Annotated in this window: 42 protein-coding genes; 9 read left to right on the top strand and 33 right to left on the bottom strand. The window is 66.6% G+C overall.

Annotated features, from left to right (window positions below; genetic code table 11):
• Positions 1-140: 140 nt before the first annotated feature.
• Positions 141-1,565 carry an NtaA/DmoA family FMN-dependent monooxygenase gene (locus tag HB677_RS15815; RefSeq protein ID WP_213816702.1) on the bottom strand — a complete coding sequence of 475 codons (1,425 nt, stop codon included), beginning with the start codon at positions 1,563-1,565 and terminating at the stop codon, positions 141-143.
• 104 nt (positions 1,566-1,669) lie between these two features.
• Positions 1,670-2,266 (bottom strand): TetR/AcrR family transcriptional regulator, encoded by a 597-nt coding sequence (locus HB677_RS15810; RefSeq protein WP_213816701.1) that lies wholly within the window; start codon positions 2,264-2,266, stop codon positions 1,670-1,672.
• A gap of 180 nt (positions 2,267-2,446) precedes the next feature.
• On the opposite strand from HB677_RS15810, the gene HB677_RS15805 reads away from it, so the two are divergent.
• Complete coding sequence (locus HB677_RS15805) at positions 2,447-2,806, top strand: UBP-type zinc finger domain-containing protein (protein WP_213816700.1); 360 nt, start codon at positions 2,447-2,449, stop codon at positions 2,804-2,806.
• Positions 2,807-2,820: 14 nt separating this feature from the next.
• On the opposite strand, the gene HB677_RS15800 is transcribed toward HB677_RS15805, so the two are convergent.
• Together HB677_RS15800 and HB677_RS15795 are read right to left on the bottom strand one after the other, a co-directional pair.
• Complete coding sequence (locus HB677_RS15800; RefSeq protein WP_213816699.1) at positions 2,821-3,546, bottom strand: DUF72 domain-containing protein; 726 nt, start codon at positions 3,544-3,546, stop codon at positions 2,821-2,823.
• Positions 3,547-3,579: 33 nt separating this feature from the next.
• Positions 3,580-4,473, bottom strand: coding sequence for a CoA ester lyase (locus HB677_RS15795; protein WP_213816698.1), 894 nt, complete (start codon positions 4,471-4,473; stop codon positions 3,580-3,582).
• A gap of 257 nt (positions 4,474-4,730) precedes the next feature.
• Between HB677_RS15795 and HB677_RS15790 the strand changes: the two genes are divergently transcribed.
• Both HB677_RS15790 and HB677_RS18690 read left to right on the top strand, forming a co-directional pair.
• The gene (locus HB677_RS15790) at positions 4,731-5,975 is read left to right on the top strand and encodes a hypothetical protein (RefSeq protein WP_213816697.1); all 1,245 of its coding nucleotides are present in this window, start codon (positions 4,731-4,733) and stop codon (positions 5,973-5,975) included.
• Positions 5,976-6,079: 104 nt separating this feature from the next.
• Complete coding sequence (locus HB677_RS18690; protein ID WP_275950922.1) at positions 6,080-8,023, top strand: chaplin family protein; 1,944 nt, start codon at positions 6,080-6,082, stop codon at positions 8,021-8,023.
• Between the two features lie 451 nt (positions 8,024-8,474).
• Here HB677_RS18690 and HB677_RS15775 read toward each other — a convergent pair whose 3' ends face one another.
• The 4 genes from HB677_RS15775 to HB677_RS15760 all read right to left on the bottom strand — a co-directional run bounded on the left by HB677_RS15775 (position 8,475) and on the right by HB677_RS15760 (position 12,503).
• On the bottom strand, positions 8,475-9,494 hold the full coding sequence (locus HB677_RS15775) for a sugar phosphate isomerase/epimerase (protein WP_213816696.1): 1,020 nt from the start codon (positions 9,492-9,494) through the stop codon (positions 8,475-8,477).
• Positions 9,491-10,564 (bottom strand): Gfo/Idh/MocA family oxidoreductase, encoded by a 1,074-nt coding sequence (locus tag HB677_RS15770; protein WP_307852625.1) that lies wholly within the window; start codon positions 10,562-10,564, stop codon positions 9,491-9,493. The genes HB677_RS15775 and HB677_RS15770 overlap by 4 nt, the downstream gene beginning before the upstream one ends.
• 74 nt (positions 10,565-10,638) lie before the next feature.
• Positions 10,639-11,745 (bottom strand): Gfo/Idh/MocA family protein, encoded by a 1,107-nt coding sequence (locus HB677_RS15765; protein ID WP_213816695.1) that lies wholly within the window; start codon positions 11,743-11,745, stop codon positions 10,639-10,641.
• Positions 11,742-12,503, bottom strand: coding sequence for a sugar phosphate isomerase/epimerase (locus HB677_RS15760; RefSeq protein ID WP_213816694.1), 762 nt, complete (start codon positions 12,501-12,503; stop codon positions 11,742-11,744). Before HB677_RS15760 ends, HB677_RS15765 begins: the two co-directional genes overlap by 4 nt.
• 138 nt (positions 12,504-12,641) lie before the next feature.
• Here HB677_RS15760 and HB677_RS15755 point away from each other — a divergent pair, with 138 nt between their 5' ends.
• The gene (locus HB677_RS15755; protein WP_213816693.1) at positions 12,642-13,832 is read left to right on the top strand and encodes an ROK family transcriptional regulator; all 1,191 of its coding nucleotides are present in this window, start codon (positions 12,642-12,644) and stop codon (positions 13,830-13,832) included.
• A 46-nt stretch (positions 13,833-13,878) separates the two neighbouring features.
• On the opposite strand, the gene HB677_RS15750 is transcribed toward HB677_RS15755, so the two are convergent.
• From HB677_RS15750 to hutH, 17 genes are all read right to left on the bottom strand, one after another.
• The gene (locus HB677_RS15750) at positions 13,879-14,235 is read right to left on the bottom strand and encodes a hypothetical protein (RefSeq protein ID WP_213816692.1); all 357 of its coding nucleotides are present in this window, start codon (positions 14,233-14,235) and stop codon (positions 13,879-13,881) included.
• Between the two features lie 43 nt (positions 14,236-14,278).
• Positions 14,279-15,376, bottom strand: a complete 1,098-nt coding sequence (locus HB677_RS15745) for a DNA alkylation repair protein (RefSeq protein WP_213816691.1) — start codon at positions 15,374-15,376, stop codon at positions 14,279-14,281.
• 7 nt (positions 15,377-15,383) lie between these two features.
• A complete protein-coding gene (locus tag HB677_RS15740; RefSeq protein ID WP_213816690.1) occupies positions 15,384-15,698 on the bottom strand; it encodes a hypothetical protein in 315 nt (104 codons plus the stop codon).
• Between the two features lie 78 nt (positions 15,699-15,776).
• The gene (locus HB677_RS15735) at positions 15,777-16,793 is read right to left on the bottom strand and encodes an NAD(P)-dependent alcohol dehydrogenase (protein ID WP_213816689.1); all 1,017 of its coding nucleotides are present in this window, start codon (positions 16,791-16,793) and stop codon (positions 15,777-15,779) included.
• Between the two features lie 252 nt (positions 16,794-17,045).
• Positions 17,046-18,161 carry an LLM class flavin-dependent oxidoreductase gene (locus HB677_RS15730; protein ID WP_213816688.1) on the bottom strand — a complete coding sequence of 372 codons (1,116 nt, stop codon included), beginning with the start codon at positions 18,159-18,161 and terminating at the stop codon, positions 17,046-17,048.
• 64 nt (positions 18,162-18,225) lie between these two features.
• Positions 18,226-18,858 (bottom strand): TenA family protein, encoded by a 633-nt coding sequence (locus tag HB677_RS15725; RefSeq protein WP_213816687.1) that lies wholly within the window; start codon positions 18,856-18,858, stop codon positions 18,226-18,228.
• A 5-nt stretch (positions 18,859-18,863) separates the two neighbouring features.
• Complete coding sequence (locus tag HB677_RS15720) at positions 18,864-20,183, bottom strand: amidohydrolase family protein (protein WP_213816686.1); 1,320 nt, start codon at positions 20,181-20,183, stop codon at positions 18,864-18,866.
• Between the two features lie 112 nt (positions 20,184-20,295).
• A complete protein-coding gene (locus HB677_RS15715; RefSeq protein ID WP_213816685.1) occupies positions 20,296-21,402 on the bottom strand; it encodes an LLM class flavin-dependent oxidoreductase in 1,107 nt (368 codons plus the stop codon).
• A 59-nt stretch (positions 21,403-21,461) separates the two neighbouring features.
• Positions 21,462-21,848, bottom strand: coding sequence for a RidA family protein (locus HB677_RS15710; protein WP_213816684.1), 387 nt, complete (start codon positions 21,846-21,848; stop codon positions 21,462-21,464).
• 140 nt (positions 21,849-21,988) lie between these two features.
• Positions 21,989-22,396: a RidA family protein gene (locus HB677_RS15705; RefSeq protein WP_213816683.1), complete on the bottom strand. Its 408-nt coding sequence runs from the start codon at positions 22,394-22,396 to the stop codon at positions 21,989-21,991.
• A gap of 80 nt (positions 22,397-22,476) precedes the next feature.
• The gene (locus HB677_RS15700; RefSeq protein ID WP_213816682.1) at positions 22,477-23,181 is read right to left on the bottom strand and encodes a GntR family transcriptional regulator; all 705 of its coding nucleotides are present in this window, start codon (positions 23,179-23,181) and stop codon (positions 22,477-22,479) included.
• A gap of 70 nt (positions 23,182-23,251) precedes the next feature.
• A complete protein-coding gene (locus HB677_RS15695) occupies positions 23,252-24,235 on the bottom strand; it encodes an alpha/beta hydrolase (protein WP_213816681.1) in 984 nt (327 codons plus the stop codon).
• Positions 24,235-24,603, bottom strand: coding sequence for a cupin domain-containing protein (locus HB677_RS15690; RefSeq protein WP_213816680.1), 369 nt, complete (start codon positions 24,601-24,603; stop codon positions 24,235-24,237). Before HB677_RS15690 ends, HB677_RS15695 begins: the two co-directional genes overlap by 1 nt.
• 11 nt (positions 24,604-24,614) lie before the next feature.
• Positions 24,615-25,418, bottom strand: coding sequence for an ABC transporter ATP-binding protein (locus HB677_RS15685; RefSeq protein ID WP_213816679.1), 804 nt, complete (start codon positions 25,416-25,418; stop codon positions 24,615-24,617).
• Complete coding sequence (locus HB677_RS15680) at positions 25,411-26,262, bottom strand: ABC transporter permease (RefSeq protein ID WP_255546670.1); 852 nt, start codon at positions 26,260-26,262, stop codon at positions 25,411-25,413. Before HB677_RS15680 ends, HB677_RS15685 begins: the two co-directional genes overlap by 8 nt.
• 31 nt (positions 26,263-26,293) lie before the next feature.
• Positions 26,294-27,340 carry an ABC transporter substrate-binding protein gene (locus HB677_RS15675; RefSeq protein WP_213816678.1) on the bottom strand — a complete coding sequence of 349 codons (1,047 nt, stop codon included), beginning with the start codon at positions 27,338-27,340 and terminating at the stop codon, positions 26,294-26,296.
• A gap of 536 nt (positions 27,341-27,876) precedes the next feature.
• A complete protein-coding gene (hutH, locus tag HB677_RS15670) occupies positions 27,877-29,448 on the bottom strand; it encodes a histidine ammonia-lyase (RefSeq protein WP_213816677.1) in 1,572 nt (523 codons plus the stop codon).
• Positions 29,449-29,540: 92 nt separating this feature from the next.
• Between hutH and HB677_RS15665 the strand changes: the two genes are divergently transcribed.
• Positions 29,541-30,365, top strand: coding sequence for an IclR family transcriptional regulator (locus HB677_RS15665; RefSeq protein WP_307852624.1), 825 nt, complete (start codon positions 29,541-29,543; stop codon positions 30,363-30,365).
• Here the strand turns inward: HB677_RS15665 and HB677_RS15660 are convergent.
• Positions 30,362-30,940 carry a TetR/AcrR family transcriptional regulator gene (locus HB677_RS15660; protein ID WP_213816676.1) on the bottom strand — a complete coding sequence of 193 codons (579 nt, stop codon included), beginning with the start codon at positions 30,938-30,940 and terminating at the stop codon, positions 30,362-30,364. The genes HB677_RS15665 and HB677_RS15660 overlap by 4 nt on opposite strands.
• 254 nt (positions 30,941-31,194) lie before the next feature.
• Here HB677_RS15660 and HB677_RS15655 point away from each other — a divergent pair, with 254 nt between their 5' ends.
• Positions 31,195-32,109 (top strand): hypothetical protein, encoded by a 915-nt coding sequence (locus HB677_RS15655; protein ID WP_213816675.1) that lies wholly within the window; start codon positions 31,195-31,197, stop codon positions 32,107-32,109.
• A 29-nt stretch (positions 32,110-32,138) separates the two neighbouring features.
• Here the strand turns inward: HB677_RS15655 and HB677_RS15650 are convergent, their stop codons facing one another.
• Positions 32,139-32,678, bottom strand: a complete 540-nt coding sequence (locus HB677_RS15650) for a YbhB/YbcL family Raf kinase inhibitor-like protein (RefSeq protein ID WP_213816674.1) — start codon at positions 32,676-32,678, stop codon at positions 32,139-32,141.
• A 47-nt stretch (positions 32,679-32,725) separates the two neighbouring features.
• Positions 32,726-33,202 (bottom strand): MaoC family dehydratase, encoded by a 477-nt coding sequence (locus HB677_RS15645; RefSeq protein WP_213816673.1) that lies wholly within the window; start codon positions 33,200-33,202, stop codon positions 32,726-32,728.
• 83 nt (positions 33,203-33,285) lie between these two features.
• On the opposite strand from HB677_RS15645, the gene HB677_RS15640 reads away from it, so the two are divergent.
• Positions 33,286-33,657 (top strand): VOC family protein, encoded by a 372-nt coding sequence (locus tag HB677_RS15640; protein ID WP_213816672.1) that lies wholly within the window; start codon positions 33,286-33,288, stop codon positions 33,655-33,657.
• Here HB677_RS15640 and HB677_RS15635 read toward each other — a convergent pair.
• The 3 genes from HB677_RS15635 to msrB form a co-directional block, all read right to left on the bottom strand.
• Positions 33,644-34,573 carry a S1C family serine protease gene (locus HB677_RS15635; RefSeq protein WP_213816671.1) on the bottom strand — a complete coding sequence of 310 codons (930 nt, stop codon included), beginning with the start codon at positions 34,571-34,573 and terminating at the stop codon, positions 33,644-33,646. The two genes, HB677_RS15640 and HB677_RS15635, sit on opposite strands and share 14 nt — an antisense overlap.
• A gap of 198 nt (positions 34,574-34,771) precedes the next feature.
• Entirely contained in the window at positions 34,772-35,290 is a 519-nt protein-coding gene (gene msrA / locus HB677_RS15630; RefSeq protein ID WP_213816670.1) for a peptide-methionine (S)-S-oxide reductase MsrA, read from the bottom strand.
• Entirely contained in the window at positions 35,287-35,748 is a 462-nt protein-coding gene (gene msrB, locus HB677_RS15625; protein ID WP_213816669.1) for a peptide-methionine (R)-S-oxide reductase MsrB, read from the bottom strand. Before msrB ends, msrA begins: the two co-directional genes overlap by 4 nt.
• A gap of 230 nt (positions 35,749-35,978) precedes the next feature.
• Here msrB and HB677_RS15620 point away from each other — a divergent pair, with 230 nt between their 5' ends.
• Entirely contained in the window at positions 35,979-38,552 is a 2,574-nt protein-coding gene (locus HB677_RS15620; protein ID WP_213816668.1) for an excinuclease ABC subunit UvrA, read from the top strand.
• 73 nt (positions 38,553-38,625) lie between these two features.
• Here the strand turns inward: HB677_RS15620 and HB677_RS15615 are convergent, their stop codons facing one another.
• Together HB677_RS15615 and HB677_RS15610 are read right to left on the bottom strand one after the other, a co-directional pair.
• The gene (locus tag HB677_RS15615; protein WP_213816667.1) at positions 38,626-40,791 is read right to left on the bottom strand and encodes a metallophosphoesterase family protein; all 2,166 of its coding nucleotides are present in this window, start codon (positions 40,789-40,791) and stop codon (positions 38,626-38,628) included.
• 158 nt (positions 40,792-40,949) lie between these two features.
• Positions 40,950-42,164 (bottom strand): HupE/UreJ family protein, encoded by a 1,215-nt coding sequence (locus HB677_RS15610; protein WP_213816666.1) that lies wholly within the window; start codon positions 42,162-42,164, stop codon positions 40,950-40,952.
• A 168-nt stretch (positions 42,165-42,332) separates the two neighbouring features.
• Here HB677_RS15610 and HB677_RS15605 point away from each other — a divergent pair, with 168 nt between their 5' ends.
• A complete protein-coding gene (locus HB677_RS15605; protein WP_213816665.1) occupies positions 42,333-43,001 on the top strand; it encodes a hypothetical protein in 669 nt (222 codons plus the stop codon).
• Positions 43,002-43,031: the final 30 nt, after the last annotated feature.

Below are 43,031 nucleotides of genomic sequence, written 5' to 3'. Positions count from 1 at the left end.
ACGCTACGACGGCAAAACCCGCCGAAGCGGGCGAGTTCGGTGGGGACTCAGTGACGCCCCACCGAAACACGGGCGAATGCGGCGGAACCGGGCGTGCGCGCTCGCCCGGAAGCGCCTAGTTCGCCCGGTTTCGTCGATTGCTAGCTCGCGTCGGTGGCCCGCTCGTCGCGGGCTATAGCCAGGGCATCGCGGAAACGCGCACCGGGGTGATCGCTTGCGAGGTGAGGGCCGGCACCGGTCACCTGCTCACGCAGGGTGCCCGTGGCCGGGGCATCCGACATCCGTCCCCTGCGACGCAGCTCGGGAACGACCAGCTCGGCGAAAGCCTCCAGGTCGGTGGGGTCGAAGATCGGCTCAATGAGGAATCCGTCGAGGTCCGTCTCGTCGATCATGCGCTCGAGCTCGTCGGCGACCTCGGTCGGGCTGCCCACCACCTGGAATCCGCGGGTTCCGCGGCCGCGCAGCTGATCGAGGATCTCGCGCACCGTGGGGGCCGGGCGGCCGTCCTTGCCGAGGAAGCGGTCGATGTTGCTCTGGCCCATCTGGCCGAAAGCGCCACCGTCTTCCTCGATCTGCGCAAGCGTGCGGTCGGGGTCGAGAGACAGCAGGTCGATGCCGGTGTTGCCGGCGTAGAGCACGGCAACGACCTCGTCCGACTGCAGGTCGTCGAACTGCGCGCGCAGGGTGACGGCCTCGTCGTGCGTGGCAGCGACGGTGACCGTGAGTCCGACGAGAATCTTGATGGCCTGCGGATCGCGACCGAGTTCCGCCGCCTTGGCGCGAATGTCGGCGACGTTGAACTTCGTCTGCTCGATGGTGGTGCCCTGCACAAAGACGCACTCGGCGTTGCGGGCGGCGTACGCACGTCCACGGGCCGAGGTGCCGGCCTGGAACAGCACCGGCGTGCGCTGCGGGGACGGGTCAACGGTGAAGTAGCCGGAGGACCGGAAGTGCTCGCCCTCGAACTCGACGCGGTGGAGGCGGTCGGGATCGGCGAAGATGACGTTCTCGCGGTCCTGCACGAGGGCGCCTTCCTCCCAGCTGCCCTCCCACAGGTTCATGGCGAGGTCGAGGTACTCATCGGCCTGGTCGTAGCGGGCATCGTGGAGCGTCATCTCTTCGTGGCCGAAGAGCTTGGCCACGGCGTCCTGGGATGCGCCCGTCACGATGTTCCAGCCGACGCGGCCGTTGGTGAGGTGATCGAGGGTGGCGAAGCGGCGCGCAGTCTGCACGGGGTGGTCGAGTCCCGTCGATGACGTCACGACAAACCCGAGGCGCTCGGTGAGGTGCGCGAGCGTCGGGATGTACAGGGCGGGGTCGAGCGAGGGGAAGTTGATGCCGCCGGTCGCCGCCACATCCGGCAGGTCTCCGCCCACGGTGGGGTAGCCGTAGCCGTCGGCGAAGAAGAGGAAGTCGAAGCCGGCGCGGTCGAGCACCTGGGCGATGTGGATCCAGTGGTTCAGGTCCCGATAGTCAAGCGACCTGTTGAGCGGGTGCGGCCAGCTCAGGGTCCCGCCAACTTGGGGGCCGGCAACCTCAAATACTCCCAGATGGATCTGCTTCATGTCGTCCCGTCCCGCGTGAAAATCACCCCGGAGCCGGAGCGTCAATCCAATTGAACCATCTGGTTCATATCGGTGGATGCCACGAAACAGAGTATTAACATTTGCTAGCGGGAATCGGCGGCCCGGGTCATCCCGAGCATGATCGTTGCCGTGGCGTCGCGGGCCGCGCGACCGACGAGCGCGGCGTCACCCAGTCCGATCAGTGTGGCTTGCAGGCCGCGCCACAGCGCGACGATCTCGTGGGCGAGCACGGCGGCGCGGTCCGGATCGACACCGTCGCCGATCGCCGCGTCGCGTACGTGGGCGACCCATTCGGTGCTGACGGTCGTCAGCAGGTCGGCGAAGCGTTCGCGTTCGAAGCCCGCGAGCCCGAAGATCTGGAAAAAGAGCCGGTGGAACGGGCGGTTGTCGGGATCGGCGATGATGTCCCAGGCCTCCCCGAGACGCGTCTCGAGGGAAATCGATTCGTCGTCGATGACGGCGAGGAGCGTCTGCATCCGGGGAAACCGGTGTTCGGCGGCCGCGAGCGCGGTGACGATGATCTCCTCGCGACTGCCGAAGTAGTAGAGGAGCATGCGGTTGTTGGAGCCGACCGCGGTACCCAGGCGGCGGAGCGTGAGGTCCGCGATGCCGTTCTCGAGAACGTAGTCGACAACTTTGTCGAGTAGCTGTTCCCGTCGGTCACCGCGGGGGTCTGTCATATCGCAAAGCTACGGGATGAGCCCCTACCCCGCCAAGTCGCCGCGACGCACGATGCGGCGATCGGAAGCTGTCACCGGCTCCGGTCCATCCGCCAATAATGTCGACTGCACGTAGGGAACATCCCGCGGCGCGGCGGGTGCTTTTCGCATACGTTAGAGATGACCCGAGGAGAACTCCGAATGACAGTGCAGGGAATCGACGTCTCGGTACAGCCGAGTGGAAATGGATGCGTCGAGTGCGATGCAACCGGGAACTGGTGGCTCCACCTGCGCCGATGCGCGCAGTGCGGTCATATCGGCTGCTGCGACGATTCGCTCTCGCGTCATGCCACCGCGCATGCGGCGGCCACGGGGCATCCGATCATCCAGAGCTTTGAGCCCGGCGAGGACTGGTTCTGGGATTACGCGACCTCGGACTACATCGACGGCCCGCCGCTCGCCGAGGCCACCAGCCACCCTGTCACACAGACCACACCGGGACCCGAAGAACGGGTTCCCGCAAACTGGCAGGTGCTGCTGCAGGAGAACCACGACCGTTAGCGGTCATCCCGCGGCTACTGCCCGAGGAGTGCGCGAAGGGTCTCGGCATTACGGACGGCGTTGCCGCCGCCGTCATTGTTGAAGTAGGCGTAGACCTCGGTGCCTGCGGCTTCCCACTCGCGGATGCGGTCGGCCCACCAGCGGAGGTCATCGTCGGAGTACGAACCTCCATAGAGGTACTCGTGGTCGGGGCCGTGCAGACGCAGGTACACGAACGGCGCGGTGGTCCGAAGGATGCAGGGCAGGTGTGCCCCGCTCATCACGCAGTAGGCGGCGCCGTGGCGCTCGAGCAGGGCGAAAATGGCATCGTCCTGCCAGCTGGGATGACGCAGTTCGACGGCGACGCGAATCCAGTCGGGCAGGCGGGAGAGAAAGTAGTCCAGTCGCGCGTCATCCCGCTCCATGGCCGGGGGCAGCTGCACCAGGAGCACCGCACGTTTGTCGCCGAGCTCGTGCCAGCCGCGCGCGATGCGGTCGACCCAGACCTCGGGCGCGTAGAGCTTCTTGGCGTGGGTCAGTCCACGGGGCGCCTTGACCGAGAGCTGGAATCCACCGGGCAGGCGGCGACGCCAGCTCGCGAACGTCGTCTCGCGCGGCCACCGGTAGAAGCTCGCATTGAGGTCGACCGTGTCGAAGCGGTTCACGTAACGCTCGAGGCGGTCGCGGGGCGGCAGGCCCGGCTCGTAGAGCACGTTTTCCCAGTGGTCATAGCTCCAGCCGGAGGTGCCGATGTGAGCCACGGGCGTCCTTGGGGGTGACGGTGCGGGGTGCGGCTAGAGGGGAACGACGCCGAAGGCGCGGGCCAGCTTGTCGATCTTTTGCGCGCGGCCGAGACGCGGCAGGTCGCTGCCGTCGCGGATGACGCGGCCACGGGACTCGAAGTCCGCGAGGAAATCACGAGCCCACGTGGCATCCGACTGGGTGGGGCTGATCACCTCGTTGATGACGGGCAGTTGCTCGACGTCGAGGCAGAGCTTGCCGGTGAGGCCGAGCGCGACGGCGACGGCCGCCTGCTCGCGAAGCACGGGGTGGCTGCTGCTGACGGTGGGACCGTCGATGGGGCCGGGCAGATTGCCGATGCGGCTGGCCACCACGAGGCGGGATCGGGGGTACGCCATGGCGAGGTCGTCGGTGCTCGTTCCGGTGTCGCGGCGGTAATCGCCGCTGCCGAATGCCAGCCGGAATGCGCCGCGGGCCTGGGCGATTTCGCGCGCCTCTTCGATGCCGAGGGCCGATTCAATGAGGGCGAGCACGGGCGTCGATCCGCCCAAGCGGTCGAACGTCTCGGTGACGTGCGCGCCGGACTCGGACTTGGCGAGCATCACCCCGAGCAGACCCGGAAGCCCCTTGAGGGCGTCAACGTCGTCGGACCAGAAGTCGGTGGTGTGGTCGTTGATCCGCACCCAGGCGGAACCACCAGTGCTGCCGTTGCCACCGCCGAGCCACGACACGACGTCGGCACGGGCGGCGGGCTTGAGCTTCGGGTCGACGGCGTCCTCGAGGTCGAGGATGATCTGGTCGGCGCGTGACCGCTCGGCCGCGTCGAACGCCTCGGGACGTGTGGCCGGAACGAGGAGCCAGGAGCGTGCGATCTCCGCGGGAACCGACTTGCGAGTCGTCGACCTACCCGATGACGCGGCAGCGGCTGTGGTGTCTGTGGCGGTCATGAACGAACTTCCGTGGTCGTTAGTGCAGCGGACGGCGAGCGAACGGCCGTGTCATCCGGTCGTTTCCGACCCTTTTCCATTGTGTTCTTCATTGGCGGGGGAGTCCAATTCGCGGCCGGCGCTTGCGTGAGGCGCACGGTGTGGGCGCTTCCCATCTAGTGTGACTACTTAGATTTTGGATGCAATGAACCGATTTAGTAGACAACTACGTACGCGCTGCATAGTTTTGAAGGAGTTTCACGAGGGGGTGAGTGAACATGAACCGAACCAAATCCATCCGGATTCCAACTGCCCTGTGGCTATTGCTGGCCGCGGCATGCGCAGCACTCGCCTGGCTATTTGTCGGCCCGAGCACCTCGGCTTCCGCCGCGTCGCCCGCCTCGCCGGACAAGCCGCTCCTCGGTTCCCTCACCTCGGCCGTGGCCGACACCACCAAGGCTGTCTCCGACAAGATCGTTGCTCCCGTCGTCGAGAAGGTCGTCGCCGCACCCGTCGCGAAGCCCGCTGTGAAGCCCGTCACTGACGCCATCGCCCCGGTGGTTGCTCCCGTCGTGGAGGCCGTCAAGCCGGTTACTTCCGCGGTAAAGCCGATCACTTCCGCGATCAAGCCCATCGTCAAGCCGGTCGTCGAGACAGCGGTCAAGCCAGCCGTGAAGCCCGTCGTCAAGCCAATCGTGACAGCGGTAACCACCGTCGTTTCCGACACGGCAGCGACGCTCGACACCGTCGCCTCGACCGCTCCGGTCGGCCACATCGTGGCTCCCGTCGCCGCCCTCGTCGATGACACGGTTGCCGCAATTCCGGCCGTCCGCGACATCACGGCGCCGCTCGTTGGCACCACCCCGGTCGGCTCGATCACCTCGCCCGTCACCGGAACCGTAGACACCACGGTTTCCGCGGTAACCGGAGTCGTGGCATCCACCACTCACACCGTCACGGACACGGTGGACACCGTGGCTGACGGCGTCACCGACACGGTCGACACCGTCGTGGACACCGTGCTCCCGGGCGCCGGCCTTCCCGGCATCGAGCTGCCGGGCATCGACCTCCCCGGTGTGAGTGTCCCCGGCGTCACCCTCCCGACGGGCCTGGTCACCAGCCCCCTCGTGCCCGTGCAGCTTTCGCCGGTCACGGTCCTTCCCGCTTCGCTGACGCCCACCGCCGCGGTTGACGCGCTGGGCGGCACCCTCGCCGGCAGCGGCACGATCACCGGCATTGACGGGACGACGGATGCCACGGGCGCCGCGTCCTCGCTGACGGGCGGCTCATCCCCCACCCCCGCGCCGCTGGGCTCCAGCCCCATCGTCGTCGCCCCCGTTGCACCCACCGGTGGTGCCGGCTCGGGTTCCGGTTCGGCGTCCGGCGGATCCGGTACTGGCTCGTACCTCGCGGTATCGGCCGATCACCTCACACTTGCCCTGGCTCTCACGCTGGGCTCACTTCCCGAGAACGACGCTCTGCCGTTCTCGCTCTCCGCTGACCCCGGTTCTTCTCCCGACTGAGTCGGGTCCGGTCGTCGATTCCTGACGACATACGGACCCCCGCTTGGCGCCGCCCTCATGGCGTTGCCCAGGCACCGACTCATTCATCTAGGAGAAGTATCACCATGCAAATCAGCGTCCCCAAGGTGCTCTTCGGAGCCCTCATCGTCGGAGGGTGTACCTTCCTCGGCACAACCGCAGCCAACGCTGCGGACACCAGCGGCCAGGATGGCCTGCTGTCCGGCACGCAGATTGGAACGTCCATCGGCGCTCCGGTCTCCGCGGTCGGCAATGCGATCAGCGTGATCGGCAACGCGGCATCGGCCGCTCCCGCCCCAGCACCGGCCCCGGCGCCCGCTCCGGCACCTGCCCCAGCACCGGCTCCCGCAGCCGCACCCACGACCTCCGGGTCTCACGGCGTCGCGTCGGGTACACAGGTCGTCGCCCCGGTTGCGGCCCCCGTGAAGGTCAGCGGCAATTCGATCTCTGTTCTCGGCGACTCGAAGAGCACGACGACTTCCGCCGCGGCTCCCGCGCCGGCAGCACCGGCAGCACCCGCAGCAGCCCCCACCACCAGCGGTGAGAACTCGCTGATCGGTGGAACCCAGGCGGTCGTCAACGCGGCCGTCCCGGTCACGGTCGGCGGCAACGCGATCAGCGTCCTCGGCGACAGCGAGTCGACCGGGTCATCCGCTGCTCCCACCGCGCCGGCCGCAGCCCCCGCAACTGCACCCACCACATCGGGAAGCGACGGAGTGCTCGGGGGAACCCAGGTTGCCCCGATCATCTCGATCCCGGTCAACCTGGGCGGCAACGCAATCAGCGTTCTCGGTGACAGCGACAGCAGCACTGCCGGGGCACCCAGCACCGGAACCGCAGCCCCGACGGCGGCCGCTCCCGCGACCACCACGGGCTCGGACAGCATCGCCGGTGGCACGCAGGTCGCCCCGGTGATCACCATTCCGATCGACCTCGGTGGCAACGCCATCAGCGTCCTCGGTGACAGCACCAACGCGAGCTCGGGCACGTCCACCGCTCCCACGAGCGGAACGGGCACGACCACCGGAACCAGCGCGTCCACCTCGGGCAGCGACGGCACCGCCAGCGGATCACAGATCATCCCCACCGTCACCGCACCGGTGAACGTCGGCGGCAACGCCATCAGCGTCCTCGGTGACAGCGACAGCACTACCAGCAGCACGGGCACCACGCCCACCGGCACCACCGTCCCTGCCACTGGCACGGGAGCAACCACCACCGGCTCGGACGGCACCGCCAGCGGAACGCAGATCGTCCCGACCGTCACCGCACCGGTGAACGTCGGCGGTAACGCCATCAGCGTCCTCGGCGACAGCGACAGCACCACAAGCTCGACCGGAACAGCCGGAACCACCACACCCGCGACGGCCGCTCCCGCGACCACCACGGGTCAGGACGGCACCGCCAGCGGAACGCAGATCGTTCCCACCGTCACCGCACCGGTGAACGTCGGCGGTAACGCCATCAGCGTCTTCGGCGACAGCGACAGCACCAGCACGGGAACCACCGCCACCCCGACCGGAACCACGAGCGGGGCCACCACCACCGGCAGCGGCGCCATCCTCGGGGGCACCCAGATCGTTCCGACGGTCTTCCTTCCGGTCACCCTCGGCGGCAACGCGATCTCTGTGATCGGCGACACTGACACCACGCCGGTCACGCCGACCACACCGGTCACGCCCGTCGACCCGACGGACCCGGTCACACCGGTCGACCCGACAGAGCCCGCATCGCCCGTCTTCCCGACGTCGCCTGCTAGCCCTGCCACCCCGGCAACTCCGGCAAGCCCGGCAAACCCTGCCACCCCGGCCGACACGGTCGACCCGACCGACACCGACACCACCGGAGGCCCCACCGGCTCTCCCATCGTGACGGCCTCGCTCGACACCGCCGCGACCATCTCGGCGGCCGAGGTTCTGGCGCACACCGGAGCCGACGCTGCGATCCCGCTCGGCCTGCTGAGCCTGCTGACCCTGCTCCTCGGAGCCGGCCTGCTCATTGCCCGCCGCGTGGTCACCTCCAAGGAGTAGTCAGCTAGCGGCAATCACTACCAGCACCGCCAGCAGTACCCGAAAAGGGTGGCGCTGATCCCCTCCGGGACCGGCGCCACCCTATCGGCATGCCACAACGCGGATGCGTTGCAGAGCTCGCGCGGCTACTTCACCGACCCTGCCGCGAGCCCGGCAACGAAGCTGCGCTGCAGCAGCAGGAACCCGACCACGACGGGGATGCTGACGACTAGCGACGCCGCCATGATCTGGTTCCAATACACATTGACCTGGGTCGAATATTCGCCAAGGCCAACCGCGAGGGTGCGGCTGTCTTGCGTCGTCAGTACCGACGCAAACAGAACGAGGGCACCGACTCCCGTCGTGCCCCTCGTGCTGTGTAGGTGTAGGGAATGCTCCTTTCGTTTCTGAGAATCAGGTCGTCGACGTCACCGTCGAGGCCGGTCGTTCCGGGCGGCGGTGCCCGGGACAACTAGCCCTGACTACTGAATGCGGCGTCGAACGAAGTTTCCGGCAGCTTCCAGAGGAGCGATCGCACGAAGCCGACCGCTTCCCTGGCGCCATGCAGCCGATCCATGCCGGCGTCTTCCCACTCGATCGAGATCGGACCGGCGTAGCCGATCGCCTCGAGCGCGCGGAAGGAGTCTTCCCACGGAACGTCCCCGTGTCCGGTCGACACGAAGTCCCATCCGCGGCGCGGGTCACCCCACGGGAGGTGGGAGCCGAGCACGCCGGCGCGGCCGTTGCGCGGGCGAAGCCGGGTGTCCTTGCAGTCCACGTGGTAGATCCGGTTGGCGAAGTCGACGATGAACCCGACCGGGTCGATGTCCTGCCACATCATGTGGCTCGGATCCCAGTTGAGCCCGAAGGCCTCGCGGTGCCCGATCGCCTCCAGCGAGCGCACGGTGCTCCAGTAGTCGTAGGCGATCTCGCTCGGGTGCACCTCGTGCGCGAACTTCACGCCCTCGTCGTCGAACACATCGAGGATCGGGTTCCACCGGTCAGCGAAGTCCTGGTATCCCGCGTCGATCACCGATGCAGGCACCGGCGGGAACTGCGCAACGTACGGCCAGATCTTCGATCCGGTGAAGCCAACGACAACGTCGACCCCCAGCTTGCGGGCGACGCGCGCCGAACGCTTCATGTCCTCGGCCGCGCGCTGGCGAACACCTTCCGCGTCCCCATCGCCCCAGGTCGAGGCGCGCAGGATGGCCTGGTGACGGAAGTCGATCGGGTCGTCGCACACCGCCTGGCCGGTCAGGTGATTCGAGATCGCGTAGACCTTCAGGTTGTTGCGGTCGAGGATTTCGAGGCGTGACGCCAGGTACGCGTCATCCGTGTCCGCACGCTCGAGGTCGAGGTGGTCGCCCGACGCGGCAATCTCGAGTCCGTCGTACCCCCACTCCGACGCGAGCCGCGCGACCTCCTCGAAGGGCAGGTCGGCCCACTGGCCGGTAAAGAGGGTGACGGGATGAGTGCTCTGCAGGGTCACTGTTCGGTTCCTTCGATCTCGATCCAGGCGCCGGTCGCCGCGGAGGCGATCACGGCATCGGTAATGCGCACTGCCCGCAGGCCGTCCTCGAAGCGGGGAAGCCCCTCGGGTTCCTCACCGCCGATCGCGGCGTAGGTGTCCGCGACAAACGAGTTGAACGCGTCCTGTACGCCGAGTGGATGCCCCGGCGGGAGCGTCGACAACCGCATCGCGTCATCGCTCATCCCGAGTTCACGGCGCAGCAGCTGCGTACCGACGCCGCGGCCGAGCCACAGCGTCTCGGGGTCCTCCTGATCGAACGCGATGGACTCCTGTGTACCGGCGATCTCGAAGTGCAGCCGGTTCTTGCGCCCGGGTGCGACCTGCGAGACGAGCAGTGTGCCCACCGCGCCACCGACGGTCTGCAGCAGCACGGCCGCGACGTCCTCGGTGGTGACGGCCTTGTTGGTTGAGCGCTCCGCGAAGATGGTGCGCGTGAGCGCCTGCACCCGCGCGATGCGGTCGCCCGTGACGAACTCGAGAAGGTCGACAAGGTGTGACCCGATGTCGGCGAACGCACGCGACGGTCCGCCGCTGGACGAGTCGACGCGCCAGTTGTCGTCCGTCGGTTCGAGCAGCCAGTCCTGCAGGTAGCTGCCCTGGATCGTCAGCAGCCGGCCGGTCTCCCCGGCCAGCACGCGCGCCCGCGCCTCGCGCACCATCGGGTGGAAGCGGTAGACGAACGGCACCGTCGCGGTGACCCCGGCGGCATCGGCGGCGGCGACCAGGTCCACCGCGTGAGCGACGGAGGTGGTGAGCGGCTTCTCGCACACGACATGCTTGCCCGCATTGATGGCGGCGAGCGCCAGCTCAAAGTGGGTGGCATTGGGCGTCACGATGTGGACGACCTCCACCGAGTCATCCGCCAACAGCGACTCTGCCGAGTCAAAGAACCCGTCGAACCCCAGGTTTTCGGCGGCGAGGGCGGAGCGGGTGGGGGTGGATGACGCGATGCCCACCAGTCGCGCGCGCGCCGAGCGTGTCGCGCGACTGTGCACCTCGGCCATGAATCCCCCACCGATGAAACCCACGCCGAGACGCGCAGCCTGATCGAGGGGGCGATGCGCCGGGTGCGTGGTGGGTTGACCAGCCGGGGTGGCGTGACTCACAGCGTCGCGACTTTCGGGTCCCAGTCCTCGGGCACAGGGGACGCCTTCTGGAAGCTGCTCCCGATGGCGACGGACTCGCCCCGTGCGGCCGACGCGGCGATCGACACCATGATGTCCAGCACGTGGAACGCCTGTGCGCCGGTGGCACGTTCGGGTCGTCCGGCGCGCATGGCCTGAGCCATCTCTGCAACACCCGTGCCGCGAGTCGAGACCGAACCGACGGCAGGAACCGCGCGTCCCTCGGGGTCGGCCACATCGAACACGACAGACTCGCCCTCGAAGTTGTTCGGATCGGGGAAGGCGAGCGTCGCCTTCGTGCCCGACACCTCAACAAACCCGGTGCGGGCGCGGTGCGACTCGAAGCTGAAGATGGTCTGCGCCGATGCGCCGCTCTCGAACTCGATCAGGGCGCCGTGGTGGGTCGGGACCGTGACGTCGAATTCCTCGCCGGCCCGCGGACCCGCACCGATCACGCGCACCGCGCGCGACGTCGACGCCGCGGCGGTGACGCGGCTGGCCGGACCGAACACGTTGACGAGCGTCGTCAGGTAGTACGACCCGATGTCGAACAGGGGGCCGCCGCCGTACTGGAAGAGGAACTCGGGATTCGGATGCCACGAGTCCGGGCCCGGCGACTGCATGAGTGCCAACGCGGTGAGCGGGGTACCGATCGTACCGTCTTCGATGAGTCTGAATCCGGTCTGCAGACCGGCGCCCAGGAAGGTGTCCGGGGCGGTCGCAACGCGCAGCCCGAGCCGGTCCGCCTCGTCGAGCAGTGCGCGACCGCTCTCCAGATCGAGGGCGAAGGGCTTCTCCGTCCACACGTTCTTGCCGGCGGCGAGGGCCTGCAGCGCAACCTCGACGTGTGCGGCGGGAATGGTCAGGTTGACGACGATCTCGATCTCGGGGTGGGCGAGCAGCTCGGCAACTGATCCACTTTCAGGAATGCCGTACTTCTCGGCCTGGGCCTTCGCGCGATCGAGGTCGATGTCCGCGACGAAGAGCACCTTCAGGTCGGGGAACACCGTCAGGTTGTCCAGGTACTGGCTGCTGATGACCCCGGCGCCGATCACGCCGACGCCGACAGGACCGGTGCCGATCATGCGGTCACCGCGCGGAGGCTCGCGTCGTTGGCGGTGAGGTAGGCGTAGCTGTCACGCAGGGCGTCGAAGACGTCCCCATCGAAGTCGTCGAGCTCGACCACGCGGAGCGCCTCGGGAGCCGCCGCCAGGATGTCCAGCACCCCGATCTTGCCGGAGCCGACCGCGACCTGTTCCTTGTCGTTCTGGTTGACCGCGCCGTCCTTGACGTGGATGGCCGTGACTCGGGAGCCCAGGCGCTCGAGCAGCGCGGCGGCGGGCGCTCCGCCCACCTCGGCCCAGTAGGTGTCCACCTCGAGGATGACGGCGGGGTCGAGGTACTCGGCGAACACCTCGAGCGCCGGCTTTCCCTCGATGAGGTTCTCGGTCTCCCACCAGTGGTTGTGGTAGCCAATGGTGAGGCCCTCGGCAGCGCCGGCGGCGGCGATCTCGTTGATCTGCGCTGCCGAATTCGCGACGTCGTCGCGCGTGGTCCACAGCTCGCGGTCGATGTGGGGATCGATGACGGTGGTGATCCCGATCTTCTTCGCCGCGGCAAAGATGGGGGCGAGGTCTTCGCCCACGAGACGGGCGTGACCGGTCGGCGCGCTGAGGCCGAGGCCCGGCAGCAATTCGCTGTACTCGTCAGCACGGTCGGCAAAGCCGTACAGCTCCACGTTCGTAAAGCCGAGGTCCGCAATCCGCTTCAGCGTGCCGGGAAGATCCCCCGACAACGCCTCCCTCACGGTGTAGAGCTGGACAGATAGCTGGGCGTGCGACACGGAAGTCTCCTCGTTGAGCGTTGTGCGGGTGGGTCGGTTTTGAGTGTAGAGCGGACTTTGATCGAATAACAAGCAAAAGTCTTATGTTGAGTGAGCAAATCTTTACCGCTGTCCGGCGCGCTGTGATTTACTAGCGAAATGGTCGCGCCACGCAAGCTCAATGCCTTGGGGGTCGCAGGCGCGAGCGAGCTCTTCCAACTGCTGCGCGACGGTCGCCCCCGCACGCGAGCGGAGCTTGCCGAAATCACCGGCATGGCCCGCTCGACGATCGGCCTCCGGCTCGACACCCTGCTCGACCTCAATCTCATCGGCCCCATCGGCGAGGGCGTCTCCAGCGGCGGCCGCCCGCCCTCGCAGTTCGCCCTCAACCAGTCGGCCCGTGTCGTCGTGGGTGCCGACCTCGGCGCCTCGCACGCCACCCTCGCCGTCACCGACCTCGGCGGCACCATCCTCGGCACCCTGCGCACGGCGATGCCCATCGCCGATGGTCCCGAGCGCGTGCTCAGCTGGTTCGCCGACGCCACCCGCACCCTCCTGGCCGATCTCGGCCGCAGTCCCTCCGACCTTCTCGCCGTCGGTATGGGCCTCCCGGGTCCCGTCGAACACAGCACCGGACGCCCGGTGAACCCCCCGATCATGCCCGGCTGGGACGGCTTCGATGTGCCCGCCTGGGTGCGCGAAACCCTCGGCGTTCCCGCCCTCGTCGACAACGACGTCAACATCATGGCGATCGGTGAACGCACGCACGCCTTCCCCGACACCCGCGACCTGCTCTTTGTGAAAGTCGCCACCGGCATCGGCTCCGGCATCATCTCGGGAGGTCTCCTGCAGCGCGGAGCCCAGGGCAGCGCCGGCGACATCGGGCACGTTCCCATTCAGCGCGGCGCGGGCGTTGCCTGCCACTGTGGGAACTTCGGATGCCTCGAGGCAATGGCATCCGGACCCGCGATCGCACGCCAGCTGCGCCAGACCGGGGCTACCACCGACTCCATGAGAGACGTCATCGACCTGGTGCGCGCGGGTGACCTGAACGCCATCCGCGCCGTGCGGCAGGCGGGCAGGGACATCGGTGAGGTGCTCACGATGTGCGTCAGTATGGTGAACCCGTCGGTGATCGTTCTCGGTGGATCCGTCAGCGCCGCGGGTGAGCAGCTTCTCGCTGGCGTGCGCGAGGTCGTCTACCAGCGCAGCACGCCGCTGGCCACACACCACCTGTCGATCGTGCAGTCACAGGCCGCGGAGAACGCGGCAGTGCTGGGGGCGAGCATGCTGGCGCTGGATTTCGCGCTCTCGCCCGAGGCCATCGGCAGCATGAACGCCTCGGCCTGAGTTCTCCGAACGGCGACCAGCACTCGCACCCAGACCGGCAGACGAACTACTCGTCAACGACCCCGATGAAACGCGTTCCGATGCCGTCGATCTCGCGACGACTGAGCGCCCCCGCGGGATTCGGCAGCTCGTCGTAGTTGTGAAAATCGCAGGTCAGGTACGTGAACTCCGGCCACCACTTCTTGGGCCGTGCGGCCTCGGTGAAACCGCAGACATCACACTTCAGCTGCACCCACACTGGCTTTTTGCCGGTGCGGTTCTCGCGGGATTGCACGAGCCACGCGGGCGGGTTCGTCTCGAACTCGGCGAACTCGGAGTCCGACATGCGCGCGGGGATCTCGTGGCGATTCGCCATCTCGAGGGAAATGTCCAGGCGCAGTGCGGCTTCTCGTCTCGTAATCATTGTGTTCCCACGATAGGCGCTCGCGCCCGGCTCCGCCGCGTCGCTACATCTCGAGCAGAAAATCCGCCTTCGCGTAGCGCTGTCCGTTGATCTGCAGCTCGATCGAGTGGGCGCCGGGGTAGTGCACCCGCGTCGTCATCGACCTAAACGAGTGCCGCCTTGTCGCGCGCAATGCCTCGCCCGGGGCCAGCGTGGTCGCCGCGAGCTTGAACACCTTCTGCGCCTGGCTGCCGTTGCTCTTCAGGTAGTAGATGACGTAGTCGACGGCGAGCTTGCTCGCGGTGGCTCCCTCGTTGACGATGTCCACCGCAAACTCGAGGTCTCCCGGCGCCAGGACTGTGCCGGCCGTCAGCACCACCGGCGACACCCGCAATTCGACAACACCGAAACCGAGCAGCGCGAGGGTGGCCGGATGGCCCTTCTTGATGAGAGAGCGGAGAGCGTGACGCACCAGCCTCGCCGTCGCGGCATCCGCCCGGGTCATCCACCGCTCCGCGACTGCCGCGACGAAGTCCGGATTTTCGCGGCTGAGGTCGTTGAGGTGATTGGCGACGGAACGCCGCACGTACTCGCTCTCGTCGCGGTAGAGCGCGTCGAGAATCGGGATGGTGCTCTCGGGGTGGGCAAGCAGGGACCGAACACGGATCGCCCACGGCAGGAAGGCGCGGGTCCCCTCGCTCGCGAGGCGCCGCACGTGTTCGTCGGGGCTGGACGTCCAGCCGACGATCACCGCAAGCGCCCGGTCGAGGTCACGCTCGAGCAGGCGGCGAATCGCGAACTCGGCGGTGAGCCTGCCGGTGAGCTCCGACAGCAGGGCGAGCGCGTCGTCGAAGGCGGCATCCGTCCCGTCGGCGAGCGCCAGCGTCGTGACCGTCTCGCTCACCGGCCAGATGATCCAGCCGGTGACGTCGTCGATGGCCAGCGCCCGCCGAAACAGGGCAGCTACCGTCGCATAGTCACCGGGCAGGTCGGCCACGAGGGCGTCACTGATCAGATCACTGCGGGCCCGCAGGTTCAGGCCGTCGACACCGGCGGATGTCGCGCGCAGATGCGACAGGTCGGTGCCGGGTGAGACCGTCGCGATGTGGGCGGCGAGCCGGTGTACCGCGGCCGCGTTCAGCAGCTCATTCATGGTGCCCATGGGGCACCTACGCTTCGAGGTGCTCGCGCAGCTGGGAGATGACCTGCTCGGTCGACGTGCCCCGGGCCTCGGCGAGCTCGCTGATCAGCCAGTGAATGGACACGATGGTTCCGCCGACGAGGTTGTCGAGGTTGACGTGGATCTCGACCTCTTCCTCCCCCTCATCAACGGACACCCCGATGGCTTCGACATCGGAGAGGCGTTCGAGGGCGAGCGTCATCATTTCTGACTTGCTCTGCTCACTGAGCTCGGTGTCGTAGGCAGAAACCGCGTCGATGAGCACGTTCGCGGCGAGTCGTCCGATTTCGTTGATGTCAGCCATGTGAACCAGCCTGACACATCGAGGGGATGACTCGCCGCGATCGGGACAACCGGATTAAGACCGGCAGCACACGTGCAGTTACGGCACCATGACCGCACGGCCGGCCAGCGTGCCGTTGTGCAGTGCCTCGTACGCCTTGTTGCCGTCGGCGAGAGCGAAACGCTCGGTTTCGATGTGGATGGCTCCCGCCCTGGCCAGCTCGACAACCTCGAGCAGCTCGGACCGGGTGCCCCAGTTGACGACCCGCGCCGACACGTCAAACGGCAGGGTCAGGTATCCAGCTGACAACGCGCCGCCGCCGACTCCCACGATGGCGATCTCGCCCGCGATGGCAACGATCTTCGCCGCCATGGCGAGCGTCGGGTTGATCCCGACGAAGTCGAAGATGACGTCCGCGCCGCGGCCACCGGTGAGGCCCTTGATGATCTCGATGGCGCTGTCGTCGGAGGCGAGTGCATGGTCGGCTCCGATGGTCAGTGCCTGCGCGCGCTTGGACTCGCTGAGGTCGAGCACGATGATCTGTGCCGACGTCATGGCCTTGAGGATCTGGATCGCCACGTGACCGAGTCCACCGGCACCGATGACGACGGCAGTGGTGCCAGGCACAAGCTTCGCGACCGACTGCTTGATCGCGTGGTACGGCGTCAACGCGGCATCCGTCAGCGAAGCACTCTTCACGGGATCGAGGTCGCCGAGCGGAACGAGGTGACGCACGTCGTCAACGATCATGTACTCGGCCATGCCGCCGTCGTGGTGGATGCCGGGAGCGTTGATGCCCTTTTCGCAGTTGTTTTCGTTGCCCTGGGAGCAGGCGTAGCAATGGCCGCAGCCCCACGGTCCGTAGACAAGGTAGCTGTCACCGACGGTCGCTCCCTCGGTTCCCTCGCCCAGTGCCTCGACGGTGCCGGCGACCTCGTGGCCGAGAATCAGCGGCAACGCGAAAGCGCCCTCGGGCGCCCCCATGATGAACTCATCGGAATGGCAGGCGCCGGCGGCAGCCACCCTGAGCAGAACCTGGCCGGGTCCGGGAACGGGCGTGGGTACGTCAACGTACTCCGGACGTCCGCCAACTTCGCGATACTGCAGTGCCTTCATGATTGCCTCCATGGTCTCGCGCGCACAGCCGTGACGAAGGGGCAAGCCGGAGGGCCAGGCGGCGGGCAGATGCTCGCAGGGAGGTCGTCGCGGGAGCCCAGACGCCACCGAGGCTGCTGACTCGAGCGGCGGGATGCCGAACGATTCACGCGCACGTCAAGCATTTCACCCGCGCCCTACCAATTTGTAGGGACACGCCACATATATCTGTAATTGAAGGTAAATTCGCAGCGAAGGGACGTCCCGCGGGTACTACGCGCGCGTGAAGGTAGCTGCGGACGTGGAGACGCCGTACTCCTCAAAGAACGGCATGACCTGCTCGCCGAACGTGCGCAGGTCGTCGATGAACTCGGGAACGATGATCGTCACTCCGTCGAGCTGTCCCTCGCGCACCGCGTACGCGAGGCGGCGGGCGACAGTTTCGGGGGAACCGACAATCGCGGACGTGCCGACGGCCACCGCGTCCGATTTGGCCTGGATGAAGTTCTTGGCTGAGGTGTTTTCCTTCGCCGTGTCCGTGCCGTACTCGCGCGCCTGGTTGGCGAGGGCGACCATGTCGACACCGGCGTTGTAGCTGTCGACGCGCGCCTGGGCGTCCGCGTCCGTGTCGCCGGTCACGACGGTGAAGAGACCGTAAGTCTTGAAGTCGGGCTTGTCCGACTCGGCAGCGATCTCCTTCGCGCGGCGGGCGAGCGCGATGTGCTTGTCGGTGTCACCAGCCTGCAGCAGGCTGCCGGTGCAGTTGTCGATCGTGAACTTGAAGCCACGATCGGAACCACCGGCACAGATCACGGGCGGCAGCTTCGCGGGCTTGGGATCGGACACGCAGTCCGTGAGGGTGAAGTACTCGCCGTCGAAGTCGACGCGCTCTTCGGTCCACAACCGCTTGGCGACGGTGATCCACTCTTCGGCGAGCGCGTAGCGTCCCGCGTGGTCGAGGTCACGCCAGAGCCCGAACTGCCCCTGATCGGCGGGGTTCGACCCGGCGACGATGTTGAGGCCAAACCGGCCGTGAGAGATCTGGTCGATGACCGCGCCCATCTTGGCGATCACAGCGGGGTGGAACACCATGGTGTGCACGGTCGCCCATACGTTGATGCGGCTGGTGGCCTGGGCGATTCCCGCCATCGTCGATATCGACTCGAGCGTGGTATCCCAGTGCTTGCTCTCCCCGCCGTATCCGCGCCACTTCGCCATGCTCAGTGCGAAGTCGAACCCGAGCTCTTCGGCAAGCACAGTGACGTCGAGGTTGTACTGGTAGGTCGCGGGCAGCTGCGGGCTCGTCGTGGACGTGATCCATCCACCACTGCCGACGGGGAGAAAGACCCCGAGTTCAACGGAGCGGGCGGGTGCGGTCGAGATGGTCATGGCGAGGTCCTAGCGATGGGGGGAGCTGCGGTTGTCGTGTGAGTGGTGAAGCTGAGCTGGGTGATCATGGACGCTGCGATGGGGGCGGTTGCACGTTCCAGAACGCGTCCTCGAAGTCGAGAGCCCGATCCATGATCTGGGTGGCCCGGTCAAGGTCGACCGCGAAGTGATCGATGAGGGCGAGATGGCGGTCGATGACGTCCTGGTACTCGCCACTCGTGTAGGCACCGATCCATCCGGCGTACGGTCCGGCACCCTCGCGCGTGAGCATCCGGACCGCGACCCCGTAGCCGGCCACGCAGGGGAGCATCGAAACGAGCGCCTCCCCCATGTCTGCGGACATCTCGGAGAGGAATCCCATGTACCCGGCAAGCTCCGGCGACGGAACGATCTCGTCAAAGTTGCAGTCGAATCCCTCACCGAGGCGACGGTGGTTGTCGAGCTCCACGGTCACGACGCCACTGGCGAGTGCGATGAAATGCTCGACGTCGCCGTCCGGAGCGAGGTACGCGAGCCGCGAGTACAGCCGGGCGTAGTGCTTGAGGTACAGGTAGTTTTGTTCGAGGTAGTACCGGAAGACCTCGACGGGCAGAGTGCCCGACTGGATGCCGCGAAGGAACGGCATCTGTGCCCAGGCCTCATACCGGGGCTGGCCGTAGGCAGTCAGAGTCGCCGCGAGCGACGGTGCGTCAGTCATCGTCATTACCTCCGCACGACCACGATGTTGTTCTTGATCCGCACAAACGCGGCCTGCGACTCATCCAGAATCTGCTGCTCGTTGACCCGGGTGAGTTCGCGCCCCCGCATGACAACCTCACCGTTGATGATGGTGGTGTCGACGGCACTGCCGTTGGCCGCAAAGACCAGGTGGCTGTACAGGTGCTCGGGGTTGTCCCGCAGCATCGGGGTGAACATCGCGCTGTTGGTGTCGATGAGGATGATGTCCGCCTTGTACCCGGCAGTCAGCTGGCCCGACTTGTGACCGAGCGCGGTCGCACCGTTGCGGGTGGCCATGCGCACCACCTGCTGGGCGGGCATGAGCGAAGAATCCGCGCGCACCGCGCGGTGCATCAGCGAAGCGAACTTCATCACCTCGAACATGTCGGCGCTGTTGTTGCACTCCGCGGCGTCGTGACCGAGTCCGACGTTGAGGCCGGCTGCCAGCATCTCGGGAACGCGGGCGATGCCGTTGCCAAGCTTCGCGTTCGAGCTGGGGTTATGGGAGACGTGCGTGCCTGTCTCAGCCATGAGGGAAATCTCATGGTCGCTCAGCCAGACGGCGTGTGCCGCGATCGTGTCCGGGCCGAGAAGACCGGTTTCGTAGGCGAGTTCGGTCGGTCGCATTCCGAACCGCTCGATGCTGTTGTCGACCTCGGTCTGCGACTCGTTGAGGTGCACGTGGATGCCAATGCCCAGCTCGTTGGCGAGACTCCGGGCATCACGCAACAGCTCGGGCGATGCCAGCGGCAGCCACTCGATGCCGATGCGAACCTCGATGAGTCCGCCGGCCTTTCCATGGTTGGTGGCGAACGCCGCCGCGTTGTCCGCGAGGGTGTCGAGGTTGTATTCGTCGAGCGCCACGTCGTTGGAGAGCACCGCACGGATGCCGATATCTTCGGCCGCCCGCGCGAGCGAATCGAGCTTGCGATACATGTCATTGACGGTGGTGACACCGTTCTTAATGGACTCGGTGTAGCTGAGCATGCCCGCCCAGTAGGCCGCCTCGTCGTCCAGCGCCCGGATGATTGGGTACCAGCACTCATCGAGGTATTCCCACAGCGGCAGGTGGTCGTTATATCCCTTGCCGAGGGCCGTGTGATAGTGCAGATCGATGAGACCCGGCATCACGATTTTGCCGCTGGCGTCGATGACCTCGTCGCCGGGTTCGGGCGCGATGTCGGCAGTTCCTTCGGCAACGGAGACGATCGAGTCATCCACCACAACGACGGTGCCGACCTCGAAATAGGTGTTGGCGTCGTCGAGCGTGAGCACCATTCCCCCGCGGATGATCAGACGTGACATGGAGCCGCCTTCCGGTTTACGCGGGCGGGATTGGCCGCCGGATACAGAGGTAGTGATGGACTGCGAAGTGCTCCCGTACTCCGCAATCCATCACCGTTCAGGGGGGCGAGCATCAGTGTGATGCTGCCGGGGTCAGCGGCTGGGTTGTCGCCTGCGCGAATCCGTTCTTCGCGAGCATGGGAAGGATCTCGGCGCCGAGCACGGTGAGGTCGTCCTTGAAGTCGGGCATGATGAACACCGCTCCGTCGAGGTCGGCATGCTCGATCATGTCTGCGAGCTGCTCGCTGATCGACTCGACGGAACCGGCGACCGTGCCGGTGCTAATCGCTGTCGCGTTTGCCCAGTCCTCGTTGTCGTGGCTCTTCGACGTGGCGTCCTTCGGCTTTCCGCCCCACTCGGCCGCCATGTTGGCGAGAGCCTCGACGTCGCGACCCGCGTTGAAGTGGTCGATGCGACGCTGGGCGTCCGCGTCGGTGTCGCCGGGGATGACCATGAAGACGCAGTACGTCTTGAGCTTGTCGCCGTTCTCCTGGGAGATGCGACGAGCACGCTGGCCGATCTCGACGACCGAGTCGCGTGAGGTGCCCTCGAACAGCACGCCGTCGAGGTTCTTCGCGACGAAGGCAAGTCCGGTGTCAGACGTCGCCGCGCAGATCATTTGCGGCATGCCCTGGATCGGTTTCGGGTCTGACTGGCAGTCCTTGAGCGTGAAGTACTCGCCCTCGAAGTCGACGGTCTTCTCGGTCCACAGTGCACGAACGATCTCGACCCACTCGGTGGCGCGGCGGTACTTCTCGGCGTTGTTCAGGTCGAGGCCGAGTCCCATCTGGGACTCGGAGACGCGGTTGCCGCCGGCAACGATGTTCAGCCCGGTGCGCCCGTTGCTGATCTGGTCGGCGGTGGCGATCATCTTGGCCGCGATGGCGGGGTGGAGCATCGAGGTGTTGACGGTGGACCACACGCCGATGTCCTTGGTGGCGCCGGCGAGACCGGCCGCCGTCGTGATCGACTCCAGGTTCACGTCGAAGTGCTTGCTCGTTCCGCCATACCCGCGCCAGACCGCCTGAGAGAGCGTGAAGTCGAATCCGAACGACTCGGACAGCTGGGTCGCCGCGAGGTTGGACGCGTAGCTCGCGTCGATGAGCGGAGCGTTGGCCGAGGGGATCCAGCCGCCGCTGCCGACGGGGAGAAATACGCCGTATTCGATGTTCTTGCTCATGATGGGGTCCTTTGTGGGAAGGGAGAACGTTAAGAGGTGAGGGAGCTCCGGGGCATCCGCTAGATGACGGCGACGGCGTCGATTTCGACCACCGCTCCCGGCAGAGCCAGCCCCGCAACAACGACCATCGCGCTGGCGGGAGGAGTCAGCCCCGCGAAGCGTGCCTGACGCGCGGCGACAATCGCACTGCAGAAGTCGAGGTCGGTCGTGTACGCGGTGACGCGAACGACGTCTGCGAGGGTCGCCCCGGCGGCGGCGAGGATCGTTTCGATCTGGAACCAGATGCGCTCGAGCTGGGTGTCAAGGTCGTGCGGACCGACGATGGAGCCATCGACCGACAGAGCGAGCTGGCCGGCGACGTAGATCGTTTCGCCACTGGCCCGCACGGCGGGAGAGAACGAAGCGTGGGTATACAAACCCTCGGGGATGACGGCGGTTCCGCTCACAAGATGCCTGACTTTCTCGGGCGCTTGGCTACCCGGATTGAATATATTCGAATATATATAATCTGTGATTCGTGCAGAGGTCCGGTGTGTAAACGTTCGCGAACGACCGTGTAACCGGCATGTTTCGAAGCTATGAGCGCCTATGAATCGGCGGGGGCGTCATCCCGCAACATCACGATGACCTCGATCTCAACGAGCAGATCGGGGTCGGCGAGCCCGGCAACGACGAGGAACGTACTGGCGGGAAACTGCCCCGCCTCGAACTGACGTGCCTTGCCCTCACCGATGACCTGCATGAACCGCGCGTCGGTGGCGTACGTGGTCAATTTGACGACATCGGTGATGGATGCCCCCAGGTCGGCGAGAACCGCGTGGATGTTCTCCCACGTCTTCTCGACCTGCACGGCGATGTCGCCCTTGCCGACGACCTGCCCGTCGAGATCCCACGCGACCTGCCCGGTGACGAACACGGGAGTCCCCGGCAGCACGCGCGCGTGACTGTAGCCGGACACTTGTCGAACCCCGGTCGGGTTGATGATGATGCTCACTGGGGGTACTCCTTGGGATCGGGCGGTGCGTATCGGGCAGAACAAGTACGGGTGGGACGGCCGGATGACCCGGGGCTCGGTCAGAGCGATTCGGCGAGCTCCTGCTGAGCCGAACGAATCATGACCTCGACGGCGTCCCAGGTGGGAGTCTGGTGAGCCATCGTGGCGGCGACGAGCGCGTCGGTGTCGTGACGGCGCAGGGCGTCGAGAATCTGGCGGTGCTCCTCGATGCCCTCGTGCAGGCGGTTGGGGGCGGCAGTGCCGAGCGCCGTGCGCAGAACCTGGTTGGTCGCCACGCGCAGCGAGTCGAGCATCGACTGCACGCGCGGAGCGCGGGCGGCGTGGCTGAGGATCTCGTGGAACTCGGCGTTGAGCTTCACGTACTCGCGTGGGTGCTTTTCCATGCGCACCTGCAGCGCTTCCATCGTGGCGATCTCCTCGTCGGTGATGCGGGTTGCGGCCAGTCGCACACACACCGGCCAGAGCGCGTCGAGCAGCAGCCGGATCTCGATGAACTCGTCGAGGTCGATCGACCGCACCATCGCACCGCGGTGCGCATCCATGCGGATGAGCCCCTCCGCGGCGAGGTCCCGCAGTGCCTCGCGAACCGGGGTAACGCTCACGCCGAGGGAGCTGGCGATGTCCGACTGTCGCAGGCGAAAACTGGGCGGGAGAATGCCCTCGATCACCGAAATGCGCAGGGCTTCCCGCACGCGTTCGTGCACTGTCTTGCCGATCATCGCATCGGGAGATGGAATCTGCTCAAGGACCGTTGAATCCGTCATTCCCAGCGACATGGTGACCTTCCGATTGTGCAATAAATATTGTTTTCGTACCGTAACCCATTCCATCCGGTCACCGAAGGGGGTCCTGAGCCTGAGCTGACAAATCTTTAGAAAACAGGTCGGTCACGCGCTCCGAGGCCTCGCGGAGCACCCGTAGGCCGCTCGCGATACCGGGAAACGCCGGGAACGCGTGCATCACGCCGTCAACGAGCAGCGTCTCGGTGGAGACGCCGGCCGTGGTCATCCTGCCCGCGTAGTCGAGGGCCTCGTCGCGCAACGGGTCGGCGCCCGCAACGATGACGGTCGCGGCGGGCAGATCCGCGTAGTCCGTGAGCGCGGCGGGCGTGACATCCACCTGTCCCCGCAGGTTGTCGGGGGCGTACATGCTCCAGAACCAGCGCATGTCGTCGGCGGTGAGCAACAGGCCGTTCGCGTTGTCGACGTACGAAGCGCGGTCGAAGTCGCAGTCGAGCACCGGGCAGATGAGCAGCTGCTGGATGACACGGGGCGCGAGCCCGTCCCGGGACCGGCGCGCGAGCACCGCGGCCAGGGCACCTCCCGCGCTGAGCCCGGCAACACCGAGGGCGGACGGCAGCGTCTCGGCGATGCCCGGGGCGCCGGCGGCGACCCAGTCCAGCACGAATGCGCCGTCGTCGAGGGCGGCGGGAAATGGATGCTCCGGGGCGAGGCGATAGTCGACGCTGACGATGGCCACTCCGGCGCTCTGCGTGAGCTCGCGGCACACACCGTCGTTGATGTCGAGACCGCCGAGGGCCCAGCCGCCGCCGTGGAGGTAGACGAACGTCCCCACCGGCTCGGAGTTCGTGGGGAGGTACAGGCGCACCGTGAGCCCGTCCGAACCGGGAACGACGAAGTCGCGGGAGACGACGGCGAACGCCGCCGCGTTCACCGCGGGCACCGGGCTGGCGGCGCGCGCGTCCTCGATCGTGCCGAGGTGACGGGGTGGGGCAACGGACCCGGCGTTCGCGATCGTGATGGCCGCCATGATGGCCGCTGCATCCGGGTCGCTCAGCCGGGGATCGGTGAGCGGCATCACTGCCCCACTTCGTCGAGCAGTGTGGTCTCGGTCGACAGCAGGACCGCCAGGTGCGACATGGTCGACCCCTCGGGAGCGCCGTGCCAATGTTCGTCACCGGCGGGGACGACCACCACGTCACCCTTCTCAACAGTGTGCTCCGTCGTGCGGTCGGCGACGATGCCGCTTCCCTTGGTGATGACGAGGATCTGCTCCTGGGCGTGACGGTGCCACACCGTGCGGGCGCCCGAAGTGAACGTCACTTCAGACATCAGCACGGAGTCGACGTCATCCCGCCCCACGATGGGACTCACCAGCACCTGCCCGCGGAAGATCTCCGCATCAGCTACCGCGAACCTGCGCAGTGCCGGCCTCACCATCACCATGTCGGAATTCCTTAGACCGCGGTCGGCATCTGCTGAGCCATCGCCTTGCGCGACTCCTCGTGCAGGGTGTCGATCAGTTCCTTCTCGTAGTCAGCGAACTGGGGCGTCGTGATCATGCCGACCTCGCGCGGACGCGGCAGGTCGATTTTGATGTCGAGACGGACGGTCGTCGGACGGGCACTCAGCACGATGACGCGGTCGGCGAGATAGATCGCCTCGCGGATGTCGTGGGTGATGAGCACGGCCGTCCAGGAGTTCTCGGACCAGACGCCCTGCAACCACGACTGCATCTCGAGGCGCGTGAGGGAGTCGAGGGCACCGAACGGCTCGTCCAGCAGCAGCACATCGCGACTCTGCACGACCGTGCGCAGGAGGGCCGCGCGCTGGCGCATTCCACCGGACAGCTCGAAGGGGTGGGCGTTCTCGAACCCGGCGAGGCCGAACGTGGCGAAGAGGTCGGCGGCTTTTGCGCGCGCTTCCTTCTTCTTCATCCCACGCACCTCGAGGCCGAGGGCCGTGTTCTCCAGGATCGTGCGCCACGGGAACAGCAGGTCCTTCTGCGGCATGTAGGCGAAGTGTTCGCTCTCGCCCGTGACGACCTTGCCGTCGACGAGGACCTCACCGGAGGTCGGGGTCTCCAGGCCGGCCATGATGTTGAACATGGTGCTCTTGCCGCAGCCACTGGGGCCGATGACCGCGACGAACTCCCCGGGCTGGGCGGAGAACGAGACGTTGTCGACGACGTGACGGGACTGGCCCTGGGCCAGCTGGAACGTCTTGGCCAGGTTGCGGAGTTCGATCTTGGGCTCAACCACGACGACTCCTCCTTTCTTTGGAGTGCCACGGAATGATGAGGCGTTCGACCACGAAGGTCAGGAGGAACAAGCAGATGCTGACCGCGGCCGTGACGAACACGGCGGCGAGTACAAGGTCTGTACGGAACGAGTTCTTCATCATCGACATGTAGATACCGAGGCCATTGATGGCTCCGACGTACTCGGCGAAGATGGCGCCGGTCACGGCGTAGGTGATGCCGATGCGCAGCGCGGTGAAGAACGCCGGCAGTGCGGACGGGAGACGAACGTAGGTGAACTGCTTCCACCGGTTTGCCCCCATGCTGCGCAGCAGATTGGTGGCTTCCCGGTCGGTGGAGTTGAAGCCGTCAATGAGACCGACCGCCACGGGGAAGAAGGTCACCAGTGCGATGACGAGCACCTTCGGAAGCAGACCGAAGCCGAACCAGATGATGAGCAGCGGCGCCAGCGCGATCACGGGGATCGTCTGGGATGCCACGAGCAGCGGCAGGAGCGCCCGGCGAAGCAGCGGCGAGAAGTCGATGATGATCGCGAGGATCCATCCGACCGCGAGAGACACCGCGAATCCAATGGCCGTCTCCTGCAGCGTGGGAACGGTGTTGAGCCAGATGGTGTCGCGGGCGATCCATCCCTGCTGAATGATGCGCAGCGGCGAGGGCAGCACTGTCGGCTTTGTGCCGGTGGCGGTGGCGATGATCTGCCATGCAATCAGCACAACAAGAACGATCACGATCGGTGGCAGCGCGATGGCCACCATGTTCCGACCGCTCCGTCGTGGCTTGCGTGCCCTCGGTGGTGTGACGATGTCGCGATCACCCGCCCGGGTAGTTGCAGCAGCGCTCATGGGGATAGCTCCTAGCGGTTGAGGGGGCGTACTACTTGGTGTCAGTGAGGTAATCGTTGGTGAACATGGTCGACGCGTCCGGAGCAGCGGTCAGCTTGTTGCCGTCCGCGTCCACGAGTAGGCCAGCCTTGAACATGTAGTCGGAGAATGCCTGCCACTGTTCGGTGGTCTGCGTTCCGACGACGCCGGCGGCGTCCTTCAGGTAGTTCGCGCTCAGTTCTTCCTGGCTCTTGTAGACGAGCTGCTCGTCCTCGAAGACTCCGGGGTTCTGATCGATGAGGATTTTGGCGGCTTCCTTGGGGTTGTCGGCGGCGAACTGGTAGCCCTTCTGGAGAGCGCCAACGAATGCCTTTGCGGCATCCGGGTGATCCTTGAGCCAGCCGTTGTTGGCGTTGACGACAACGCTGTAGAGGTCCGGCACACCGTAGTCCTGGAGGTGGAAGAACTTCATCGGCGTGCCCTTGAGCTCGGCGTCGAGGCCTTCCCAGGTCTCGAACGCACCGACGAAGTCGACCTTGCCGGCGTACAGCGCCTCGTAGGCCGAGGTGCCGAGCGTCACGGACGTGAACTTGCCCGTACCACCGTCGTTCGTGATGGCGTCGGTCGCTTCCTTGATGTAGCTCTCGGAGCTGCCGGCGTTACCGAAGATCTTGCCGTCGAGGTCCTTGGGAGACGTGATGTCGGTCGCCGTGGCGAGAACACCGATCGAGACGGGGTTGTGCTGGAGGACTGCGAACACCGAGGTGTTGGCGACGCCCGTCGCGGTCGCGAAGGTTGCCGTGTCCTGGAACGAGATGCCGAAGTCTGCGGCTCCCGAGTTGATCAGGGTGTCGGTTGAGCTGTCGCTGTAGGGCAGGACGGTCAGGTTGATGCCCGCGTCCTTGAAGTAGCCCTTTTCGATGGCGACGTACAGGCCGGTGTGGTTGGTGTTGGGGGTCCAGTCCAGTGCGAACTTGACGTCCGTCGTTGTTCCCGATCCCGAGCTACTGCTGCTGCTACCGCTGGTGTCAGCGCATCCGGTCAACGCCACGAGGGTGGCGAGAGCGGCTGCACCGACGGCGTAAAGGCGTCGATTCATGAGTGAATCCTTTCGTCTTGTCGTCTAGGCAATGGAGTGATGCAGTGGTGCATACCGTGCTGTGGTGCCGGGAGCTTTCCGGGGTCGACGAACCTGAGGCTGTTACGGTCGTCTGCCAGGAAAGGGGAGGATCCGCGAACGTCGCCACCGGCGCGAGCGGCGACCGGATGCGCGCATCGGGCGGAAGATATGCCACTGGGGATCACGGGTCACCTCACTTCGGGTTGCGGCCCACGCGTGCGGATGCACACGGGAGCCGAGGTAGCTATGCCATACGGAAGTGGGAGACTTGGCGAAAATGTCGAGCTAGCCGTGACTGCGGTGTCACCATTCGGGACGATCAAGACCGACGACACAGAACGCGTGCGGGTGACGCCCACCGGGATGCGCGTCTGCCGATCTAATAAAATATATGTTCGTCTATGCCTATTACGGCCCAGTGTCGCAAGTGTTAAGTGATTGTTTCGTCCCTATGAGCCTGCTGATTCGCGAGAATTTCTCGGTCGGCGGTGGAGGACAGGGAATGCTTGATCAGCTCAGTAGAGGTCGGCCACGACAGACGCCGCTGCGGCGAGGATCGCACCGGAGGCCACGGCGGCCGTGACATCCTCGATTTCCGGCGACAGGAAACGGTCGCTGCCAGGGCCCGCAACATCGATCCGCACGCGGTCACGCACGGCGCCCGTTGCCGGTCCCGCCGCCAGGGGTGCGCGCAGATCGAGCGCCCGGGAGGCAGTCATGACCTCGATGGCGATCACGCGCGTGAGCCCATCGAGAGCGGTCAGGAGCTTGCGGGCGGCGGCCCACCCCATGGACACGTGGTCCTCCTGCATGGCGCTGGAGGGGATGGAGTCGACGGATGCCGGGACCGCGAGCCTCTTCAGCTCCGAGACGATTCCCGCGGCGGTGTACTGGGCGATCATGAGCCCGGAGTCGACACCGGCGTCGTGAGCCAGAAATGCGGGCAGTCCCTGGTTACGTGCGGGATCGAGCATGCGGTCGGTACGCCGCTCGGACATGCTGGCCACATCGGCCACCGCAATCGCAAGAAAGTCGAGCACGTACGCCACGGGTGCGCCGTGGAAGTTGCCGTTCGACTCCACACGCCCGTCGAGCGTGATGACGGGGTTGTCGACGGCGGAGGCGAGCTCGCGCGACGCGATGAGCGTCGCGTGGGTGAGGGTGTCGCGTGCGGCCCCGTGCACCTGGGGCGCGCACCGTAGCGAATAGGCGTCCTGCACCCGCGTGCAGTCAGGCCCCTTGTGACTTGCGACGATCGGGGAACCATCCAGCATGCGACGGATGTTGGAAGCGGATGCCCCCTGGCCGAGCTGCGGCCGCAGGCGGGCGAGATCATCGGCGAACACCGCGTCGGTGCCGAGCAGCGCCTCGACGCTCATGGCCGCCGCGATGTCCGCCGTGGTGATGAGCTTCTCGAGGTCGTGGATGGCGAGGGACAGCATGCCGAGCATGCCGTCCGTGCCATTGATGAGGGCGAGCCCCTCTTTCTCCGCGAGCAGCACGGGAGAAATGCCCGCAGCCGCAAGGGCGTCGGCAGCGGGCATGAGCTCACCCGAGGCATCCCGCACCGTCCCCTCCCCCATGATGGAGAGGGCGCAGTGGGCCAGGGGCGCGAGGTCTCCCGAGCAGCCGAGCGAGCCGTACTCGCGCACGACGGGGGTGATGCCGGCGTTGAGCACGGCGGCATAGGTCTCGGCGGTGACCAGGCGGATGCCGGTGCGGCCGGTGAGCAGCGTCGACAACCGCAGGAGCATGAGGGAACGCACCACCTCGCGGTCGACCTCCGCGCCGGAGCCCGCGGCGTGCGATCGAACGAGGCTCTGCTGCAACTGCACGCGGCGGTCCGCCGCGATGAACGTCGTGGCGAGCGCGCCGAAGCCTGTCGAGATTCCGTAGTGAGGTTCGACGTCCGTGGCGAGTTCTTCGACGATGGCCCGGCTGGCGGTGATCGCCTCGCGCGAGTCATCCGCAATCCTGATCTGCGCACCGTAGCGGGCGACGGAAACCAGCTCGTCGATGGTGACGGGACCAATGCCGACCGTAATCGTGTCGACCGAAACCGTGTGGGGGAATGCGCCATTACTCATGACTCCATCTGACTCCATCGTTCGCACGCGGGCGTAGTCTTTCGCGAGGATGCTGTCTCGTCGGTGAGACAGGTGGACGAGGAGATGGCGCGGTGGCCGAGTCAGGCGAGATCGGCGGGTCAGCAGTGCGCACGGCACGGAAGCCCGCCGCGGTTCCTGCGGCCCGGCAGACCCTGGGAATTCTGCAGTACCTCGCGGCGCAGCGCGGACCGGTTGCCGCGTCCACGATCGCCGCGGCACTGAGCCTGCCCCGCTCGACGGTCTACCGCCTGCTGTCGGTGCTCGAGGAGTTTGGCTTCGTGCTGCACTTTCCCGAGGCGCGGCGGTACGGCATCGGGATCGCCGCGTTCGAGATGAGCTCCGGATTTTCCCGGCAGGAACCGCTGTCGCGGCTGGGTGGCCCCATCCTTGCGAACCTCGTGGACGAGATCGGCGAGAGTGCGCACCTTGCGGTGCTGCACGGGCGCGATGTGATCTATCTCGTCGAGGAACGCGCACCCCGGCGCCCCGCGCTGGTGACCGACGTCGGCGTGCGGCTGCCGAGTCACCTCACTGCCAGCGGCCGGGCACTTCTTGCCACCCTGCCCAAGTCGCAGGTGCGTGCGCTCTTCCCCAACGCCGACGCGTTCGCCCAGCGCACCGATCTGCCGGGGATCCCGACCTCCAGCTACTACCAGCTGACCAAGGTTCTCGACGAGGTACGGGCGCACGGGTATGCCGCAGAAGACGGCGAGGTGACAGAGGGCATGGCGTCGGTCGCCGTAGCTGTGCGCGACCACACGGGCTGGCCTGCCGCGGGGATCGCGGTGACGTTTCCGCGGGAGAACATTCCCCGGGACGCGTGGCCTGAGCTGGCGACCGAAGTACAGCGCTACGCGTCCGAACTCACGCGGCGCATCCGCGGAAGCGGCAGCTAGTCGGGGAAGCCTAGGATGACGGCTCCGCTCTCCACGAGTTCGTCGATGAACTCGTCGGAGGGGGTTTCGGGGCCGAAGAATTCCTGGAACACCACTGCACCGACCAGCTGCGCGTACTGGCGCTCCGTTGCCGGTGCCACCGTCTCGTTGAAGGCTGCGAGCCACTGTGCGTTGAGGGCCGGTTCCGAGCCATCCGCTGCCTGCGACTGCTTTCTCTCGGCCACCATCGCGATCGATGCTGCCGCGACGATCGGGTTGGCGTTGCCGTCCCGGATCATCAGGAGGAAACGGCGAAGGCGCTCGCGCGGCGACTCGTCGGTTACCTCGGGAACCACCTCCTGGTAATACGCGAGGGCGTCGACGAGCAGGTTCTCGATGGTGCCCCAGTGGGACTGCAGCGTCTTGCGGGACACCTCCGCCGCCTCCGCGAGGGTGCCGAAGTTCAGCTTGTGCGCCTCACGCGACGAGTACATTCGCCGCGCGGTCTCGAGAACGTGAATACGGGTGCGGGCAACGCGCGGGTCGGGCCGGCGCTGGGTGCCACGCGTAGCGTCTCGTTCCACCTGGTCACTCATCGAAAGTCTCCTCGGTCATTCATCACAGTCCGTCCTGGGACGTCAGCACCGTGAGAGTGAGACCCGCGACGATGCCGTGTAGGTAGTGTGTGCCAATTTAATAGGGATCATCAACAACAACCCACTGCGCCTGGGGACACACAGTACTGGTTTCCCGGGCGCTACGGCCGATCGAACTTTTTCTCGTGTTATCGGCGGGGGTCTCGCGCGGTGCTAGCGTACGAATGGTCGGGCACGCAAAGGGGCATCAGAGCATGAGTATCGCCAGCACGAAAGCCCTCGATGAGTACAACGCGTTCGGCCCCTGGGTGTCCGAGGTGCGCACGCCGGACGACATTCCGCCGCTCTTTGCCCCCGCGTCCATCGACGTCACGACCAGCACGCTCGTGCTCAAGTTCCCGCGCCCCGAGAGCCGCCGCGACCTCGTCGCCGGCATGAACCTCTACGACCTGCTCGTGGACGTGCGGCACGACGCCGTCGTCATCCTCCGCCGCGACGGCGACACCTTCGCCACCCGCCGGATCGCCCTCGACGAGATCGCCGTGCTGTCGAGCGGTGCAGACCTCCTGGACGGCAGACTCGTACTCCAGCTCACCAGCGGCGAAACCTACTCCGCGCCCTACAACGGGTCGTCGTCCGCCACCGTGCGCCGGCTGGTCGACACCGTGCGCGGCCTGATCCCCGAGCGACCGGCGCGGATCAGGCTCGCCGCCGACGCGGCATCCACGCCCCTCACCATGCCCCTCGCCCTGGACGAACTCGGCCGCGACGACGCCTTCTTCACCAACACCATCAACGACTTCGCGCTGCGCGAGCCGCGACTGACGTTGCTGGGCGCCCACGGACGCCGGGTCGTCGCACCGCTCGGCGGTGGGCTGCGGCGAGCGCTGCGGTCCCTGCGTCCGATGACCCTGCACGGCGCGGTGCTCGCGCTGACTCCCACCGAGCTCGCTGTTCTGTCGAGAACGAAGTGGATGACCCGCGAAGGGGCACCCGCGGCGTCGATGGTGCGCACCGTTGTGAGCCTCGCGTCCATCACGGCGGTGCGGTCACGCGACCACGAGTCTTACGAGGGCGTGACCGTCATCACCATCGTCTCCGTCGGTTCCGAGCTCGAGCTGTTTCTCCCCACGGGGTCCGACGCGGAGCGGGCGCTGCCACGAGTCTGAGCCCGCCCCGGGTCATCCGCTTTCCGAAACTATTCGGTGATCTCGGCGATCGGGACGACGATCGCGCGGCCGATGACGTGCGTCAGCATGTTGAACGCGAGGAATGTCGGCGTCGAGTCCGCCGGGATGTCGATCGTCGGCACGTCGAGGGCGTGCACGGTCACGAAGTAGCGGTGCGGACCGTGTCCGGCGGGCGGGGCGCCACCGATGAAGCCGACCTGGCGGGCGTCGTTGGGCAGCTGGAACGCCGGGGCGGGAAGCAGGGCTCCGTCCGCGGCGCCGGCGCCGGCCGGAAGCGAGGTCACATCGGCGGGGATACCCACGACTGCCCAGTGCCAGAAGCCTGCCTGCGTGGGTGCATCGGGGTCGTACACGGTGATGGCGTAGCCCTGCGTGCCCTCCGGCGCTCCGCTCCACGACAGCTGCGGCGACACGTCGCCTCCACCCTCGACGCCGAACGCTCCGGACATCTGCGCGGGCGCGAACTGCACGCCATCGGCCACATCAGTGCTGGTAACGGTGAAGGACGGAACCTCGGGGATACGGGCGAACGGGTCGTTCTCGGTCATTGTTGTTCTCTCTTCTGCGGGTGGATGGGTCGCGGATCAGGTACGGGTCAGGTGCGGGGACGACGGCGAACGAGGTTCAGCATCGTCTGGGACATCACGATGTCGCCGGACTGGTTCATCAACTCGATCGCGGTGTGCAGCAGCCCACGGTCGGGTTTCGACGCCGACGGGCGTGCGGCGACAACGGTGAACCGGGCAGTCAGGGTGTCCCCCGGGCGAACCGGCAGGCGCCAGCGCAGGTCGTCCACGCCGGGCGACCCGAGGCTCGTGCGCTCGTTGAGAAAGTTGTCGACCATGATGCGCATCATCATCGCGGTGGTGTGCCACCCGCTCGCGATCAGCCCGCCGAAAGGGCCGGTGCCCGCCGCGCTGGTGTCGGTGTGCATGAGATGCGGGTCGAAGGCCACCCCGAAGGCGACGATCGCCTCTTCCGTCACCTCGTAGGCGCCGTACTCTGCCGAGATGCCAACCTCGTAATCCTCGAAGTAGCGGTCGGCCAGCGGCACAGCGAAAGCATTATTCATGTCACGTCAACTCTACGCACGAAGGGCTGACACTCACTGGCACGAGGGCTGCGGGCGGATGTCCCGGTCGTTATGCTTCCCGCATGGAGCGAGTACTCGGCATTGGTGGTTTCTTCTTCGCGGCACGGGATCCGGCGGCGCTGACCGACTGGTACGCGACCAACCTCGGCGTGGAGCCGCCGCCCGACCTGTACGGCGGTGACGTGTGGCACCAGCAAGCCGGTCCCACGGCGTTCGCCGCCATGGACGGGGACGAACCGACCCTCGAGGGGAAGACGTGGGCCATCAACTTCCGGGTGAGGAGCCTCGACGCGATGGTCGACCAGCTGCGCCAGCGGGGCATCCGCGTCACCGTCGACGACACGGAGTACCCGATCGGCCGGTTTGCCACCCTCACCGACCCCGAGGGCAACGCGGTGCAGCTCTGGGAGGCGAGCGAGACTAGCGCTCGCTGAGCTCCAGCTCGCGGGGGTGCACGATCGCGTCGACGAGGGCGCCGTTGCGCCAGACCGTGATCTCGATGCGGCGTCCGATGGCGTTCTCGACCATGAGGCGCTGCACCGCCGTCGCGTTCACGATGCGGCTGCCATCGAGTTGGATGACGATGTCCCCGCGGTGGATGCCTGCCTGATCGGCCGGGCTGCCCACGATGACCGAGCCGACCTGCATGCCAGTGGGCGAGTCGACCTTGGCGGCCACATCCGGTGGCAGGGGAACCTGCACGCCGGCAATACCGAGCCACGCCCGGCGCACCCGCCCGAATCTGGTGAGGGTGTCGATGATCTCGAGCGTCGTGGCGTTGATGGGCACCGCGAGCCCGAGGCCCACGCCGGCGACCGCGGTGTTGACCCCGACCATGCGGCCGTGGCCGTCGGCGAGCACTCCGCCGCTGTTGCCGGGATTCAGCGCAGCGTCGGTCTGCACCACCTCGTCGATGACCCGGCCGACCTGCGTCGGGAGGGAGCGCCCGAGACCGGACACGATGCCCGCCGTCACACTCCCAGCGAGACCGTGTGGGTTGCCGAGTGCGACCACCAGCTGACCGACGCGGAGAGTGGATGCATCGCCAAACGTCACCGGATCGGGCGTCGGGCCCGACGCCCGCAGCACGGCGAGATCGGAGAGCGGGTCTGCCCCGATGACGGCGGCCTCGGACTCGCGCCCGTCGGCGAACGCGACCTCGACCCGGCGGGCCCCGGCCACGACGTGGGCGCTGGTGAGCATCAGGCCATCGGCGCCGATGACGGATGCGCTGCCCATCCCCGCGCCCCGGGAGGTGCGCACGGAGACACTCGCGACGGACGGCAGAACGGCGTCCGCTACGCCCATCACCGTGGTGGAGTAGGCGTCAAAGATTTCGTGATCGTTCATGCATCCATCTCACAACGGGTGATGGACGCGGTGGGGTTGCTTCGCTCACGGCGTACGGCGGGAGAAAAAAGCACGCGGCGGGAGCTATAACTCCCGCCGCGTGCGACGATCTCCCGCCAAAGCCTGCGCTAACTCCCGCCGGCCGGAATCTCGCGAGAGATTGCAGGGATCGGCGGGAGTTGCGCGGGGTGGCCGGTACTAGCTGGCGACCGACTCGCGGTGCGGCAGCTTCCAGCCCGGACGGACGTAGTGGCAGGTGTACCCGTCGGGGTAGTTCTGCAGGTAGTCCTGGTGCTCGGGCTCGGCGAGCCAGAACGGTCCAACGGGCTCGACCTCGGTGACGACCTTGCCGGGCCACAGGCCCGATGCGTCGACGTCGGCGATGGTGTCGCGGGCTACGCGCTCCTGCTCGGCATCGGCGTAGTAGATGGCCGAACGGTAGCTGCGGCCGCGGTCGTTACCCTGGCGGTTCTTCGTCGACGGGTCGTGAATCTGGAAGAAGAACTCCAGCAGGTCACGGAAGCTCGTCTGCTCGGGATCAAACTCGATCTCGAGCGCCTCGGCGTGGTCGCCATGGTTGCGGTAGGTCGCGTTGGGGGTGTCGCCACCGGTGTACCCGACGCGCGTGGAGATGACGCCCGGGCGCTTGCGCACGAGCTCCTCGACGCCCCAGAAACATCCTCCGGCCAGCGTTGCCTTCTCTGTCTTTCCACTCATCGTGCGGCCTCCTCGGTCGTAAACAGGCTGCGGAATTCTCCGTAGCCCTCCTTCTCCAAATCCTCGACCGCGACGAATCGCAGTGCGGCCGAGTTCATGCAATAGCGAAGTCCGCCGCTTTCGCGTGGACCATCATTAAACACGTGCCCGAGGTGGCTGTCACCGTGCACGGACCGAACCTCGGTGCGGGTCATCCACAACATCCGGTCCTTCTTCTCGACCACGTTGGCCGGGTCGATCGGACCGGTGAAGCTGGGCCACCCGGTGCCACTGTCGTACTTGTCGGTCGACGAGAACAGCGGCTCGCCGGTCACTACGTCAACGTAGATGCCAGCGTCCTTCTTGTCCCAGTAACGGTTGCGGAAGGCAGGCTCGGTGTCGTCCTCCTGGGTCACGCTGTACTGCGTGGGGGTGAGGCTGGACAGCGCCTCTGCGGTCTTGCGGTACTCGGTCGGCACGGGTTACTCCTTCTCGTACGGCCACCACTGGCTGCGGTGATCTTGACTCTGATGGGTATAACGCCGCGGTGTTCGCGGAAGTTCCCGGGCCTCGCGTAACCCACAGCGCGCTCACAGATTCGCGCGCGGGGGCGCCCACCACTGCGGATCCCGGGGCTCGCACGATAGGTCATACTGGCTCTAGACGCCACCTCACCGGGCAAACAGGTGCGCCATCTAGGGTTGAGACGGTGCCAACCCAATCACTGCAGCCCGACTCATCCGCCCTCCCCACGACCGCCGACCGACCGGGCTTTGTGCGCGTGCGCGGCGCCCGCGAAAACAACCTCAGGGACGTGGACGTGGATGTCCCGCGTGACAGTATCGTCGCGTTCACGGGTGTCTCGGGGTCGGGTAAGTCGTCCCTCGCGTTCGGCACGATCTTCGGCGAAGCGCAGCGGCGGTTCCTGGAGTCGGTGGCCCCGTACGCGCGCAGGCTCATCGCGCAGGGAAGCACCCCGCACGTCGACGAGATCACCGGCCTGCCGCCGGCCGTCGCCCTGCAGCAGCGGCGCGGCGCTCCCAGCTCGCGGTCGACCGTCGGCACCCTCACCACGCTCTCGAACCTGACCCGCATGCTGTACTCCCGTGCCGGCACCTACCCGAGCGACACCACCGAACGGCTCTACTCGGACTCGTTCTCCCCCAACACCGCGACCGGCGCGTGCCCGCGCTGCCACGGCCTCGGCATCGCGCACGACGTGACAGAGCGCACCGCCGTGCTCGACCCCAGCCTGAGCATTCGCGACGGGGCCATCGCCGCGTGGCCCGGAGCGTGGCAGGGCAAAAACCTGCGGGACGTGACGGCCGGCCTCGGCTACAACATCGAAGTGCCGTGGCGTGAGTTGCCCCAGGCAGACCGCGACTGGCTGCTGTTCACCGACGAACAACCCGTCGTCGAGGTGACGCCCCAGCGCGACCGCGTCGCCAAGCCCTACAAAGGGCGCTTCTGGAGCGCGAAGAGCTTCATCATGCACACGCTCGCGGACTCCAAGAGCGAGGCACAGCGCACCCGCGCGCAGCGTTTCGTCGAGACATCCCGCTGCAGCCTCTGTGGCGGAAGCGGCCTGACCCGCGCGGCCCTCGCCGTGACGTTCGCCGGTCTGAACATCGCCGAGCTCAACGGTCTGTCGCTTGCCGCCCTCGCCGAGGCGCTGCGCCCCACCGCATCGCTGCGGGATGCCCGCGTCGCCCGGCCGGAGGTCTCCTCCGGCGAACTGACCGAGGTCGCGGTGACGATCTCCGCGGACCTTTTGCAGCGCGTCGAGGTGCTCGTGAGCCTCGGCCTCGGCTACCTCAGCCTCAACCGCGCGACGCCAACGCTCTCGCCCGGCGAAATGCAGCGCCTGCGCATCGCGACCCAGCTGCGATCGGGCCTCTTCGGCGTCGTGTACGTTCTCGACGAGCCATCCGCCGGCCTGCATCCCGCCGACGCCGAGCCGCTCATCACCGTGCTTGAGGAGCTGAAGCGATCGGGCAACTCCGTCTTCGTCGTCGAACACAACATGGACGTCGTGCGCCACGCGGACTGGATCGTCGACGTCGGCCCCGGTGCCGGAACCGGCGGAGGCTCCGTGCTGTACAGCGGGCCGGTCGCCGGTCTCGACGGAGTCACCGAATCGGTGACGCGCCCCTTCCTCTTCCCCGCCGTCTCCGATGACGTGGAGCCGCACGAGCCCCGCGTTCCCACCGGCTGGCTCGGCCTGCGCGGCATCACCCGCCACAACATCCAGGATCTGGACGCGGATGTCCCGCTGGGCGTGTTCACCGCCGTCACCGGCGTCTCCGGATCCGGCAAGTCCACGCTGGTCAGCCAGGTGTTGGCGGATGCCATCACGTCCCGGGTGCGCGGTGGCGGGTCATCCGCCCTCCCCTCCTCCACCGCCGCGGTGGACCAGGCGGATGACACCGATCCCGGCGAGGCCGACCTCGACCTTCCCGCGGTGACAAAGATTGACCGGGTGCTGGGCATTGACGCTGTCGACCGTCTCGTGCAGGTCGACCAGAAGCCGATCGGGCGCACTCCGCGGTCCAACCTCGCCACGTACACCGGGTTGTTCGACGCGGTGCGCTCCACCTTCGCCGCGACCCCCGACGCACGCGAGCGCGGCTACGACGCCAGCCGGTTCTCGTTCAACGTGGCCGGCGGACGCTGCGATGTGTGCCTGGGCGAGGGCTTCGTGTCCGTCGAGCTGTTGTTTCTTCCGGGCAGCTATGCGCCCTGCCCCGAGTGCGGAGGTGCGCGCTACAACAGGGAAACCCTCGAGGTGCTGTACCACGAGGCATCCATCGCGGACGTCCTTGCCATGACCGTCGACGAGGCCGCGGGCTTCCTCGACGAGATTCCCGCCGCCTCCCGCGCGCTGGAGACCCTGCGCAACGTCGGCCTCGGCTACCTGCGGCTGGGGCAGCCTGCAACGGAGCTCTCCGGCGGCGAGGCGCAGCGCATCAAGCTGGCGACCGAACTGCAGCGCGTGCGGCGCGGCCACACCGTTTACGTGCTCGATGAGCCAACCACGGGGCTCCACCCGGCGGACGTGCGGCTGCTGGTCGAGCAGCTGAATGGACTGGTGGATGCCGGGAACACCGTCGTTGTCGTCGAGCACGACATGCACGTGGTTGCCGCAGCCGACTGGGTGATCGACATGGGGCCATCCGGCGGCGACGAGGGCGGCCGCATCGTGGCAACCGGAACTCCGGCCGAGGTGGCCCACAACCCGCGGAGCCGGACGGCCCCCTACCTCGCGGTCGCGCTGCAGAGCTAGTCGCGGCTACTCGTCTTAATCGCCGAAGGGCGCCTCACCAGTATCGGTGAGGCGCCCTCGTGACGGGGTGTTACTAGCGGGTCGACACCGCGATGGCCGCGTGTCCGGCGCGCGTTGCGGTGAGGCCGCGCACGTCGAGGCTCACGGTTCCACGCGGGGTGGACGGCGTGGTGAACTTCATTGCGAAGCTACCCGAGCCTGACGCATGTGCGGTTGCAACCGAGATGCGCTTTCCGCCGTAAGTGAGTACGAGCGGCTCACCGGGAACCAGGCCCTTCACCGTGACGGTGAAGGCGTTGCCGGGGGCCACGGAGGAGCGGGAAAGGCCGAGTCCGAGAGACTTCGACTTCGCCACGACATACGTCGCGGTGGCGCCGGTGCGCTCGGTGGTCGATCCCACGAACAGCAGAGCCTGCTTGCCCTCGGTTACGTCGCCAGCGATGGAGAAGCGGGCGGAACCCACACCCTTCGCGTTAGCAGTTCCCGTGTAGACGGTCTCGCTGTGCATGCGAACGTAGAAACGCTCGTTCGGTGCAAGGCCAGTGGCCGTTGCCGAGATCGTCGAACCCTGGACGTGGAGTCCGGGGGTCGTCGTTGCGGCGAAGGTCTTGGCGGGCAGCGGGGTGTTCGTCGGCGTGCCGGTCGGGGTGGACGTAGGCGTTGCCGTCGGCGTCGCGGTCGGCGTGGCCGTCGGCGTTGCCGTCGGGGTCGACGTTGCGGGCACGTGGTTCGAGTGAATCGTCACAGCGTCAACGAGCGTGCCGACGGGCTTCGCGGCGGTCGCGCCGCTGTCGGGTCCACACCACGCAACCTTGGCGAGCTCGACAGCAGCGTTCGGCGCGGCACACGTGCCGCTACGAAGGTTCTCGACGACAAGCTTGTCGTTCTTGACCTGCACCTTGACGTACGTACGCACGTGCTCCTGGTTTTCGACCGAGTTGTACCAGTAGCTGGCCGGGTTCAGCGCGTCAGCGCCGTTTCCGGCACCGGAAGTACCGCTCGAGTCGGGAGCCGTGATGTCGTAGTACTTCGAGCCGGAAGACGAGTTGGCGGTCACGTAGAGCACGCCGCCGGGGCCCGGGTAGACGTCAGCCTGGCCGGGCTTCTCGGCATCGTTGGCCTTTTCGCCGTTCTTGATCTCGTAGCTACGGGTGTAGCTGTGGTCGTGACCCTGCAGAACGAGGTCAACGCCGAGCTTGGAGAACGTGGTCGGGAAGTCGACGCGGCGAACCTTGTTGTCGCCGTCCTTTGCGTGGTCCGCAGCGGAGTAGATCGAGTGGTGGTACACGAGCACCTTGTATTTGGCGTCGGCGCCGTGCGCGTTGATGACGTCGGTCACGTAGCTGAGGTGAGCAGCGTCACCGCCACCGCCCTGGGTGGTCGCGTAGCTGTTGCTGTTCAGGTCGATGAACAGAACGTCCTTGTACATGTACCAGTAGTCGCCACCGGACGTGTCCGACGTCGGGGTGCCGTTCGAGTACAGCGCAGCGGTCTTGCTCGCGTTGGGCACCGTGAAGTGCTGCTCGTAGGCCTTGCCACCAACGTCGTGGTTACCGATGGTCGCAGAGTAAGGAACCTGGCGAAGTGCGTCGGGCGCGAGGAATGCATCCCACTGCGCTTCGGTGTTCGCGGTCTCGACCTGGTCGCCGCCCGAAACGAGAAGCTCAGCGTTCGGGTTGGCCGCGGTGGCGACCTTCAGCGTGTCGGCCCATCCTGCGCCGTCCATCGCGACGTTTCCGGATGACCCGATCTGCGGGTCACCGAGGAACAGGAAGTCGTAGTCGCCGTCGAAGGACTGCGTCTTGAAGGAGTAGGTGGCGGACCAGTTGCCCACGGAACCGACCCGGTAGGAGTACGTGGTGTTCTCCTTGAGTCCCTTCACCGAGGCGTTGCGGTTGAAGGTGCCGGCCGCGGCGGTGGTGGTGTTAGCAGCGCCGGAGGCAGAGAACAGCGTTGCGGTAGACGGGTACACGTCGCCAACAACGGCGGACGACGGTGCCAGCTGCACAAACTGCACGTTGTCCGCGGAGGAGTACCAGGAAACGATCCGCTGGGTCTCGGTGGGGCCAACGCCCAGCACGATCCCGGTCAGGTTCGCGGTGCCAGCGGCCATTGCCGGAGTGGCGGCAATGCCGGCCACGGCAAAGGTCGTGCAGAGTGCAACGGATGCAGCAAGCCACATCGACGCGCGCTTGGGCGCACGCCGCGTGGGGCTTTCTGATTCGGACAGATAGAACATGGATGTCCTTCTTCTTGAGTAAAGGGAGGGGGAGCGAGCACCGCGCAGAAATGAAAACCGCAGAATGCGAGCACTACCCAGAGTTCTGTCCGCGCATGAACGTCGGTTGAACAACTGCCCCCATCCGGGTGGCGTTGCCCCGAACTTTCACAGTGAACTCAGAGCTGAAACACACGCTCTACAAACCAGATCAGGCCAGCGACCGACACCACGACGGCGATCGCGCCCGTGACCCAGCGTCCGACCCGGGGCGTACGCCGACGCAGCAGCATCAACAGCGGGAACACGATCGCGATGATCGTCAGCTGCACGGCTTCAATACCCACGTTGAAGACGAGCAGCGACCACAGCAGGGTCCACGACCAGGGCTCATCGATGCCGAGCGCGCTGGCAAAGCCCAGGCCATGCACCAACCCGAACACGAATACGGCAGCCAGTCGCAGCCATCCGGCGCGATCGAGCCCGAACGTGCCACGGGTCGTGTCGAAGTCGTTTGCTTCGTCGCCGCGACGCCAGAGCCGCCAGAGATACCAGGCGGCCACCGCGGTGATCGACAGGGCGATCACGGGCTCAACAAAGGCGGCGGGCACGGAGACGACCCCGGTGGCAGCAAGAATGAACGTCACCGAGTGGGCGAGCGTGAAGGCCGTTGCCGCCAGCACCACCTCACGCAGCCGGCGCGAACCGGCGATCAGCGCGAGCAGAAACAGGATGTGGTCGAGCCCTGTCAGCAGGTGCTCGGCCCCCAGCCGAAAGAACTCCCAGAACCGTTCCCCCGTGCTCTGCTCCGTCGAGAACGTCGGCTGCTCCGCGTCGAGTGCCGCGCTGCCGGTGTGCTCGTCGATGTCATAGGTGAGAATCGTCTTCGTTCCGGTGACGAACTGCTCGGAGTCGGGGAACAGGCTGCTCGCCACGGTGTGGTCGCCACTGGGCTTCCCGCACGCGCTGTCGAGCACGAGGGTCACGTACGGCGCATCCTGTTTGATCGACATCGTGAGATCGCCGGTAATGCTCGGCACGCACACCTCGCCACCCGACGACACTGTAAAGCGCGGGCTCACGTAGGCGAGGACCGTGTCCAGATGGTCGCGGAGAACGGATGCCTCGGCCGAGGCATCCCCCGAATCAAACGCGTCCGTCCCGTCCTGGAACAGCGCCTCGTCCTTCTGGTCGTCGGCGGCAGACACAACGAGCAGGTCGTATTCCAGCTGGAGCGTCGTGACGACGTGGCCCTTGGCGCCGGCGCTGACGTCCGCGTAGACAACCGAGGTAAAGCCGTGCGCTGCCGCAGGACCGGCGCCCATGATGCCGACAATGACAGCCGCGGCCCCGACGAAGAGGGCAAGTACAGAACGTCGCGAACCACGCGGCATGGGTCTCCTTTGGTCGGCCAGCAGCATTTCGCGGATAGATGAACGACGGGAAGACAACAGGAAAACGACTGCACAACTGTCGCGTCGTCAACTGGCGCTCCGGACCGATCTCCAGCAGAGTGACGCTGCACCCTTTGCTCACCCCGCTCTACCGAAGGACGGTTTTCCTTGCGCTCCCCTCGACGGACAGCTGCCCTGCTTACGACCTCCACACTCGCCCTGGCGCTGCTCGCCGGGTGCGCCGCCTCGACCGGCGACTGGACCAAGCCCCATCCCACACCGACGGCTGTCGGCGCGGTTGGAGCGGGTTTCATCCCGTCGTCGACGCCCAGCCCCGAGGCGACCATCAACCCGGCGCCCGGCTCGTGGGACGGCGTACGACCCTCCGACGGCTACCGCGTCGTGCTTCTCACCGCCGGCACCGATGCGCCCGCCAAGGCTGTGGCGAAGGCCGTCGTCGACTGGGCCAAGGCCGCGCACGTGGACCTGCGCACCGTGGCTGCCGACGACAACCACATCGACGGCATCGTCGAGGCGATGGACCTGAAGCCCGACCTCATCATCACGGCGGGCAACGACCTCATCGATGCGCTGGCGACCGTCACCGCGAGCAACCTGCACCAAAACTTCCTGGTGGTCGGAGCGGAAGTCGCCGAGCCGACGTACAACGTCACCGCAGTTGACTGGTCCGGGGCGTCTTTCCGCGGCGAGGGACTCGGGGCGTCGTCAACTTTCGACGAGAAGTCGTTCACCCCCAAACGCACCGCTGCGGCCGTGCGGGCAGGTGTCGCCTCCGTACTCGTCGATATGACGGGCATTGTGCTCTGGATCGAGTAAATCGCGACTCAGCGACGACCGCCGTCGATG

Origin of the sequence: Glaciihabitans sp. dw_435, from assembly GCF_018449675.1 — a bacterium.
GTDB lineage: Bacteria > Actinomycetota > Actinomycetes > Actinomycetales > Microbacteriaceae > Glaciihabitans.
Note: the sequence above shows the minus strand (reverse complement) of the source record. Positions and strands in the feature narration are given on the sequence as shown.

Bases quoted from the DNA above. Each gene is read 5' to 3' on its own strand.
- HB677_RS15650 (WP_213816674.1), bottom strand. From the start codon at position 32,678: ATGACCGAGAACGACCCGTTCGCCCGTATCCCCGAGGTTCCGTCCTTC.
- HB677_RS15735 (WP_213816689.1), bottom strand. From the start codon at position 16,793: ATGAAGGCACTGCAGTATCGCGAAGTTGGCGGACGTCCGGAGTACGTT.
- HB677_RS15805 (WP_213816700.1), top strand. From the start codon at position 2,447: ATGACAGTGCAGGGAATCGACGTCTCGGTACAGCCGAGTGGAAATGGA.
- HB677_RS15655 (WP_213816675.1), top strand. From the start codon at position 31,195: ATGAGTATCGCCAGCACGAAAGCCCTCGATGAGTACAACGCGTTCGGC.
- HB677_RS15750 (WP_213816692.1), bottom strand. From the start codon at position 14,235: ATGATTACGAGACGAGAAGCCGCACTGCGCCTGGACATTTCCCTCGAG.
- HB677_RS15740 (WP_213816690.1), bottom strand. From the start codon at position 15,698: ATGGCTGACATCAACGAAATCGGACGACTCGCCGCGAACGTGCTCATC.
- HB677_RS15635 (WP_213816671.1), bottom strand. From the start codon at position 34,573: ATGAACGATCACGAAATCTTTGACGCCTACTCCACCACGGTGATGGGC.
- msrA (WP_213816670.1), bottom strand. From the start codon at position 35,290: ATGAGTGGAAAGACAGAGAAGGCAACGCTGGCCGGAGGATGTTTCTGG.
- hutH (WP_213816677.1), bottom strand. From the start codon at position 29,448: ATGAGTAATGGCGCATTCCCCCACACGGTTTCGGTCGACACGATTACG.
- HB677_RS15815 (WP_213816702.1), bottom strand. From the start codon at position 1,565: ATGAAGCAGATCCATCTGGGAGTATTTGAGGTTGCCGGCCCCCAAGTT.
- HB677_RS15745 (WP_213816691.1), bottom strand. From the start codon at position 15,376: ATGGGCACCATGAATGAGCTGCTGAACGCGGCCGCGGTACACCGGCTC.
- HB677_RS15715 (WP_213816685.1), bottom strand. From the start codon at position 21,402: ATGAGCAAGAACATCGAATACGGCGTATTTCTCCCCGTCGGCAGCGGC.
- HB677_RS15725 (WP_213816687.1), bottom strand. From the start codon at position 18,858: ATGACTGACGCACCGTCGCTCGCGGCGACTCTGACTGCCTACGGCCAG.
- HB677_RS15615 (WP_213816667.1), bottom strand. From the start codon at position 40,791: ATGTTCTATCTGTCCGAATCAGAAAGCCCCACGCGGCGTGCGCCCAAG.
- HB677_RS15720 (WP_213816686.1), bottom strand. From the start codon at position 20,183: ATGTCACGTCTGATCATCCGCGGGGGAATGGTGCTCACGCTCGACGAC.
- HB677_RS15790 (WP_213816697.1), top strand. From the start codon at position 4,731: ATGAACCGAACCAAATCCATCCGGATTCCAACTGCCCTGTGGCTATTG.
- HB677_RS18690 (WP_275950922.1), top strand. From the start codon at position 6,080: ATGCAAATCAGCGTCCCCAAGGTGCTCTTCGGAGCCCTCATCGTCGGA.
- HB677_RS15695 (WP_213816681.1), bottom strand. From the start codon at position 24,235: ATGCCGCTCACCGATCCCCGGCTGAGCGACCCGGATGCAGCGGCCATC.
- HB677_RS15765 (WP_213816695.1), bottom strand. From the start codon at position 11,745: ATGATCGGCACCGGTCCTGTCGGCGTCGGCGTGATCGGCGCCGGGGTC.
- HB677_RS15690 (WP_213816680.1), bottom strand. From the start codon at position 24,603: ATGGTGATGGTGAGGCCGGCACTGCGCAGGTTCGCGGTAGCTGATGCG.
- HB677_RS15610 (WP_213816666.1), bottom strand. From the start codon at position 42,164: ATGCCGCGTGGTTCGCGACGTTCTGTACTTGCCCTCTTCGTCGGGGCC.
- HB677_RS15640 (WP_213816672.1), top strand. From the start codon at position 33,286: ATGGAGCGAGTACTCGGCATTGGTGGTTTCTTCTTCGCGGCACGGGAT.
- HB677_RS15700 (WP_213816682.1), bottom strand. From the start codon at position 23,181: ATGACGGATTCAACGGTCCTTGAGCAGATTCCATCTCCCGATGCGATG.
- HB677_RS15810 (WP_213816701.1), bottom strand. From the start codon at position 2,266: ATGACAGACCCCCGCGGTGACCGACGGGAACAGCTACTCGACAAAGTT.
- HB677_RS15755 (WP_213816693.1), top strand. From the start codon at position 12,642: ATGGTCGCGCCACGCAAGCTCAATGCCTTGGGGGTCGCAGGCGCGAGC.
- HB677_RS15680 (WP_255546670.1), bottom strand. From the start codon at position 26,262: ATGAGCGCTGCTGCAACTACCCGGGCGGGTGATCGCGACATCGTCACA.
- HB677_RS15645 (WP_213816673.1), bottom strand. From the start codon at position 33,202: ATGAATAATGCTTTCGCTGTGCCGCTGGCCGACCGCTACTTCGAGGAT.
- HB677_RS15675 (WP_213816678.1), bottom strand. From the start codon at position 27,340: ATGAATCGACGCCTTTACGCCGTCGGTGCAGCCGCTCTCGCCACCCTC.
- HB677_RS15730 (WP_213816688.1), bottom strand. From the start codon at position 18,161: ATGACCATCTCGACCGCACCCGCCCGCTCCGTTGAACTCGGGGTCTTT.
- HB677_RS15795 (WP_213816698.1), bottom strand. From the start codon at position 4,473: ATGACCGCCACAGACACCACAGCCGCTGCCGCGTCATCGGGTAGGTCG.
- HB677_RS15660 (WP_213816676.1), bottom strand. From the start codon at position 30,940: ATGAGTGACCAGGTGGAACGAGACGCTACGCGTGGCACCCAGCGCCGG.